At 68.8% G+C, this 56,398-nt stretch carries 54 protein-coding genes and 1 pseudogene (1 of these 55 cut by a window edge); 33 read left to right on the top strand and 22 right to left on the bottom strand.

The window, feature by feature from the left end; translation table 11 throughout:
• The 3 genes from BS329_RS00270 to BS329_RS00260 form a co-directional block, all read right to left on the bottom strand.
• Positions 1–57: the beginning of a hypothetical protein gene (locus BS329_RS00270; RefSeq protein ID WP_076154619.1), read on the bottom strand. Its footprint begins 210 nt before the window's first position; only the first 57 of its 267 coding nucleotides appear in the window; the start codon lies at positions 55–57; its stop codon lies off the left edge, out of view.
• The gene (locus BS329_RS00265) at positions 54–407 is read right to left on the bottom strand and encodes a hypothetical protein (RefSeq protein ID WP_076154617.1); all 354 of its coding nucleotides are present in this window, start codon (positions 405–407) and stop codon (positions 54–56) included. The genes BS329_RS00270 and BS329_RS00265 overlap by 4 nt, the downstream gene beginning before the upstream one ends.
• 127 nt (positions 408–534) lie before the next feature.
• Positions 535–1,149, bottom strand: a complete 615-nt coding sequence (locus tag BS329_RS00260; RefSeq protein ID WP_076154615.1) for a TetR/AcrR family transcriptional regulator — start codon at positions 1,147–1,149, stop codon at positions 535–537.
• 100 nt (positions 1,150–1,249) lie between these two features.
• Here BS329_RS00260 and BS329_RS00255 point away from each other — a divergent pair, with 100 nt between their 5' ends.
• The gene (locus BS329_RS00255; RefSeq protein ID WP_076154613.1) at positions 1,250–2,401 is read left to right on the top strand and encodes an acyl-CoA dehydrogenase family protein; all 1,152 of its coding nucleotides are present in this window, start codon (positions 1,250–1,252) and stop codon (positions 2,399–2,401) included.
• Positions 2,402–2,433: 32 nt separating this feature from the next.
• On the top strand, positions 2,434–3,576 hold the full coding sequence (locus BS329_RS00250) for a CaiB/BaiF CoA transferase family protein (protein WP_076154611.1): 1,143 nt from the start codon (positions 2,434–2,436) through the stop codon (positions 3,574–3,576).
• Here BS329_RS00250 and BS329_RS00245 read toward each other — a convergent pair.
• On the bottom strand, positions 3,573–4,109 hold the full coding sequence (locus tag BS329_RS00245) for a GNAT family N-acetyltransferase (RefSeq protein WP_076154609.1): 537 nt from the start codon (positions 4,107–4,109) through the stop codon (positions 3,573–3,575). The genes BS329_RS00250 and BS329_RS00245 overlap by 4 nt on opposite strands.
• Positions 4,110–4,412: 303 nt before the next feature.
• Positions 4,413–4,883, bottom strand: a pseudogene (locus BS329_RS00240) (crotonase/enoyl-CoA hydratase family protein); the annotation flags it as partial.
• Positions 4,884–5,025: 142 nt separating this feature from the next.
• On the opposite strand from BS329_RS00240, the gene BS329_RS43740 reads away from it, so the two are divergent.
• The 5 genes from BS329_RS43740 (at position 5,026) to BS329_RS00220 (ending at position 7,878) form a co-directional block, all read left to right on the top strand.
• Entirely contained in the window at positions 5,026–5,181 is a 156-nt protein-coding gene (locus BS329_RS43740; protein ID WP_162182762.1) for a hypothetical protein, read from the top strand.
• Between the two features lie 351 nt (positions 5,182–5,532).
• Entirely contained in the window at positions 5,533–6,015 is a 483-nt protein-coding gene (locus tag BS329_RS00235; RefSeq protein WP_076154607.1) for a transcriptional regulator, read from the top strand.
• 131 nt (positions 6,016–6,146) lie between these two features.
• Positions 6,147–7,031: a lytic transglycosylase domain-containing protein gene (locus tag BS329_RS00230; RefSeq protein ID WP_076154605.1), complete on the top strand. Its 885-nt coding sequence runs from the start codon at positions 6,147–6,149 to the stop codon at positions 7,029–7,031.
• A gap of 92 nt (positions 7,032–7,123) precedes the next feature.
• Positions 7,124–7,501, top strand: coding sequence for a hypothetical protein (locus BS329_RS00225; RefSeq protein WP_076154603.1), 378 nt, complete (start codon positions 7,124–7,126; stop codon positions 7,499–7,501).
• 23 nt (positions 7,502–7,524) lie between these two features.
• Positions 7,525–7,878, top strand: a complete 354-nt coding sequence (locus BS329_RS00220; RefSeq protein ID WP_076154601.1) for a DUF3817 domain-containing protein — start codon at positions 7,525–7,527, stop codon at positions 7,876–7,878.
• Here the strand turns inward: BS329_RS00220 and BS329_RS00215 are convergent.
• Positions 7,875–9,296 carry an MFS transporter gene (locus BS329_RS00215; RefSeq protein ID WP_076154599.1) on the bottom strand — a complete coding sequence of 474 codons (1,422 nt, stop codon included), beginning with the start codon at positions 9,294–9,296 and terminating at the stop codon, positions 7,875–7,877. The genes BS329_RS00220 and BS329_RS00215 overlap by 4 nt on opposite strands.
• Positions 9,297–9,433: 137 nt before the next feature.
• Between BS329_RS00215 and BS329_RS00210 the strand changes: the two genes are divergently transcribed.
• Positions 9,434–10,003 (top strand): TetR/AcrR family transcriptional regulator, encoded by a 570-nt coding sequence (locus BS329_RS00210; RefSeq protein ID WP_076154597.1) that lies wholly within the window; start codon positions 9,434–9,436, stop codon positions 10,001–10,003.
• 150 nt (positions 10,004–10,153) lie between these two features.
• Here BS329_RS00210 and BS329_RS00205 read toward each other — a convergent pair whose 3' ends face one another.
• On the bottom strand, positions 10,154–11,728 hold the full coding sequence (locus tag BS329_RS00205; RefSeq protein WP_076154595.1) for a solute symporter family protein: 1,575 nt from the start codon (positions 11,726–11,728) through the stop codon (positions 10,154–10,156).
• Complete coding sequence (locus tag BS329_RS00200; protein WP_076154593.1) at positions 11,725–12,147, bottom strand: DUF485 domain-containing protein; 423 nt, start codon at positions 12,145–12,147, stop codon at positions 11,725–11,727. Before BS329_RS00200 ends, BS329_RS00205 begins: the two co-directional genes overlap by 4 nt.
• Positions 12,148–13,119: 972 nt before the next feature.
• Here BS329_RS00200 and BS329_RS00195 point away from each other — a divergent pair.
• The 4 genes from BS329_RS00195 to BS329_RS00180 are packed head-to-tail and all read left to right on the top strand — an operon-like array spanning position 13,120 to position 18,322.
• Positions 13,120–16,518, top strand: coding sequence for a nitrate- and nitrite sensing domain-containing protein (locus BS329_RS00195; RefSeq protein WP_076154591.1), 3,399 nt, complete (start codon positions 13,120–13,122; stop codon positions 16,516–16,518).
• Positions 16,515–16,967: a roadblock/LC7 domain-containing protein gene (locus tag BS329_RS00190; protein WP_005166055.1), complete on the top strand. Its 453-nt coding sequence runs from the start codon at positions 16,515–16,517 to the stop codon at positions 16,965–16,967. The genes BS329_RS00195 and BS329_RS00190 overlap by 4 nt, the downstream gene beginning before the upstream one ends.
• A gap of 7 nt (positions 16,968–16,974) precedes the next feature.
• Positions 16,975–17,730, top strand: coding sequence for a DUF742 domain-containing protein (locus BS329_RS44065; protein ID WP_208619116.1), 756 nt, complete (start codon positions 16,975–16,977; stop codon positions 17,728–17,730).
• 28 nt (positions 17,731–17,758) lie between these two features.
• Positions 17,759–18,322 carry a GTP-binding protein gene (locus BS329_RS00180; protein WP_020637517.1) on the top strand — a complete coding sequence of 188 codons (564 nt, stop codon included), beginning with the start codon at positions 17,759–17,761 and terminating at the stop codon, positions 18,320–18,322.
• A gap of 37 nt (positions 18,323–18,359) precedes the next feature.
• Here BS329_RS00180 and BS329_RS00175 read toward each other — a convergent pair whose 3' ends face one another.
• From BS329_RS00175 to BS329_RS00165, 3 genes are all read right to left on the bottom strand, one after another.
• Complete coding sequence (locus BS329_RS00175) at positions 18,360–18,917, bottom strand: dihydrofolate reductase family protein (RefSeq protein WP_076154589.1); 558 nt, start codon at positions 18,915–18,917, stop codon at positions 18,360–18,362.
• Between the two features lie 310 nt (positions 18,918–19,227).
• Positions 19,228–19,884 (bottom strand): DUF899 domain-containing protein, encoded by a 657-nt coding sequence (locus tag BS329_RS00170; protein WP_084749278.1) that lies wholly within the window; start codon positions 19,882–19,884, stop codon positions 19,228–19,230.
• Complete coding sequence (locus BS329_RS00165) at positions 19,877–20,215, bottom strand: ArsR/SmtB family transcription factor (RefSeq protein ID WP_076154587.1); 339 nt, start codon at positions 20,213–20,215, stop codon at positions 19,877–19,879. The genes BS329_RS00170 and BS329_RS00165 overlap by 8 nt, the downstream gene beginning before the upstream one ends.
• A 135-nt stretch (positions 20,216–20,350) precedes the next feature.
• Between BS329_RS00165 and icmF the strand changes: the two genes are divergently transcribed.
• The 3 genes from icmF to BS329_RS00150 are packed head-to-tail and all read left to right on the top strand — an operon-like array spanning position 20,351 to position 25,462.
• Complete coding sequence (gene icmF / locus BS329_RS00160) at positions 20,351–23,587, top strand: fused isobutyryl-CoA mutase/GTPase IcmF (protein WP_076154585.1); 3,237 nt, start codon at positions 20,351–20,353, stop codon at positions 23,585–23,587.
• A gap of 43 nt (positions 23,588–23,630) precedes the next feature.
• A complete protein-coding gene (locus tag BS329_RS00155; protein ID WP_076154583.1) occupies positions 23,631–24,476 on the top strand; it encodes an LLM class F420-dependent oxidoreductase in 846 nt (281 codons plus the stop codon).
• Positions 24,473–25,462, top strand: coding sequence for a TIGR03557 family F420-dependent LLM class oxidoreductase (locus tag BS329_RS00150; protein WP_076154581.1), 990 nt, complete (start codon positions 24,473–24,475; stop codon positions 25,460–25,462). The genes BS329_RS00155 and BS329_RS00150 overlap by 4 nt, the downstream gene beginning before the upstream one ends.
• A gap of 70 nt (positions 25,463–25,532) precedes the next feature.
• Here the strand turns inward: BS329_RS00150 and kstR are convergent, their stop codons facing one another.
• Positions 25,533–26,180, bottom strand: coding sequence for a cholesterol catabolism transcriptional regulator KstR (gene kstR, locus BS329_RS00145; protein ID WP_076155070.1), 648 nt, complete (start codon positions 26,178–26,180; stop codon positions 25,533–25,535).
• A 157-nt stretch (positions 26,181–26,337) separates the two neighbouring features.
• Here kstR and BS329_RS00140 point away from each other — a divergent pair, with 157 nt between their 5' ends.
• From BS329_RS00140 to BS329_RS00130, 3 genes are all read left to right on the top strand, one after another.
• Entirely contained in the window at positions 26,338–28,413 is a 2,076-nt protein-coding gene (locus tag BS329_RS00140) for an acyl-CoA dehydrogenase family protein (protein ID WP_076154579.1), read from the top strand.
• Positions 28,414–28,529: 116 nt separating this feature from the next.
• The gene (locus BS329_RS00135) at positions 28,530–31,295 is read left to right on the top strand and encodes a DEAD/DEAH box helicase (RefSeq protein ID WP_076154577.1); all 2,766 of its coding nucleotides are present in this window, start codon (positions 28,530–28,532) and stop codon (positions 31,293–31,295) included.
• A complete protein-coding gene (locus BS329_RS00130) occupies positions 31,295–32,479 on the top strand; it encodes an SWIM zinc finger family protein (RefSeq protein WP_076154575.1) in 1,185 nt (394 codons plus the stop codon). The genes BS329_RS00135 and BS329_RS00130 overlap by 1 nt, the downstream gene beginning before the upstream one ends.
• Positions 32,480–32,655: 176 nt before the next feature.
• Here BS329_RS00130 and BS329_RS00125 read toward each other — a convergent pair whose 3' ends face one another.
• A complete protein-coding gene (locus tag BS329_RS00125) occupies positions 32,656–33,888 on the bottom strand; it encodes an alpha/beta hydrolase (RefSeq protein WP_076154573.1) in 1,233 nt (410 codons plus the stop codon).
• Between the two features lie 66 nt (positions 33,889–33,954).
• Here BS329_RS00125 and BS329_RS00120 point away from each other — a divergent pair, with 66 nt between their 5' ends.
• From BS329_RS00120 to BS329_RS00090, 7 genes are all read left to right on the top strand, one after another.
• A complete protein-coding gene (locus BS329_RS00120) occupies positions 33,955–35,355 on the top strand; it encodes a WS/DGAT/MGAT family O-acyltransferase (RefSeq protein WP_076154571.1) in 1,401 nt (466 codons plus the stop codon).
• Positions 35,356–35,632: 277 nt separating this feature from the next.
• On the top strand, positions 35,633–36,697 hold the full coding sequence (locus tag BS329_RS00115; protein WP_076154570.1) for an acyl-CoA dehydrogenase family protein: 1,065 nt from the start codon (positions 35,633–35,635) through the stop codon (positions 36,695–36,697).
• A 4-nt stretch (positions 36,698–36,701) separates the two neighbouring features.
• Positions 36,702–37,874, top strand: coding sequence for an acyl-CoA dehydrogenase family protein (locus BS329_RS00110; protein ID WP_076154568.1), 1,173 nt, complete (start codon positions 36,702–36,704; stop codon positions 37,872–37,874).
• Positions 37,871–38,785: a bifunctional MaoC family dehydratase N-terminal/OB-fold nucleic acid binding domain-containing protein gene (locus tag BS329_RS00105; protein ID WP_076154566.1), complete on the top strand. Its 915-nt coding sequence runs from the start codon at positions 37,871–37,873 to the stop codon at positions 38,783–38,785. Before BS329_RS00110 ends, BS329_RS00105 begins: the two co-directional genes overlap by 4 nt.
• Positions 38,782–39,177, top strand: a complete 396-nt coding sequence (locus tag BS329_RS00100; RefSeq protein ID WP_076154564.1) for a MaoC family dehydratase — start codon at positions 38,782–38,784, stop codon at positions 39,175–39,177. Before BS329_RS00105 ends, BS329_RS00100 begins: the two co-directional genes overlap by 4 nt.
• The gene (locus BS329_RS00095; RefSeq protein ID WP_076154562.1) at positions 39,177–40,346 is read left to right on the top strand and encodes a lipid-transfer protein; all 1,170 of its coding nucleotides are present in this window, start codon (positions 39,177–39,179) and stop codon (positions 40,344–40,346) included. Before BS329_RS00100 ends, BS329_RS00095 begins: the two co-directional genes overlap by 1 nt.
• A gap of 72 nt (positions 40,347–40,418) precedes the next feature.
• On the top strand, positions 40,419–40,988 hold the full coding sequence (locus tag BS329_RS00090) for a DUF5134 domain-containing protein (protein ID WP_076154560.1): 570 nt from the start codon (positions 40,419–40,421) through the stop codon (positions 40,986–40,988).
• Between the two features lie 271 nt (positions 40,989–41,259).
• Here the strand turns inward: BS329_RS00090 and BS329_RS00085 are convergent, their stop codons facing one another.
• The 7 genes from BS329_RS00085 to kstD form a co-directional block, all read right to left on the bottom strand.
• Positions 41,260–41,721, bottom strand: a complete 462-nt coding sequence (locus BS329_RS00085) for a riboflavin kinase (protein ID WP_076154558.1) — start codon at positions 41,719–41,721, stop codon at positions 41,260–41,262.
• A 100-nt stretch (positions 41,722–41,821) separates the two neighbouring features.
• Positions 41,822–42,571, bottom strand: coding sequence for a class I SAM-dependent methyltransferase (locus tag BS329_RS00080; RefSeq protein ID WP_076154556.1), 750 nt, complete (start codon positions 42,569–42,571; stop codon positions 41,822–41,824).
• 52 nt (positions 42,572–42,623) lie between these two features.
• A complete protein-coding gene (locus tag BS329_RS00075; protein ID WP_076154554.1) occupies positions 42,624–43,487 on the bottom strand; it encodes a MaoC/PaaZ C-terminal domain-containing protein in 864 nt (287 codons plus the stop codon).
• Between the two features lie 11 nt (positions 43,488–43,498).
• On the bottom strand, positions 43,499–44,524 hold the full coding sequence (locus BS329_RS00070) for a ferredoxin--NADP reductase (RefSeq protein ID WP_076154552.1): 1,026 nt from the start codon (positions 44,522–44,524) through the stop codon (positions 43,499–43,501).
• Positions 44,521–44,781 carry a hypothetical protein gene (locus BS329_RS00065; protein WP_076154550.1) on the bottom strand — a complete coding sequence of 87 codons (261 nt, stop codon included), beginning with the start codon at positions 44,779–44,781 and terminating at the stop codon, positions 44,521–44,523. Before BS329_RS00065 ends, BS329_RS00070 begins: the two co-directional genes overlap by 4 nt.
• Entirely contained in the window at positions 44,778–45,917 is a 1,140-nt protein-coding gene (locus BS329_RS00060) for a 3-ketosteroid-9-alpha-monooxygenase, oxygenase component (RefSeq protein WP_076154548.1), read from the bottom strand. Before BS329_RS00060 ends, BS329_RS00065 begins: the two co-directional genes overlap by 4 nt.
• The gene (gene kstD, locus BS329_RS00055; RefSeq protein WP_076154546.1) at positions 45,914–47,584 is read right to left on the bottom strand and encodes a 3-oxosteroid 1-dehydrogenase; all 1,671 of its coding nucleotides are present in this window, start codon (positions 47,582–47,584) and stop codon (positions 45,914–45,916) included. The genes BS329_RS00060 and kstD overlap by 4 nt, the downstream gene beginning before the upstream one ends.
• Before the next feature lie 100 nt (positions 47,585–47,684).
• On the opposite strand from kstD, the gene BS329_RS00050 reads away from it, so the two are divergent.
• From BS329_RS00050 to BS329_RS00025, 6 genes are all read left to right on the top strand, one after another.
• Positions 47,685–49,283 carry an FAD-binding protein gene (locus BS329_RS00050; RefSeq protein ID WP_076154544.1) on the top strand — a complete coding sequence of 533 codons (1,599 nt, stop codon included), beginning with the start codon at positions 47,685–47,687 and terminating at the stop codon, positions 49,281–49,283.
• Between the two features lie 43 nt (positions 49,284–49,326).
• Entirely contained in the window at positions 49,327–50,502 is a 1,176-nt protein-coding gene (hsaA, locus tag BS329_RS00045; protein WP_076154542.1) for a 3-hydroxy-9,10-secoandrosta-1,3,5(10)-triene-9,17-dione monooxygenase oxygenase subunit, read from the top strand.
• Positions 50,502–51,350: a 4,5:9,10-diseco-3-hydroxy-5,9,17-trioxoandrosta-1(10),2-diene-4-oate hydrolase gene (hsaD, locus tag BS329_RS00040; RefSeq protein WP_076154540.1), complete on the top strand. Its 849-nt coding sequence runs from the start codon at positions 50,502–50,504 to the stop codon at positions 51,348–51,350. Before hsaA ends, hsaD begins: the two co-directional genes overlap by 1 nt.
• Positions 51,350–52,264 (top strand): iron-dependent extradiol dioxygenase HsaC, encoded by a 915-nt coding sequence (gene hsaC, locus BS329_RS00035; RefSeq protein ID WP_076154538.1) that lies wholly within the window; start codon positions 51,350–51,352, stop codon positions 52,262–52,264. The genes hsaD and hsaC overlap by 1 nt, the downstream gene beginning before the upstream one ends.
• Positions 52,261–52,815 carry a 3-hydroxy-9,10-secoandrosta-1,3,5(10)-triene-9,17-dione monooxygenase reductase subunit gene (gene hsaB / locus BS329_RS00030; protein ID WP_076154536.1) on the top strand — a complete coding sequence of 185 codons (555 nt, stop codon included), beginning with the start codon at positions 52,261–52,263 and terminating at the stop codon, positions 52,813–52,815. The genes hsaC and hsaB overlap by 4 nt, the downstream gene beginning before the upstream one ends.
• Positions 52,816–52,955: 140 nt before the next feature.
• Positions 52,956–54,089, top strand: coding sequence for a S8 family peptidase (locus BS329_RS00025; RefSeq protein WP_076155069.1), 1,134 nt, complete (start codon positions 52,956–52,958; stop codon positions 54,087–54,089).
• On the opposite strand, the gene BS329_RS00020 is transcribed toward BS329_RS00025, so the two are convergent.
• Positions 54,077–54,427: a transcriptional regulator gene (locus BS329_RS00020; protein ID WP_076154534.1), complete on the bottom strand. Its 351-nt coding sequence runs from the start codon at positions 54,425–54,427 to the stop codon at positions 54,077–54,079. The two genes, BS329_RS00025 and BS329_RS00020, sit on opposite strands and share 13 nt — an antisense overlap.
• Positions 54,428–54,458: 31 nt before the next feature.
• Positions 54,459–55,505 carry a fatty acid desaturase family protein gene (locus BS329_RS00015; RefSeq protein WP_076154532.1) on the bottom strand — a complete coding sequence of 349 codons (1,047 nt, stop codon included), beginning with the start codon at positions 55,503–55,505 and terminating at the stop codon, positions 54,459–54,461.
• 115 nt (positions 55,506–55,620) lie between these two features.
• Here BS329_RS00015 and BS329_RS00010 point away from each other — a divergent pair, with 115 nt between their 5' ends.
• Both BS329_RS00010 and BS329_RS41700 read left to right on the top strand, forming a co-directional pair.
• Positions 55,621–55,878: a DUF6881 domain-containing protein gene (locus BS329_RS00010; RefSeq protein ID WP_076154530.1), complete on the top strand. Its 258-nt coding sequence runs from the start codon at positions 55,621–55,623 to the stop codon at positions 55,876–55,878.
• Complete coding sequence (locus BS329_RS41700) at positions 55,763–56,170, top strand: IS30 family transposase (protein WP_244196985.1); 408 nt, start codon at positions 55,763–55,765, stop codon at positions 56,168–56,170. Before BS329_RS00010 ends, BS329_RS41700 begins: the two co-directional genes overlap by 116 nt.
• Positions 56,171–56,398 lie beyond the last annotated feature (228 nt).

The following is a 56,398-nucleotide window of genomic DNA, read 5'->3' as shown; positions in this document are numbered from 1 at the left end:
CTCGACCTTGGCGTCTATTTCTTTCGCGAGGTGATAAAGATCGTCTTCGTGATTCATCGGAGACCGCCGTCCAGGAAGTCGATTTCCTCGATACTCACCTCGTCGGGCTCCGGCGATCTTCGGTGCCGGTGATCCGTTTCGCCGAACATCGCCCGCATTTTGACCAGGCTCACTTCCGCCGCCGCTTTCCTGGCCGCGTGCACGGCCTCCACGACGGCGGGCCCGGCCAGTTGCGGATGCGGGATGCCGGTCGCGTGATCCGCGAGCAACAGGCCGATCAGCCTGCCCTGACCGGTGACGACGGCGAAGGCCAGCCCGTCGTGCGATCGGCCCGGGTACCTGTTCCGCCCGAGTTCCGCGTCGAGTTCCTCGGCACGGAGTCTGAGCTCGTCCGCCTTCCAGGACACGTCGGTGTCGCCTCCCCTGCGTAACCACCCGAATATCCAGCGTAGTAAACGCGGGTAGGGCTTGTCTTCTTTCTCACGCTTTCGTAAGCGTGGCCCCCAGGCTTTTGGGAATTCGCAATTCTGGTGGCTACGGAGTGGTGTCCTCGTACAACATCACCGCGACGCGCTTCCATTCGTCGAGCAACTGCCGCCGCCGCTTCGGATCGCCGCCGAGTTCGGCGTCCAGTGCCAGGCCCCGGGTGAGGTTCACGGTCAGCCAGAAGAGGATTTCCGCGCGTTCCTTCGGCAGGTCCCCGGCGATCGCGGTGATGTGCTCCAGCGTCGAGCGGCCCAGTGCCCGGTCGACCGGGCGGATCGCCTCGCGGAGTTCGGGATCGGTCCGCGCCGCCACCCACAGTTCGGTGGCGGCCGTGGACAGCGTGCCCGAGTAGCCCTCCCACAGCAGGTCGATCGCCGCCGCGACGCCCGAGGCGCCACCGGGCAGCGTGGAGATCGACGCGGCGAGCTGTCCGCGCTGCCGCTCCGTCAGATGCTCGACGGCGGCCGCCATGAGCTCGGCCTTCGCGGAGAAGTGGTGCTGCACGGCGCCCTTCGAGACCCCGGCGCGAGCGCAGATCTCCTGGACCGAGGTGCGCGCGTATCCGAGGTCGACCAGGCACTCGATGGTCGCGTCGAGCAGGGCGGTGCGGGTTTGCTCGCGCCGTTCGGCCTGCGTCCGGTGGGTCCTGCCCAGTGCGGTCACCGAACCCCCTTTACGTGCAGCTCGGTACGGATGTACATTCCGGTTGGAACTTACATCCTAAGCGTCATGTTTTCCAGGTCCTGATCAGGAGGCGTTGGCCGTGCCCTTGCAGATCCAGAAGAGTTCGTGGAGCACGACGGAGCTCGAAGACCTCCGGGACCTCGCCCGGACGTTCTGCCAGAAGGAACTCGCGCCGAACCAGGAGCGCTGGGCGGCCGACAAGAAGGTCGACCGCGAGCTGTGGACGAAGGCGGGCGAGGTCGGCCTGCTGGCGTTGTCCATCCCGGAGGAGTACGGCGGTGGCGGCGGCACTTTCGCCCACGAGGCCGTGCTCTACGAAGAGCAGGCCCGGTCCGGTGACAGTGCGTGGGGCGTCACCGTCCACAATGGAATTGTGGCGCACTATCTGCTGGAGTACGCCACCGAGGAGAAGAAGCGGGAGTGGCTGCCGAAATTCGCCTCCGGTGAAATGGTCGGCGCGGTCGCGATGACCGAGCCCGGCACGGGTTCGGACCTGCAGAGCATCAAGACCCGCGCGGTCCGCGACGGCGACCACTACGTCATCAACGGCGCGAAGACGTTCATCACCAACGGTTTCCACGCCGACCTCGTCGTCGTCGCGGTGAAGACCGACCCGGACGCGGGCGCGCAGGGCGTCTCCCTGATCGCCGTCGAGACCGACACCCCGGGCTTCAGCCGCGGCCGCGTCCTCGACAAGATCGGCCTCAAGGGCCAGGACACCGCCGAGCTGAACTTCGACGACGTCCGCGTGCCCGCCGCGAACCTCCTCGGTGACCAAGAGGGCCTCGGCTTCATCCAGCTCATGCAGCAGCTGCCGCAGGAACGGCTGATCATCGCCGTCACCGCGGTCGCCGGGATGGAGGCCGCGATCGACCAGACCATCGCCTACACCAAGGACCGCCAGGCGTTCGGCCGTCCGATCTACAACTTCCAGAACACGAAGTTCAAACTCGCCGAGGCCGCGACCGAGGCCGCGGTGTCGCGCGCGTATCTCGACCAGTGCATCGAGCGGCACCTGCGCAAGGAACTCGACGTGCAGGGCGCGGCGATGGCGAAGCTGTGGACCACCGAACGGGTCAACAAGGTCGTCGACGACTGCCTGCAACTGTTCGGCGGCTACGGCTACATGACCGAGTACCCGATCGCGCGCGCGTGGGCCGACATCCGGATTTCCCGTATCTTCGGCGGCACCAGCGAGATCATGAAGGAAATCATCTCCCGCACGCTCTGAAAACCGTTGCCGTACATGGAAAGGACGTGGCGATGAAGGCTGGGCCACTGAGCGGCCTCAAGGTCGTCGAACTGGCCGGGCTCGCCCCGGCGCCGTTCGCCTGCACGATCCTCGCCGATCTCGGCGCGGAGGTCGTCCGGATCGACCGGGCGACACCGGGCGACGACGTCATCGCGTTCCCGAACGACCCGCTCGCCCGCGGCAGGCGATCGATCGGGATCAACACCAAGACCCCCGAAGGGGTCGAGCTGGTGCTGAAACTCGCCGACGACGCCGACGTGCTCATCGAGGGTTTCCGGCCAGGGGTGGCCGAGCGGATGGGCATCGGGCCGGAGCAGGTCCACGCCCGCAATCCGCGGCTGGTCTACGGGCGGATGACCGGCTGGGGCCAGGACGGCCCGCTGGCCACCGTCGCCGGGCACGACATCAACTACATCGGCATCGCCGGCGCGCTCGAACCCATCGGGCACGCGGGTCAGCGGCCGGTGGTGCCGCTCAACCTCATCGGTGACTTCGGCGGCGGTGGCCTCCTGCTCGCGATGGGCGTGCTGGCGGCGTTGTTCGAACGCCAGTCGTCCGGCAAGGGCCAGGTGGTCGACGCGTCCATGGTGGACGGTGCGGCGCTGCTGACCACCAGCCTGCACGGCCTGCTGAACACCGGGCTGTGGCCGGGCGGGCGCGGCGAGAACATGCTCGACGGCGGCGCGCCGTTCTACGACACCTACGAGACCGCCGACGGCAAGTACGTCGCCATCGGCGCGATCGAGATGCGGTTCTGGGGCGACCTGGTGAAGGTGCTCGGCCTCGATCCCCAGGAGACCCCGGTCCACGTCGACAAGAACGAATGGCCGAAGCTGCGCAAGATCGTCGCCGAGGCCGTCGCGAAGCACACCCGCGACGAACTCGTCGCGAAAGCCGAAGGCACCGACGCGTGCCTGACGCCCGTGCTCGCGCCGGGGGAAGCACCGTCGCATCCGCACAACGTCGCTCGCGGGACGTTCGTCGACATCGGTGGCGTGGTGCAGCCCGCGCCCGCGCCGAGGTTCGACCGCACCCCGGCGGAGACGCCGGAACCGCCGCGACCCAAGGGCGGTGACACCGCCGACGTCCTCGCCGAACTCGGGGTGGACGCCGCCGGGATCGAGCGGCTCAAGGCCGCGGGCACCATCGTTTAAGGACTTTCCGGGCCGGGGTCCAGATCGGACCGCAGCATCGAATAGAGGATGTGGTCGCGCCAGGCCCCGTCCCGGAATCCGTAGCCGCGCAGCACGCCCTCCCTGGTGAAGCCCGCCTTCGTCAGGGAGCGCTGCTCCGCGACGTTGCCCGCCTCCGTCGACGCCTCGACGCGGTTCATCTGCGTGTGCGCGAAGAGATAACGGACCAGCTGCCGCTGCGCCTCGGTCCCGTGGCCGTGGCCGCGTGCCTCGGGGATCAGCACGAGGCCGGCGTTCCAGCAGTACGACGTCGACCCGGACCTGGTCTTGTGCCAGGACACGAAGCCGAGCCGCCGCCCGTCTAGCATGATCATCAGTATCCCGTTGTCCGCCGCGAGCATGCCGGTCTCGGCCCAGCGGCGGCGCAGGAAGTGCGGGTCGTGCCAGCCGTGCCATTCGAACGTGCCCGCCGCCTGTGGGTCGTTCGTCAGCGCTTCGAGCATCGGCAGGTCGTTTTCGTACACCGGTCTGAGCGAGACTCCGGTTTCGTCCATCCGCTGAGGCTAGGACCGAGGGCCGCCGAACCATCGTGACGCCCCGGGTACGTCTTGCGCCTGGTGTCCCGCGCCGGAGGTTTGTGCGTCCAGCAGGAGCCCGGTTCAAACCCCGCACTCGCGTGATCAGAGCCGTATCTCGCGTGTTTGGAGACCGCACACGCGAGTTACGTTTCCAAGCACGCGAGTGACGTGTCCAAGCACGTGAGTTCGGCGAACGGGGAGGCCCGCCACTCACGACAGTGCACCGGCCGCTCAGGGCCGGTTGTTCCCGAAACTGCCGTGCCGCCCCGCGCCGCCACTGAGGTCCATCGCCCTGGAGTGCCCGATCAGCCGGGGGAGGCGCACCGTGCCGCCGTCGATCAGCGGCACGCCCCAGCGACGGCAGAACACCCCGAACACGGCTGTGCTGTCGGCGACCCGCAGATCGCACCACAGGGCCAGCTCCAGGCCGCCCGCGACGGCGTGCCCGCGAACCGCGGCGATCACCGGCTTCGACAACACCATCCGCGTGGGTCCCATCGGCCCGTCGCCCGCCGGCCCGAGCGAGTTGCCGCGGTCGGTGCCGACGGCCTTCAGATCGGCTCCTGCGCAGAAGGCGTCACCCGAACCGGTGAGGACGGCGACCGCGGTCTCCTCGTCGCTGTCGAAGGCGCGGAACGCGTCCGCCAGCGCGGCCGCGGTCGGGCCGTCCACCGCGTTCCGGGCTTCGGGCCGGTTCAGCGTGATCGTCGTCACCGGTCCGTCCCGGTGGACGAGAACGTTTTCGCTCATCGATCGCTCCCTGAGACGAATCCGGGTGGGCAGAGTGGGCAGCGGGGCCCGGATCTCCTTAAAGTGGTGACAAAGTCCGCAGTGCGCGCGGAGTCATCGTCTGGACACTACGGTGTGATGGGATGGAGCCATGTCGCCCGGCTTGAAGAAATTCGTTGTGATCGCCGTCGTCGCGCTCGTGCTCTTCTTTTTGATCAGCAGGCCGACCCAATCCGCCGACGCCGTCCACACCGCGCTCGGCTGGCTCCGGTCCGGTGCCGAAGCCATCGTGACGTTCGTCCGGAGCCTCTTCTCCTGACCGGTCGTGCCCTTTCCCGGTGTCCTCGGTGACGCCGGTGATCACCGTGCGCATCCACCAGCGGTTATCACTCAGAGTCACCCGTCTCAGATTTCGGTCGGGTGACTCGACCATCCGGGTGGATTGCCCCCGGAAACCCGCTGGTCGACGAATTCGTGCCCGGGAAGCTCTGGCGGAAGAGACCTCCGCGCCCCTACGGTGCTCACATTGCGTGATCGGTTGGCCCTCCAGGCGCCGGAGCCGGCCTCCTGGGCGAGGAGTTTCCGCAGGTGCGAGCCCCAGAGCAGCGGGAACTTCCAGCCGGGCAAGTAAGTCAGGACTTGTCAGTCGGGGAATCATGAGGAGGCAGGGATGACCGGAGATCCCGGAGTCGATGCGTTGATCCGGCAGTGGGCCGCCGAGCGCGAGCAAACCCCCGAGGAGCAGGAGGCCGACCGGATCGCGTCGGCGTGGCTGGCCGACGTGCCCCGCCAAGCTCCCGGTATCCCCGGCCAGCGGCAGCAGTCCGGCCAGGCGCGGTGGGCGCCGGTCGAGGCCACCGACCCCGGCTACCTCGACGCGATGCGCAGCCGTCTTCCCGGCGTGCCGCAGGACCTGCTCGTCGCCGCCGCTGGCTGGTGGCAGATGGTCGGCGGCGTCACCGAGGCCGAAGCCTGGTGGGACGCCGGCATCAGCCCGCTCGACCAGCGCGCCCTCGACTACCGCGCGGCCGGGCTCGCCCCGTCCGACCTGAGCCGCCGTCTCGGCCCCATGACCGTTTTGCAGCACCTTCGCCGCGGCAGCGCTCCGGCCTGGTGCGTGGCGCGACTGGCGAGGCAGCAGAAGTCCGCCTGACGAGAACTTCTCGCACGCCCGGGTGAACCGGCGTGGCAGGGGCGATCTCGGCAACCGCGTAACGCTAACCTGCGCGGGCTCGTTGTTGGAGCATCGGTCGTGATCGCCGCCCACGCTGGAGGACTCGCTTCGTGCGCACCACCCCGGAAAACGACGAGTTCGTCGCCGACCAGGCCACGCCCGCGCCGCCACGCCGCGGGGTGGGCGCCGCCGTCCTCGGCAGGCTGGTGATCGTGCTGGCCGTGCTCGGCCTCGCCGGGGGAGGGATCTGGCTGGTGACCAAGGCGTCCGCCCCGGTCGCGAGCCCGACGACGATGGAGATCCCCGCTTTGCAGGTCAAGGCGGCGGACGTCAAACCGGGGACGGTCGTCCCGGTCAACGCCACCCCCGCCGGCGGCGCGGCCCAGCAGACCCTCCCGCAGCAGGCGCAGCCGAAACCGGGCAAGGACCCGCTGGCCGCCTGGACCGACCGGGCGGCGCGGGCCACCGGCATCCCGGCCAGGGCGCTGCTCGCCTACGGCAACGCCGAGCTGGCGATGCGCCAGCTGCAGCCGAACTGCAAGATCTCGTGGGCCACCCTGGCGGGCATCGGCCGGATCGAGTCGAATCATGGCCAGTACGGCGGTGCCGTCCTCGGCCAGGACGGACGGCCCTCGAAGCCGATCATCGGCGTCCCGCTCGACGGGTCGCCCGGCGTCAAGGCGATCGGCGACACCGACGGCGGCCAGTTCGACGGCGACGCGGCCGTCGACCGCGCTGTCGGCCCGATGCAGTTCATCCCCAGCACCTGGCGCCGGTACGCCGCCGACGGCAACCGCGACGGCGCCGGCGACCCGCAGCAGATCGACGACGCGACCCTGGCGGCGGCGCGCTACCTGTGCGTGAACAACCGGGACATGTCGGCGGCCTCGGGCTGGTGGGCCGGGATCCTGTCGTACAACAACTCGACGGAGTACGCGCGGAAGGTCTTCGGGCTGGCGGACGATTACGCGAAGGCCGTTCAGACCGCGAAGTGACCGCTCATGACATCTCCGGAGCGGCCGGGACCAAGGTCCCGAGCGGCCCGGTCGCCGAACTTTCGCCGCGCGGCCAGTGCTAGCGTCGACGCGTGCCCGCATCGCCTGTCACCCTGCGCCGCCTCGGCATCGCCGGCGTCTGCCTGGTGAGCCTGGCGCTGTGCTGCGGGCTCGCCTGGTGGCAGTGGGAGCGCTTCTCCTCGGCGAGCGGGACCTTCCAGAACCTCGGTTACGTCCTCCAGTGGCCACTGTTCGGGCTGTTCCCCGCGTTCATGTTCTGGCGGATCCGCAAGCTCCGCCGTCAGGCCGCGGAAGCCGACACCCCGGAGCGGACGGCCGGGACCGTCGTCCCCGAAGTGCCCGCGCCCCGGCGGAGGCGTGTTCCGGAGCCCGCGCCGTCCGCTCCCGAAGACGACGAGCTCGCCGCGTACAACAAGTACCTGCGCGAACTCAACGCCCGCGACAAGTAGTCCCCAGAGAGGTTCGAGACCCTATGACCACCCGAACTGACGACGCCGCCCCGGCCCGCCCGGTCTCGCTGGGCGGGCCGCTGATCCGCTTCCGCGTCGCGGCGTACGCCACCGGTGTCGCCCTGCTCGGGCTGGTCGTCGAGATGCTGCTGCAGTACGTCTTCCGCGTGGAACTTCCCCAGTTCGTGAAGATGATCCCCATGGTCCACGGCGGGCTCTACCTGATCTACCTGCTGCTTTCGGTCGACCTCGCGATCAAGGCCCGCTGGTCGATGAAGGGCACCCTCCTCGTGCTGATCGCCGGCTGCGTCCCGTTCTTCTCCTTCGTGATGGAGCGCAAGGTCACGCACAAGGTCCAGGCGGGCGTCAAGCTCTAAGCCCGGCGCCGGAAGGTCAGCGCCACCAGGAAGGACAACGCCGTCACCGCGGCGGCGGTGGCGAAGGCCGAGGTCATCCCGTCGACGGTGGTCTGCGCCGGGTCCCCGGACGGGGTCCGCGTCACCGCGCCGAACACCGTGATCAGGATCGCGAGCCCCAGCGTCGCGCCTGTCTGCTGCAAAGTCTGCAAGACCCCGCCTGCCGCGCCCGCGTCTTCGGCGGGCACCGTCGCCATGATGATCACGCTCAGCGGGGAGAACGCCAGCCCCGCGCCGACACCCATCAGCACCATCGGCCCGAGCAGGTGCGAGAAGTACTCGCTTTCGGTGGTGAGCGTGGTCAGCCAGGCGACCCCGCCGGTCATCAACGCCGTGCCGGTCAGCGCGAGCGGCTTCGGGCCGAACCGGGGAAGCAGCCGCGGGATCAGCCTGCTGAGCCCGAACATGCACAGGGCCATCGGCAGGAACGCGAAGCCGGTCTCCAGCGCGGCGAACCCCGCGATGTCCTGCAAGAACTGGGTCAGGAAGAAGAACATCGACATCATGGCCATCGGCCCGAGGAAGAAGTTGACGTAGGCCGCGGCGCGGTTGCGTTCGGCGAACAGCCGCAAGGGGATCAGCGGCCGGCTCACCCGCGTCTCGATCGTGAGGAACGCGGCCAGCAGGGCCAGCCCGGCCGCGAGGCTGCCAAGGGTGACGGTGTCGCCCCAGCCGTCCGACGCGGCGTGGGTGAACGCGAACACGAGCGAGCCGACGCCGAAGGTGCCGGTGAACGCGCCGGGGAGGTCCAGCCGTGCGCGCTGTCGAGGGGGATCGGCTACGTATCGCGAGGTCAGCAGGACGATCGCGAGCCCGAACGGGACGTTGATGTACAGCGCCGCCCGCCACGAGATCCATTCGGTCAGCAGCCCGCCGAGCAGCAGGCCGATCGCGAAACCGCCGCTGGACATCGCCGAGAACAGCGCCAGCGCGCGCACCCTGGCCTTGGCCTCGGTGAACGTGCTGGTGATCAGCGCCAAGGTGCTCGGCCCGGCCATCGCGGCGCCGACACCTTGGGCGATCCGGGCCGCGATCAGCATCTCCGCCGAACCGGCGAGGCCGCCGAGCAGGGACGCGGCGGTGAACACGGCGGTGCCCACGACGAACATCCGGCGGCGGCCGAACAGGTCGCCCGCCCGTCCGCCGAGCAGCAGCAAACCGCCGAAGACGAGGCTGTAGGCGGTCATCACCCAGGACAGCCCGGTGTCGGTGAAGCCCAGTTCGGACTGGATGCGGGGGAGCGCGACGTTCATCACCGTCGCGTCGAGGATGAGCATGAGCTGGCAGGTCAGCACGATCGGCAGGACCAGCCGGTGTGGGGATGGTGGGGCCTGGGCCGTCTCCGGCCTAGGCTCGGCACGCAGGGTTCGCTCTGTCAAGGAATACTCCGAAGACGTAACGAGATGAAGCGGAGAGACTCTCCACTTGAGGTCGTGAGCGATGATATGGAGAGTGTCTCCGCTTACGCAAGTGGATTCGGAGAACCTCTCCGTTTTCGTCGCCCGAGGAGGTGCAGATGGTCACGGCCGATCCGGCCCGCCCCATGCGCGCGGACGCCCGGCGCAACTACGAGCGCATCGTGGCCGTGGCGAAGGTGGCGTTCACCGCCGACGGCGTGGACGTGCCCGCCGACGACATCGCCAAACGCGCGGGCGTCGGCGCCGGCACGCTGTACCGGCACTTCCCGACGCGCGACAAGCTCATCGAGGCGGTCTACCGCGACGAGATCGACGGGCTGGCGCAGCGGGCCTTCGACCTGCTCGAAAAACTACCGCCGGGAAAGGCGCTCGAGACGTGGCTGGCGACGCACGTCATCTACGTGGTCGAGAAACACGGGCTGGCGATGACGCTGAAGGCGTCGGTCGACGCCGGATCCGAGGTCTTCGGCTGGTGCCAGGCGCGGCTGCGGACCGCTGCCGACGCGATCGTGAAGGCGGCTCAGGAGGAGGGTGTGATCCGGACCGACGTCACCGGGGTCGACATCCTGCGGCTGGGCCACGGGGTGGGGTCGGCCGCGAGCAAGGCGTCGCCCGAGGACACCGAGCGGCTGCTCGCGATCGTGCTGGACGGTCTCCGGGTGCGATGACCTTCGGCTTCACGCGGCATCGTTGTGACTGGTGAGGCTGCTGAGACTCAAGGTGGCGATCACGGCCTGCGGTTCGATCGCACGTTCTGACGAAGGCCGGTCGGCGTGCTGGACGGCCTCCGAGTGTCTCCATGGCATGGGTGGCGGGGGTCAGGAGCCGATCCCGGTGAGGGACCGCACCTCCATCTCGGCGTGTTTGACCGGGTCCGCCTTCGAGCGGCCGACGAAGGTGCCGACGATGCCGCACAGGAACGAGAACGGGATCGACACCAGCCCCGGGTTCTTCAGCGGGAACCAGTGGAAGTCGACGCTCTTGATGATCGAGTCCGCGGCCCCGGACATCACCGGCGAGAAGAACACGAGCACCAGGCTCGCGATCAGTCCGCCGTAGATGCCCCACAGCGTGCCGGTGGTGTTGAACCGCTTCCAGAACAGCGAGTACAGCAGCGTCGAAAGGTTCGCCGACGCCGCGACCGCGAACGCCAGTGCCACCAGGAACGCGATGTTCTGCCCGTTCGCCAGGATGCCGCCGACGATCGCGAACGCCCCGACGGCGACCGCGGTCAACCGGGCGACCCGGACCTCGGCGGCCGGTTCCGCCTTGCCGCGTTGAAAGATGTTGGCGTAGACGTCGTGGGCGAAGGAGGCCGAAGCGGTGATCGTCAGCCCGGCGACGACGGCGAGAATGGTCGCGAAGGCCACCGCCGAGACGATGCCGAGCAGGACGGTGCCGCCGATGTTCAGCGCGAGCAGCGGCGCGGCGGAATTCTCCCCGCCCGGCGCGTTCTTGATCGCCTCCGGACCGACGAGAGCGGCCGCGCCGAAGCCGATGACCAGGGTGCAGAGATAGAAGACGGTCATGCACGCGGTCGCCCACACCACCGAGCGCCGCGCCTCGCGCGAGTTCGGCACCGTGTAGAAGCGCATCAGCACGTGCGGGAGCGCGGCGGCGCCGAGGACCAGCGCCAGCGCCAGCGAGACGAAGTCGAGTTTCGTGATCTCGCTCTTGCCGTACGAGCCGCCCGGCTGGAGCAGCTCGTCGCCGAGCGGGCTCTTGTCAGCGGCGGCGGCCAGCAGGTTCGAGAAGCTGAAGCCGAACTTGCCGAACAGGAACACCGTGATCAGCGCCCCGGTCAGCAGCAGGATGGTCGCCTTGATGATCTGCACCCACGTGGTGCCCTTCATCCCGCCGACCAGCACGTACAGCACCATGACGATGCCGACGACGCCGATCACCAGTGCCTGGCCGATGCCGCCGTGGATGTCCAGCAGCAGCGCCACCAGGCCGCCGGCGCCCGCCATCTGCGCGAGCATGTAGAAGAAGGAGATCACCAGGGTCGACGTCGCGGCCGCGGCGCGGACCGGCCGCTGCTTCATCCGGAAGCTCAGCACGTCGCCCATGGTGAAGCGGCCGGTGTTGCGCAGCAATTCCGCGATCAGCAGCAGGTCGACCAACCAGGCGACGAGGAAGCCGATGGAGTACAGGAAGCCGTCGTAGCCGTGGATCGCGATCGCACCGGCGATGCCGAGGAACGACGCCGCCGAGAGGAAGTCACCCGAAAGTGCGATGCCGTTCTGCCGCCCGGTGAAGGCGCTGCCCGCCGCGTAGTAGTCCGAAGTGGAGGAATTCCGCGTACTGGCGCGGTACACCACGTACAGGGTGATCGCGACGAACAGCGCGAACACCGCGATGTTCAGGACCGGGTCGTTGTCGGGGATGCTCATCGCTCACCCGCCCCGACCGAGGCCCGCAACCGCTCGACCTTGGGGTCGAGCCGCTTGTTGGCGAAGCGCAGGTAGGCGATCGTGATCAGGACCGTGCTGGCGAACTGGCCGAGGCCGAGCAGGATGCCGACGTTGACCTCGCCGATCACCTTCCGGCTCATGAAGTCGTGGGCGTAGGCCGCCAGCAGCACGAACGTCATGTACCAGGTGAAGAACAGCAGGCTCATCGGGAACACGAACCGCCGGAACGTCCTGCGCAGCGCGACGAACTCCTTGCCGTGCTGGATCCGGTCGAAGTCCGGGCCGGTACCGCGCGGCGGCGGGGCAGCGGTCGGGCGCTCGCGGACGAACAACACGGGCATCTGCCCGGTGTCCTCGAGGGCGTTGCTCGCCGCGTAGGGGCGCGCGACGTCGGGCATGGGGTTCCTCCGGGGGCTTGCTGGCATCCGGGCGCGGTGCGGAGCGCACATACTAACTGCGGCTTCGGGCGCTCTGAATAGGCGACCCCGTATCCACGAACGCACGGCCCGGTATTCGCATTCCCATCGGAATAGTGCGCCGGGAATTCGTTTCGGTCGAAATGATCCGACTTTCTCACTCGTAATAGTGAGGCGGATTGTCACCGGCGGTCGTCGCCCGAACGGCCCACTGCGGCAAACGGTGGGGAGTGACCACGCTGTGTCCCTCGTTTTGGTGACAGATCGTAGTTCCGCTTCCGGGCCGCGACAAGCTTCGATACTGTGCCCGCCATCGCGGACCGGGGAAGATCCCCTGGTTCGTTGGTCATCTCGAAAGAAATCACCACGTCGAGCGACAAAGAGCCGACCAGCGTGGCAAGGCCACAACATCGGGCACACATTTGGGCTTGACCCACCCGTTGGGGGCACGGAAAGTAGTTCGACCGGGCGGCGCGGCTACCCTGCGTAGGCTGATTGGGTGACACAGGCATCCTGTGCATCGGCGCAACTTGTAACCGGAATTACCCCGTTTGTGACGCGGAGACGGTTTTCGGGCCTCGTACCTCGTTCGGATACACACTTTTCCCAGGTCAGCACCCGTGTGCTGAACGGAATTGACGGCATCCGGATTGGTGTACGATTCTTTGGCCCGGCTGACCCGCAGTGATCGATTGGCAAAGAAAAGTTGATCTCGACGACCATGCACTTCGCAGGTTGCGACCTGCACGTGCAGGTGCAAGACCTCCCGAAGCGGACCGGTGTTCCTGGGGACACCCGGATCGCCGGACGGGGTCCCTCGTGTCGCGATCGATCACGTGGTCAGGCCGGGGCCGAGTTCCCCGCAGGTGAGCACCTCGCGGGAACGGACGCCTCAGACCGTGCCAGGACGCCGGACAGGGAGTCACCTACGTGACCGTTGCAGGAGAAGGCCAAGTGCCTGTCGGGGAGCTGCTGGGACGCACTCCCCGGCCATCGCGGTGGGCCACCGGCTGGCGCACGCTGGTGCGCTGGCGGGACTGGAGCCTGCCGGTGAAGCTGTCGGCCGTGACACTGGTGCCGATCCTCATCGCGCTCGCACTGGGTATCGCCACCATCGCGGGCCAGGTCGGCCGGTCCGACGGTTACCAGCGACTGGACCGTCTCGTCGCGCTGAGCGGGCAGATCCGCACGCTCGCCGACGGGCTCGGACGGGAACGCACCCAGTCCGCCGCCGGGCTGACCGCCGGCACCGTCGGCGGCACCCTCGAACTCGGCTCCGCCCGCTCCGACGTCGACACCGCCATCCCTCTTTATGTGGCCGCCGCTTCCCGGGCCGTCGAGAACGAGCCGTCGCTTCGCCAGGCGCGTGACGCCGCCGCCGTCCAGCTGGACAGGCTGGCCGACATCCGGCAGCGGGCCTCCGCCGGACAGCTCGACCCCGTCCAGGCGATCGGCGAGTACACCGACGTCACCACCGCGCTGCTCGCCGTCGACACCGCGTTGTCCGCGGGCGCCAGCCAAGACGTCCTCGGCGGCACGCCCGCGGCGTTGCACGACCTCGTCGTGATGAAGGAACAGCTCTCGCTGAGCCAGGCGCTGGTCTCCTTCGGCATCGCCCGCTCGAGCCTCGCGCCGAGCGAACTCGACCAGTTGCGCACCGCCGAACTCCGGCTGTCCGACCGCTTCACCGACTTCCGTGCCGCCGCTTCGGAACAGCAGCGCCAGGAGTACGCCGCCGCCGTCACCGACGACGCGGTGGAGACGCGCGACAGACTCGCGAAGACCGCCCTCGGCGAGCAGGGCACCCCGTCCGCACAGGCGTTCCGCACGTTGTCCGCGCAGGGCTGGAACGACGCGTCGAACGCGGTGCTGACCAAGACGGGCGAGGTCGCCACCAAGTTCGGCGCGCAGGCGAGTTCGGTGTCGGCCGAACTGGTCGACGACGCCAGCAGCGGCGCGGGCCTGCTCGCGGTCCTGCTGTTCGGCGCGATGGTGCTCACCGTCGCGGTCGTCTTCCTCATCACCCGCCAGCTACTGCGTTCACTGAAGGTGCTGCGCGCCAGCGCCCTCGACGTCGCCGAGACGCAACTGCCCGACGCGGTCCGCAACATCCAGGAGGGCCGCTCGCAGGGCACCGACGTGCGGCCGGTGCCGGTCGGCGGCGACGACGAGATCGGCGAGGTCGCCAGGGCCTTCGACAAGGTGCACCACCAGGCGCTGCGCCTGGCCACCGAGCAGGCCTCGATGCGGACCGGCTACAGCAACGTGTTCGTCAACCTCTCCCGCCGCAGCCAGAGTCTCGTGCAGCGGCAGTTGCAGCTGATCGAGCGGCTGGAGCGCGACGAGGAGGACGCCGACCAGCTCGCCACCCTGTTCCAGCTGGACCACCTCGCCACCCGCATGCGCCGCAACAACGAGAACCTGATGGTCCTCTCCGGCGCCGAGCCGGGCAGGCGGTCCGGCCAGCCGGTCTCCGCCACCGACGTGGTGCGCGCGGCGGTGTCCGAGATCGAGCAGTACCAGCGGGTCACCGTGCAGAACCCGCCACCGGTCCGGCTGGTCGGGTACGCGGCCAACGACCTGATGCGCCTGATCGCCGAGCTGCTGGACAACGCCACCGCGTTCTCCGCGCCGGAGACCCAGGTGACCGTCGCGACCAGGCTCGTCGAAGACGGCTCGTTCGGCATCGACATCCTCGACAAGGGCATCGGGATGAACGAGGCCGAGGTCGCCGAGGCCAACGCCCGGCTCACCGAGGCCCCCAACGTCGACCTCACCACCTCACGCCGGATGGGCCTGTTCGTGGTCGGACGGCTGGCCAGCAGGCACCGCATCGGTGTCTCACTGCACGGCGGCAAGGACATCGTCGGCGTGCGGGCCACCGTCTCGGTCCCGGCCGACCTCGTGATGGCCCCGCCGGGAGGAGACCCCGGCCCCGCCACGGGCCCGATCACGCAGCGCCTCGCGCCGCTGCCGCCGCAGCAGCCGGGTGGCCTGCCCCGCCGCCGGCGTCCCGTGAACGGGTCGCGGCCGAGCGTGCCCTCACAGGGCGGTGAACGGTGGCCGTCGGCGACCGATCTGGCGGGCCACACCGAACCCGGGCTGAACGGGCACACCCACACCCAGGACCCGCGGCCGCCGTCGGATCTGGAGATCTCGGGAACGGCGCTGTTCAGCCCGATCCCCGAGGACCGGGCGACACCCCCGCCCGCCCAGCCGGCCCAGCCGCCGTCGACTCCGCAGCCCCGCTCGCCGGAGCCCGGCGCCGAACCCGAGCCGGTCGCCAAGGAGGCGCCGAAGCTCGCCGAATCCACGTCGTCTTCGGTGGAAGGCGAGCTGCCCAGTGGCAAGGAACTGTTCGAAGCCAAGAACAGCACCACACTGAGCGAGTGGTGGAACCAGGCGACCACGCCACCCCCGGTGCCGACGCCGCCCACCGCGTCGGAGACGACACCGATCTTCGACGAGATGCTCTCGGCGTGGTTCCGTTCGCCCGCCCCCGCTCCCGAAAAGCCCGCGGTCGAGAAGCCGGGGAAGAAGGCGCCCGAAGAGAAGAAGGCCGCCGAACCCGAGTCCCCCGCGGAGGCCGGGGTCACCGCCGAGCAGGAGGCCCGCAACTGGGACTTCGCCAGTGACAAGGCCTTCCGCACGGTCCAGGAGGTTTCCCAGACCGCCCCGTCGACGTTCACCCAGGCCGGGTTGCCGCGCCGCCGCAAGGGCGAGCAGCTCCTGCCGGGCAGCGCGGCGTCGTCGGTTCCGGTCGCCCAGCCCGCCGCCAAATCGGATCTGCCGGTCCGCGATCCGGCGAACGTGCGCGGCAGGCTGAGCAGCTTCCAGCAGGGTGTCAAACGAGGCCGCAAGGAGATGGCGGACAAGGCGGCGCCGGCCGCTCCCGCCACCCAGCCGCAAGCGACCCCCGAGCCTCCGAAGGCACCGGAGCCCCCGGAAGCACCGGAGACGGCCGCGCGTCCGATGGCGCCGCCCGCCGCGCTGCCGAGCCGGAAGCCCGAGAAGAAACCGCAGGCAGCGCGACCGGAATCGGAACCGGTCTCGGCCGTCGAGGAGACCGACGCGTGGAACTTCGGCTCCGACGAAGGCTGGAAGGCCGCCCAAGCGGTGTCCCAGTCCACGCCCCCGAAGATGACTTCGGCAGGATTACCCCGGCGCCGTCGCGGGGAGCAACTGCTCCCGGGCAGCGCGGGACCGCCCACCGCGGCGGTCACCCCCCGACCACAGCGGGACGCGCATGACGTGCGCGGCCGCCTGAGCAGTTTCCAGCAGGGCATCCAGCGCGGACGGCACCACACAGCCCAGGCGACCGAAGCCAACCACGAAACCCTGGAGGGTGAATGACCTCGCCGAACCCGGCCCAGCCCCAGCAGAACCAGTTCGGGTGGCTGGTGAATGACTTCGCCGAGCGAGTGCCCGGAGTGGCGCACGCCGTGGTCGTGTCGGCGGACGGCCTCCTGCTCACCGCCTCCAGCAGGCTCCCGCTGGACCGGGCCGACCAGCTGGCCGCCGTCGCGTCCGGTCTGGTGAGCCTGACCCAGGGGGCCGCGCGGTGCTTCGAAGCGGGCGCGGTCAACGAGACCGTCGTCGAAATGGAACTCGGCATCATGGTGCTGATGTCCATCAGCGACGGCTCCTGCCTGGCCATCCTCGCCGCCCCGAACTGCGACATCGGGCAGGTCGCCTACGAGATGACGATGCTCGTCGACCGCGTCGGCCAGATCCTCACGCCGGAACTCCGCGCACAATTGCAGGGCGCCGGTGGGTCGCTGATCGGCGAACCGGTGGGATGATGTCTCGATGAGCACCGGGTCCGGATCCTTCGGCGAACCGCCGGGAACGGGTGAACACCAGCCCTCGCGCGCGCGGGCTGCCGATACTGCCGGTTCACGGGACGACGGCACCTTCGCCGACGTCCTGAACGGCTTCACCCTGGATTCGGGCCGTGGTCGTCGGAAGCGCAAGAAGAGCAAGCAGTCCGAAGATGCCCCTGTTCCCCAGGCGGGCGGTGCACACGCCGCCGGGGAAACGGCAGTCCCGCAGCCGACCGATCAAGGAGACCGCGTGACCTCACTTGCTTCTCCACCCGACAGCGGCGCAGGTGCCGTCGGGCCGAGACCAGGTGGTCTTTTCGACCCGGGCCCGCCCAGCGGCGAGTTCATCATGCCCGCCGTCTTCGAGCAGGCGCCGTCGCCGCTCGAAGAGACGGCGATCGTCCGTCCCTATGCCCTCACCGGTGGCCGGACCAAGGCGAACTACGCTCTTGAGCTGGAGACGCTCATCTCCACCAAGGACCATGTCGCCGCGGGTAGCCTCCCCGCGGTGGCCGCGGAGCAGATCGAGTGTATTTCGATCATCGAGGAGTGCCGGACCCCGCGTTCGGTCGCCGAGATCGCGGCGACCCTGCGTGTACCGCTGGGTGTGGCACGCGTGCTGATCAGCGACGCGGCGGACGCGGGACTGGTCAGCGTGCACAAGACGATTTCGGGCAATGACGGCGCCGAGGCACATCTGGTGTTGATGGAAAGGGTTTTGAGTGGACTCCGTCGGCTTTAAGGCACCGCGGGACACCGCGCCCCCGACCATGACATCCGCGAAGATCGTCGTGGCGGGCGGCTTCGGTGCGGGCAAGACGACCTTCGTCGGTTCGGTGTCGGAGATCGTCCCGCTCACCACCGAGGCGATGATGACGGACGCCAGTCGGGGGATCGACAACCTCGACCAGACGCCCAACAAATCGACCACCACGGTCGCGATGGACTTCGGCCGGGTCTCCCTCGACGCGGACCTGATCCTCTACCTGTTCGGCACGCCGGGGCAGCAGCGGTTCTGGTTCATGTGGGACGACCTCGTCCGCGGCGCGATCGGCGCCGTGGTGCTGGCCGACACACGACGGCTGGCCGATTCGTTCGCGCCGATCGACTTCTTCGAGGACCGGGGCCTGCCCTACATCGTCGGGGTCAACACCTTCGACGGCATCCTCGAGCACGACATCAACGACGTGCGTGAAGCGCTGTCGATCGACCCCAACATCCCGATCGTCCGCTGTGACGCCCGGGAACGGGAGTCGACGAAGCAGACGCTGATCACGCTGGTCGAATACGCGATGCGGCAGTGGATCGCGTTGCGCGCGAGCAACTCCAGGTGAACCTGGCGGCGGCAGCGTAGGGGCTGCCGCCCCGGTTTCACCTCGCTTCGTAGGTCAGCAGTACCGCGCGCCCGTCCATCGTCCGGGTGCCGGTGAGCCGCAGGTTCGTGCGCACTCCGCCCGCGAACACCTGCTTTCCGCCGCCGAGCACCACCGGGTGCACGACGAGATGGACCTCGTCGATCAGGCCGCGGTCCGACATCGCGGTGGCCAGTTCGGCCCCTCCCATGAGCAGCAGGTCCTTGCCGGGCCTGCTTTTGAGTTCGGCGACCCGCTCGGTGAGGTCGCCGCCGACCACTTCGGTGTTCCAGTCGGCCTTTTCCAGTGTCCGGGAGAAGACGATCTTCGGCGTCTCGCGCCAGATCGGGGCGTACTTGACGTCGTGCGGGTGGTCCGAGATCTCTTCGGCCCGCGGCCAGAACGACGACATCATGTCCCACACCCGCCGCCCGTAGACGAGGGTGTCGGCGCGGTCGGTCAGTTCCTGGGAGTGGGCGGACAGTTCCGGGCCCATCGTGGCCCAGTCGAACTCGCCCTTCGGGCCTTCGACGCGGCCGTCGAGTGAGGTGTGGACGGCGTAGACGAGCTTGCGCATGGCTGGATCCCTCCGGTGTGGCGCCCGCCTTCCGGGCGCCGGTCACCTGGGAGTCGGAGCGGTCGCGGGGTTCTCGACATGCCCCGACCGCGACTGGATGAGTGATTCCGTGAAGTGGGTGTGACCGGTGAGGTATCGGGTGGTGGTCGGGGCTCAGGTTGGTCGAGACAGACACGCTGCGGACTGAGGCCGCTGCGGTAGCGGGCAGTCCGGTTAGTGAAGGACTTCGCGAGCGAACGATCAAGCCTCGCTACCTCACGTGATCTTCACGGAATCACGCAACTAGAGGACTAATCGCGATCAGCCTGGCTCAGTACTCGTCGTGCCGTTTCCACCAGTGGCCCGGTCCGTCCGTTCCCCGGCCGGACTCCTCCCACGCCTCTTGCCGCCCGAGCGGCGTCAGGTCCAAGTAACGCAGCGTTCCCACCAGCTGATCGCCGCCGCGACCGGTGGTGAAGTACGTCCGGAACACCTCGTCGCCCTTGCGCAGGAAGACGCTGATGCCGAATCCGCCGTCGATGCCGCAGTCCGCGGTGAAATCGCTGTCCGCTGCCGAGACCCACGGGACGGTCCAGCCCATTCGTTCCTTGTACCGCTCGATCTCGGGCAGTGTCGCCGGCGCGACCACGTACAGCGTGGTGTCGCGGGCGTGCAGATGGGCGAGGTGGCCGATGTTGTCCACGATCATCGAGCAGCCAGGGCAACCCGCCTTCTGGCCGGGGTCGAGCATGAAGTGATAGACGATCAGCTGCCGCCGTCCCTCGAACAGGTCCAGCAGGGTCACCCGGCCCTGGGGTCCGTCGAATTCGTACTTGCCGTCGTAGCGGACCATCGGCAGCCGCCTGCGTTCGGCGGCGACCGCGTCCGCGGCGCGGGTGAGGTCCTTTTCCTTGGCCAGCAACGCGTCCCGCGCGACCTGCCACTTGTCCTGCGAGACGATTTCCGGCAATGCCATGGTCTCACTCATCTTGATCACCTTTCTGAAGCTCGGCCAGGTGGGCCTCCAGCCGGTCGAAGCTGCCTTCCCAGAAACGCCGGTAGCGCTCGACCCAGTCGGCGACCTCGCCGAGCGGGGCGGCCTCCAGCCGGCAGGGCCGCCATTGCGCCGTCCGGCTCCGGCTGATCAACCCCGCGCGCTCGAGGACCTTCAGATGCTTGGAAACGGCCTGAAGACTGACTGGAAAGGGCTCGGCCAGTTCGTTGACGCTGGCCTCGCCGGTGGAGAGCCGGGCGAGGATCGCCCGCCGGGTGGGGTCCGCCAAAGCGGCGAACGTGGCGCTGAGCTGATCAGTGGTCATTGCTGCTCAATCGATCGGTTGTTTAACCTTTAGGTTGAATATACTGGTGTGCGTCGCTCTGTCAAGGGCGAGTGAGAGCGCCGTCACGCGAGTGGACGGGTGTAAAACAGTAGGAAGTCCTAGTATTTTGGAGAGATGACCAGCGACCTGCACCGGCCCGTGAACCCTGTTCGCTTCGTGACGGCGTCGAGCCTCTTCGACGGGCATGACGCGTCCATCAACATCATGCGGCGCATCCTGCAGTCGCAGGGCGCGGAGGTCGTGCACCTCGGGCACAACCGGTCGGTCGACGAGGTCGCCACCGCGGCCATCGCCGAGGACGTCCAGGGGGTGGCCATCAGTGCCTACCAGGGCGGGCACGTCGAGTACTTCAGTTATCTGGTCGAGCTGCTGAACGAGCGCGGCGCGGGGCATATCAAGGTGTTCGGCGGCGGAGGCGGGGTCATCGTCCGCGAGGAGATCGACCTGCTGCACTCGCGGGGCGTCGCGCGCATCTTCTCGCCGGAGGACGGCTACGAGTTGGGCCTGCCAGGCATGATCAACCTGATGATCAAGGCCTGCGACACGGATCTGTCCGCGCAGTCGCCAGGGTCGCTGGACAAACTGCTTTCGGGTGACATCCCCGCGCTGTCGCGGGTCATCACCCAGCTCCAGCGCGAATCGCTGTCGCAGGAGTGGCTCGACAGGATCGCCGAAGCCGCCAAGGCGCGGACGACGCCGGTCCTCGGCATCACCGGAACGGGTGGTTCCGGCAAGTCGTCGCTCACCGACGAGCTGATCCGCCGGTTCCGGCTCGACCAGGAGGACAAGCTCCGCATCGCCGTGCTGGCCGTTGACCCGTCGCGCCGCAAGGGCGGCGGTGCGCTGCTCGGCGACCGGATCCGGATGAACTGTCTCGACGGCAGCCCCGTCTACTTCCGTTCGCTGGCCACGCGGACCACCAGCGGTGAGATCCCCACCGGGCTTTCGGAGTCCATCCTCGCCTGCAAGGCCGCCGGGTTCGACCTGGTGATCGTCGAGACGCCGGGTATCGGCCAGGGCGACGCCGGCATCGTCGACTACGTGGACCAGTCGCTGTACGTCATGACGCCGGAGTTCGGCGCGGCGTCGCAGCTGGAGAAGATCGACATGCTCGACTTCGCCGACGCGGTGGCGATCAACAAGTTCGAGCGCCGCGGCGCCGAGGACGCCCGCCGTGACGTCGCGCGCCAGCTCGTCCGCAACCGTGAGGCGTTCAGTTCCTCGCCCGACGACATGCCGGTCTACGGCACCAGCGCCGCGAAGTTCAACGACGACGGCGTCACCGCGCTGTACCAGCACCTGCGCGACACTCTCGCCGAACGCGGCCTGACCGTCTCGCCCGGCGTGCTCCCGAAGGTCGCGGGCAAGGTGTCCACCGACGCCAGCACGATCATCCCGGCCAACCGGACGCGCTATCTCGCGGAGATCTCCGACACCGTCCGCGGCTATCACACCAAGACCGAGCAGCAGGTCGCCGCGCTGCGCAAGCGCGAACACCTCGCCGTCGCCAAGGAAGCGCTGGCCGCCGTCGACGCGAACACCGACGCGCTCGACGGGCTGCTCGCCGCTGCCGAGTCCGATGTGGACGGTGAGTCGACCGATCTGCTGGCACGTTTCCAAGAACTCGCCGAGTCCTACCGTGCGGACGAGCTGGTCGTGAAGATCCGTGACAAGGAACTGCACACCCAGCTCTGGCGCGAGACGTTGTCCGGCAACCGGATCCCGCGGGTGGCGCTGCCGCGCTACACCGAGTCCGGCGAACTGCTGTCGTTCCTGCGCCGCGAGCACCTGCCCGGATACTTCCCTTACACCGCGGGCGTTTTCCCGTTCAAGCGCGAGGGGGAGGACCCGGCGCGGATGTTCGCCGGTGAGGGCGACCCGTTCCGCACCAACAAGCGGTTCAAGCTGCTCTCAGCCGACTCCGACGCGAAGCGCCTTTCGACTGCCTTCGACTCCGTGACGCTCTACGGGCACGACCCGCACACCCGCCCCGACATCTACGGCAAGGTCGGCACGTCCGGCGTATCCATCGCGACGCTCGAAGACATGGAGGTGCTCTACGACGGCTTCGACCTGACGTCGCCGAGCACGTCGGTGTCGATGACGATCAACGGGCCGGCGCCGACGATCCTCGCGTTCTTCCTCAACACCGCGATCGACCAGCGCGTGGCGGCGTTCAAGGCCGAGCACGACCGCGAGCCGTCCGAAGCCGAGGCCGCCGAACTGCGCGAATGGGCGCTGCGCAACGTCCGCGGCACCGTGCAGGCGGACATCCTCAAGGAGGACCAGGGGCAGAACACCTGCATCTTCTCCACCGAGTTCAGCCTGCGGATGATGGCCGACATCCAGGAATGGTTCATCGAGCACGGCGTCCGGAACTTCTACTCGGTGTCGATCTCCGGCTATCACATCGCCGAGGCCGGGGCGAACCCGATCTCGCAACTGGCGTTCACCCTGTCGAACGGGTTCACCTACGTCGAGAGCTATCTCGCGCGCGGGATGAGCATCGACGACTTCGCGCCGAACCTTTCGTTCTTCTTCTCCAACGGCATGGACGCCGAGTACTCGGTGCTGGGCCGGGTCGCGCGCCGGATCTGGGCGGTCGCGATGCGGGAGCGCTACGGCGCCAACGAGCGCTCGCAGAAACTCAAGTACCACGTGCAGACCTCCGGGCGTTCGCTGCACGCGCAGGAGATGAGCTTCAACGACATCCGCACCACCCTGCAGGCGCTGTGCGCGCTGTACGACAACGCGAACTCCTTGCACACCAATGCTTTCGACGAGGCGATCACCACGCCGTCGGAGAGTTCGGTGCGGCGCGCGATGGCCATCCAGATGATCATCAACAAGGAATGGGGCCTGTCGAAGAACGAGAACCCGTTGCAGGGCTCGTTCATCATCGACGAGCTGACCGACCTGGTCGAAGAGGCCGTCCTGCTGGAGTTCGACCGGATCTCCGAACGCGGCGGCGTGCTCGGTGCGATGGAGACCGGCTACCAGCGCGGCAAGATCCAGGACGAGTCGATCCTCTACGAGCGCCAGAAGCACGACGGCACGCTGCCGATCATCGGCGTCAACACCTTCCGCAACCCGAACGCCGGCGAGGACGACGTCGAGGTCGAACTCGCGCGGGCGACCGAGGACGAGAAGGTCTCGCAGTTGCACCGGCTGGAGGACTTCCAGCATCGGCACCACGCCGAGGCGCAGGTCGCGCTCAAGACGCTTCGTGAGGCGGCGACCCGCGGCGGCAACCTGTTCGGCGTGCTGATGGACGCGGCGCGGGTGTGCTCGCTCGGCCAGATCACCGAGGCGTTCTTCGAGGTGGGCGGACAGTACCGGCGCAACGTCTAGCGCCGCGGGAATATCGCGGGGCGTGTTCGGGTAGTTGCAGAACATGGAGATCGGAATCGCCACCTTCATCACCGATGAAGGCATCAGGCCGGACGTCCTCGCCGCCGCCGTCGAAGAGCGCGGGTTCAGCTCGCTCCACATCACGGAGCATTCGCACATCCCGGTCAGCCGGGAGACGCCGTACCCGGGCGGTGGCGACCTGCCGCGCGTGTACTACCGGACTTTGGACCCGTTCGTCGCGCTGACGGCGGCGGCCGGGGCCACCTCAAAGGTGAAACTGGGCACGGGTGTCACGTTGGTGCAGCAGCGCGACGTCATCCACACGGCGAAAGAGGTCGCTTCGCTGGACCTGGTTTCGCGAGGCCGGTTCCTCTTCGGCGTCGGCGTCGGGTGGAACCGGGAGGAAATGCGCAATCACGGCACGGATCCGCGGACGCGGGGCGCGCTCGTGGACGAGCAACTCGCCGCGCTGAAGGAGATCTGGACCAAGGACGAGGCCGAGTTCCACGGCGAGTACGTCGATTTCGACCCCATCTTCGCGTGGCCGAAGCCGGTGCAGAAGCCGCATCCGCCGATCTACATCGGCGGGGCGGGGGAGAAGGCGATGGAGCGGATCGCCAAGTACGGCGACGGCTGGCTGCCACACGCCCACACACCGCCGGAGGAGCTTCGCCGGGTGCGTCAGTGGCTGGCCGACCAGGGCCGGAGCGACATCAAGTTCTCCGCGTTCGGTGCCACCCCGGAGGAGGACGCGCTGAGCAAGCTGGTCGAAGGCGGCGTCGACGAGGCCACGCTCTTCCTGCCGACCGAGCCCGAAGCGGCGACACTGGAGCTACTCGACCAGTACGCGAAGGTCGCCGAGAGCTTTCGGAAGGGGCAACAGGCGTGACTGAGGTTCAAATCGGCTTGGCCGCGGCACTCGAGCAGTTCTCGCCGCGCGAGTCGATCCGGCTGGCGGCGCTGGCCGAACAGCATGGATTCTCCGGCCAGATGGCCGCCGACCACTTCCAGCCGTGGGTCCCTCAACAGGGTGAAGCGTCCTTCGTGTGGAGCGTGCTCGCCTCGTTGGCGGAGAACACCACCGGCGACCTCGGACCAGGCGTGACCTGCCCGTCGTTCCGGCTGCACCCGTCGATGGTCGCGCAGGCCGCGGCGACGCTGGAGGCGACCTACCCCGGCCGGACCTGGCTCGGCATCGGCTCCGGCGAGGCGCTCAACGAGCACATCATCGGCGGCTACTGGCCCGAAGCGCCCGAGCGGGTACGGCGGATGTTCGAGGCGCTCGAGGTCATCCGGAAGCTGTTCACCGGCAAGGACGTCAAGCACAGCGGCGAGTTCTTCAAACTGCACACCACCCGGCTGTGGACGCTGCCGGACGAGCCGCCGCCGATCTACATCGCGTCGGCGGGCCCGTACACCTCGCGCAAGACCGGTGAACTCGCCGACGGGCTGATCACGCCGGGCGCGTCGATCGAGAAGCTGGCGGGGATCCTCGACAACTTCGGCACCGGCGCGCGCAAGGCGGGCAAAGACCCGGACACGATGCCGAAGCTGCTGCAGGTGCACCTGTCGTGGGCCGAGGACGACGAGACGGCGTGGGCCAACGCGATGGACCAGTGGCCCAACGGTGGCATGAAGTTCCCGAAGGCCGACATCCGCTCGCCGTTCGACTTCGCGCAGATGGCGAAACTGGTGCGGCGTGAGGACTTCGAGGGCCGCATGGTCGTCTCGTCCGATCCGGACGTGCACCGCGCGGCGCTGCAGAAGTACGTCGACGCCGGCTTCAACCGGATCTACGTCCACAACGTGGGGCGGAACCAAGACGAGTTCATCGAGACCTTCGGGCGGGACGTGCTTCCGAAGCTGACCGCCTAAATCTCGCTACTGCTATGAACGGCCCGTTACTTGCAAATTTTGCAAGTAACGGGCCGTTCATAGCACGGGGTCAGGCGTTCTTGTCCAGCAGCAGGCGCACCGACAGCTCCAGCCGGTTCGCGACGTCGGCCGCGGAAGCGCGCCGGGTCACCCAGGCGACCAGGTTCGCCATCCAGACGTCGGCGATGACGTGGAAGATGTCGCGATCGACCTCGGTCGGGTCCTCGATACCCATCGCCTTGGCGAACATGTTCTCCATCAGCCGCCCGACCTGCTCGACCTCGGCGGCCGCGGTGGTGTCGGCGAACATGAACGCGCGGACCATGGCCTCGGTGAGGTGCGGATCGCGCTGCATCAGCCGGGTGTTGCGGCCAAGGACGAACATCAGCCGCTCGCTCGCGGTGTCGCCGGGGATGGCGGAGCGTTCGAGTTTCTCTTGCGCGCGCTCGAATTCCCTGGCAAGCCCGGAGACGAGCAGGTGGATCTTCGAGGGGAAATAGCGGTACAGCGTGCCGAGCGCGACGTCCGCCTTTTCGGCGACCGCGCGCATCTGGACCGCGTCGTACCCGCCCTTCGCGGCGAGACTGAGGGTCGCGTCGATGATGCGGCGCCGCCGGTCGCGTTGTGCGGCGGAGCCCAGTTCGTCGCCGCCCAGCGCGGAGAGACCGTTGCCGCTACGCGCCTTCGCGCTCGTGGGTGCCTTGGCCTTCCCTGGCATCGCCACGTCCCCCTTCATCGAACCGATCTTCGGAACTTGTTCCACTTTCCCCGCGTAGCGTACCTAAGCGGACGAACTGTTCAAGACGTGACCCACTGGGCAAGAAACTGTAACACGTTCTACACTCGCTAGTAGGTCTGGCGAGGAGGTCCCACCCGTGTCGATCGCGCTCACCGAGGAACAGGCGGCGCTGGCCGCGTCGATCCGGGCCTGGGCGGCGTCCGCCCGGCCCGTCGACGCCGTCCGAAGTGGCCGGATCACCGAGCCGCCGCCAGGACTGGCGGAACTCGGCTTGTTCGGCGTCGCGATTCCCGAAGACGTCGGCGGCGCGGGCGGCACGCTCGCCGATCTGGCCGCCGGGCTCGCCGAAGCCGCCGAAGCACTCGTACCCGGTCCTGTCCTCGGGACTGCGTTGGGCGGCGCGCTGCTCGCGACGGTTCCGCAGGCCGCCAAAGAGATCCTGCCCGGCCTCGCGGACGGGACCGAACGGCTGGCGGTGGTGCTCGGCCCCGGATTCGCCGTCTCGGGTTCGGTCGTCGACGGCGAGTCGGGGCCGGCACTCGACGTGCATCCGTCGGCGTGGTTGCTGGTCTCCACCGGTGACGTCTCCGCCCTCATCCCACCAGGGACGTCCGGAGTGGACATCGAGCAGTGTGACCCGTTCGACGTCTCTCGCCTGGTCGGCCGCGTCCGATGCGCCGGTGTGACACCCGAAGCGGTTTTCGCGTCGCTGCCCGTGGACGACTACGCCGCCACGCTGGGTGCCGCCGAAGCCGCCGGTATCGCACGATGGTGTCTCCGGACCGCCGTCGAGTACGCGAAAGTGCGAGAGCAGTTCGGCCGTCCCATCGGGTCTTTCCAGGCGGTCAAGCATCTTTGCGCGGAAATGCTCTGCCGGGCCGAAGCCACCGACGCCCTGGCGTGGGACGCGGCGAGGGCGGCAGACGACCCCGCGCAGCGCACTTTGGCGGCCGCGACGGCGGCGGCCTACGCCCTCGACGCGGCCGTGGCCAACGCGAAGGACTGCATTCAGGTCCTCGGCGGCATCGGCTTCACCTGGGAGCATGACGCGCACTTCTATCTGCGTCGCGCCGTCGCCCTGCGTCAGTGGCTCGGCGGTTCCGCCCGCTGGCGCCGTCGTGCCGCCGAACTCGCGCTCCGCGGTGACCGGCGGACGTTGAGTGTCGAGGTCGGCGAAGACGCCGAACTCCGTGACCTGGTAGGAGAAATCGCCACCCTGCCCGAGCAGGGACGACGTGTCGCACTGGCCGATTCGGGTCTGCTGGCACCGCATTGGCCCGCGCCGTACGGCCGGGGCGCCACCGCCGCCGAACAGTTGCGGATCGACGCCGCCCTCGCCGATGCCGGTGTCCGCCGTCCCGACATGGTGATCGGTTCCTGGGCGATCCCGACACTGCTCGAACACGGTTCGCAGGAGCAGCGGGACCGCTTCGCCGCGCCCACCTTGCGCGGCGAGATCACTTGGTGCCAGCTGTTCAGCGAACCCGAAGCCGGCTCCGACCTCGCGTCGCTCCGCACGACGGCCCGCCGAGTCGACGGCGGCTGGCTGCTGAACGGCCAGAAGGTGTGGACGTCGCTCGCGCGTGAAGCCGATTGGGCGATCTGCCTGGCGCGCACCGACCAGGACGCGCCGAAACACAAGGGCATCACGTACTTCCTCGTCGACATGACCACCGGCGGGATCAGCACCCGCCCGCTGCGCGAGATCACCGGCGACGCCGTCTTCAACGAAGTCTTCCTCGATGACGTCTTCGTGCCGGACGACAGGGTGGTCGGCGAGGTGAACGGCGGCTGGCGGCTCGCGCGGACGACGCTGGCCAACGAACGCGTCGCGCTCGGCAGCGGATCCGCGGTGGGGGAGGGCGTCGAGCACCTGCTCGCCACTCTCGACGGTGACGCCGACTCGGAGAAGCTGGGCGCGCTGATCGCCGACGGCAGCGCGTGTTCGGTCCTGGACCTGCGGGCGACGCTGCGGCGGCTCGACGGCCAGGACCCGGGCGCCGAATCGAGCGTGCGCAAACTGCTGGGCGTCCGGCATCGGCAGGCGGTGGCGGAGTTCGCGCTGGAGGCGCTCGGTGGGAACGCCCTCGTCGCCGGTGACCCCGCGCAGCACGAGTTCCTGCTGACCCGCTGCCTCAGCATCGCGGGCGGCACGACACAGGTGCTGCTGTCGCTGACGGCCGAGCGGCTGCTGGGGCTGCCGCGGTCCTGAAAGTCCCTGTCACGGCTCTCTCGCGTGTTATGAAAGGTCCGTTCATAACAAGATCTGTTATGAACGGACCTTTCATAACACCCACCGCCCGCCGCCTGTCGGTCCCGTGCTCTAACGTGCCGGTCGTGGAGTTCGGCACAGAAACCCAAGCCACCTTCGTCCCCTCGGATCCCCCGCGGGACGGCGTACTGGCGCTCTGGGGAGACGGCATAGCGGGTGACACCCCGATCGAACTCGTGCTGCCGGTGGGAAAGGTCTTCCGGCGCACGAAGGTCGACGCGGCGCTCGTTCCCTTGTCACGCGCGATTCCGCGGCTGCTGACCGCCGAGGGCGACCTGAGCCCGGCCATCGCCGCGTGGTCGGCCGTCGCCGAGGCCGGGGTGAACCTCATCGCCCGCGGCAGGCTGCTGCCCGCGGCCTCACCCGGCGGGGTGGATTCGTGGCGGATCGGCCCGCTCGACGTCGCCGACGAGGAGCTGCTGCGCGGGCTCGCGGCCGCGCTGCCGCCCGAGGCGCACGCGCTGCCGTTGTCCGGGCTGAAACGGATTCGGTTGCATTCGCCGGAGTCGTTGATCCGCGCGCTCTGGGACGCGACGGCGGACGTGCTGGTCCGCACGCCCGCCGCGAGTGTCACGGCGGGCGGTCCGGCGTTCGCGGCGGCCGAGTCGACGCTGGTCGGGCCGGACGGCGCCGCGTGGCTCGCGGAGCTGAGCGCGCGGCAGGCGCAGGACGCGCATCTCGTCCTGCGCATGGAGGTGTCCGAACCCGAAGGTCCCGAAGAAGAGGCCACGTTCGCCGCGGTCCTCGCCGTGCGGAGCGCCGCCGACCCGAGCCTGATCGTCGAAGCGGCGACGTTGTGGGAAGCGCCCGAAGCGGTACTGGAGCGGATGGGCGAGCAGGTCGAGACGCAGTTGCTGCTCGGGCTGCGGCGAGGGGCCAGGGCGTGGTCGCCGCTCGGCCGCATGCTGCGGTCGGCCGCGCCGACCGAACTGGCGCTGGAGTACGACGAGGTCGTCGACCTGCTGAGCCACGGGGACGCGGCGCTGGGTGGCGCCGGTATCGAGGTGCAGTGGCCGAAGGACCTGTTTGCGAGCGAACTCAAGGCGAAGGCGAGCGCGACGCAGGCCCCCGGCAGTGTCACCGGGCCCGAGTTCACGCTCAAGAGCCTGTTGCAGTTCCGCTGGCGGCTGAGCGTCGGCGACGAGGAACTCACCGACGCCGAGGTCACCGCGCTCGCCGAGGCGAAACGGCCGCTGGTGCGGCTGCGGGGCAAGTGGGTCAAGGTCGACGCGCGCCTGATCGCGAAGGTGCGCGCTCACCGCGCGAAGAAACTGTCCGGGGCCGAAGCGCTGGCCGCGGCTCTCACCGGCGAACTGGAGCTGGACGGCGAGAAGGTCGAGTTCACCGCGCCGTCGGCGTTGACGGGGCTGCTCCAGCGGATCCGTGACAGCGCCGCGGAACCGATCGAGCAGCCCGCGGAACTGCGGGCCACTCTGCGGCCGTACCAGAAGGCGGGCCTGGCGTGGCTGGCGACGATGACCGGGCTAGGCCTCGGCGCCTGCCTGGCCGACGACATGGGACTCGGCAAGACGATCCAGCTCATCTCCCTGCACCTGCACCGCCGCCCGCTCGAGGAAGGTCCCACGCTCGTCCTGTGCCCGACGTCGTTGCTGGGCAACTGGGAACGCGAGTTCGCCCGGTTCGCGCCGGGCATCCCGGTGCGCCGGTTCCACGGCGGCGGGCGGCATCTCGACGAGGTCGCGCCGGACGAGGTCGTGCTCGCCACGTACGGCGTCCTCCGCCGGGATCGAGAGACCTTGTCCGAAGTGGACTGGGGGATGATCGCCGCCGACGAGGCGCAGCACGTCAAGAACCCGCTTTCGGTCACCGCCAAGGAACTGCGGAAGATCCCGGCGGCGGCGAAGGTCGCGCTGACCGGGACGCCGATGGAGAACCGGCTCACCGAGCTGTGGTCCATTGTGGACTGGACGACCCCAGGGCTGCTCGGCTCGCTCGACGGGTTCCGCCGCAAGGTCGCCCGCCCGATCGAACGGAACCGGGACACCGCCGCCACCGAACGGCTCGCCGCGACCGTGCGGCCGTTCTTGTTGCGCCGCAAGAAGACCGACCCGGACATCGCCCCCGAACTCCCGCGCAAGACCGAGACCGACCGGTTCGTCCCGCTCACCGCCGAGCAGACGACGCTGTACGAGGCCGTCGTCCGGGAGAACCTCGCGATGATCCGCGAACTCGACGGGATGGCGAGGGCCGGGCAGGTGCTCAAACTGCTCACCGAACTCAAACAGATCTGCAACCATCCGGCGCAGTACCTCAAGGAACCCGGCGTGCTGCACGGCCGGTCCGGCAAGCTCGCCGCCTTCGAGGAACTGCTCGACGTGGTCCTCGACGAGGGCGACAGCGTGCTCGTGTTCAGCCAGTACGTCCAGCTGTGCCGCCTGCTGGAGAAACGCCTTGCCGAACGCGGACTGCCGACGATGCTGCTGTCCGGGTCGAGCACGCCCAAAGCCCGCGAGGAGATGGTCGCCCGGTTCCAGGCGGGTGAGGTGCCGGTGTTCCTGCTGTCGCTCAAGGCGGGCGGTGTCGGGCTCAACCTGACCAAGGCCACCCACGTGATCCACTACGACCGCTGGTGGAACCCGGCGGTCGAGGACCAGGCCACCGACCGCGCGTACCGGATCGGGCAGGACAGGCCGGTCCAGGTGCACCGGCTGATCGCCGAAGGCACCCTGGAAGAGCGCATCGCCACGGTCCTGGAGACCAAACGCGGCCTTGCCGACGCGGTCATCGGCGCGGGCGAGAACTGGATCACCGAACTGTCCGACGACGAACTCGCCGACCTCGTCCGGCTCGGCGACACCTGATGCCCAGCGTGACCGGGCGGAAACGGCGCACCTTCGGCAACACGTGGTGGGGCGAGGCGTGGGTCGAGGCACTGGAAAAGCGCGCCAAGCTCGACCCGAACCGGCTGCCGCGCGGGCGGACGTACGCGCGCAAGGGCGTGGTCGGCGAGCTGGCGGTCGGCACGGGCGAGGTGACGGCCCGGGTGCAGGGCAGCCGTGCCGTGCCGTATCGGGTGACCATCCACATGCGGGCGTTCACCGAGGAGCAGTGGGAGAGCCTGCTCGGCATGGTCGGTTCACGGCTCGGGCACGTCGCCGCCCTCCTCGACGGCGAGCTGCCCGGCGAGCTGGCCGAGGACGCGCGGGCCGCCGGCGCGGACCTGCTCCCCGGCCCAGGCGATCTGCGCCCGAAGTGCTCCTGTCCCGACAGCGCGAACCCGTGCAAACACGTCGCCGCGGTGTACTACCTGGTCGCGGACGAGGTCGACGCCGATCCGTTCGTGCTGTTCCTGTTGCGCGGCAGGCCGAGGGAGGCCGTCCTCGCGGAACTACGGTCTCGCCGGGCGCCCGCGAGCGAGTCCGGCAAGCGGATGCGTGCCCCCGCCGCGCCCGGCGTCGACCCGAAACGCGCCTACACCCGGCGGATCGCGGCGCTGCCGCCGCGACTGGCGGTCCCGGGCACGGTCGGGCCACCCGCGGTCCTCGACCTCGATCCACCGCACCGCACGGGCTGGAGCAGTGACACGTTCGCCGAACTCGCCGCCGACGCCGCCGCGCGGGCCTGGGAACTGCTGGTCATGGGGCCCGGCCGCGAACCGGGGCTGTCGTTCGAGGAAGACCTCGCCCGCCGGGCGGCGATGGGCGATCCGGACCTGGTCACCGAACTCGCCGAGGCCGCTGGGGTGCCGGTGCGGGACCTCGCCGTCTGGGCCCAGGCCTGGGGTGAGGCGGGCCGGGGCGGGATGGCGGTGGTTCGGGAGGTGTGGCGGCCGGGGCAGGCGCCGCTCGCGCGGGCCAGGACGGACTTGGCCGAATCAGGGCTGCCGGGAGCGCCGAAGACCTGGCGTAACCGGATCACGCAGGGTGGCCTGCAACTGCGCTACGGCCGTGACGAACGCTGGTACCGCTTCGTGCGCGACGGCGAGGGCTGGCGGGTCGACGGCCCGCCGTCCACGCGGCCGACGGACGTGATCTACCCACCCTGACGTTGAGCAGCTGGACCGAGCCGGCGGTTTCGCGTGTCTGAACGGACGGCACGTGTGATCAGACGGACGACACACGTGATGGGAGGGCCGCAGCGTGTCGTCCATCTGATCACACGTGCCGTCCATCTGATCACGCGCAACCGCCGGACAGTAGGTGACTTTGAGGCAGGGGCACCTCACGAGGAGCCGGTGCGGTAACTCCATTCCAGGAACCGTTCCACCCCGCGGACCACGTGCGCGCTGCGGATCGACGGGAAGACGTCGAAGGCGTGCTGCGCGCCGGAGATCTCCGCGTAGGCGACCGCACGCTGGGATTTCTCCCGCAGGCGCCGCACGAATTCGCGGGCCTCGCCCACCGGCACCAGCGAGTCGTGGACGCCGTGGATGACGAAGAACGGCGGCGCGTCCTCGGTGATGCGGTCCAGTGGTGACGCCGCGATGTAGTCGTCGAGGAAGTTCACCGGGTCCTTGTCCGCCTCGAAGACGTGCCGGGCGATCAGCGTCTTCAGCCGGGTTTGGCTGGAGCGCCGTCCGCTGGTCGCGGCGAAGTCGTACACGCCGTAGTGCGGTGCGCACGCCTGGATGCTGGTGTCGGCCTCGGTGAACCCGGGCTGCAACGCCGGGTCGTTCGCGGTCAGCGCCAGCAGCGCCGCCAGATGCCCGCCCGCGGAACCCCCGGTCACCGCGACGAACGACGGGTCGCCGCCGTAGGACTCGGCGTGGTCCCGGATCCAGGCCAGCGCGCGTTTCGCCGCGATGATGTGCGCGGGCCACCGGGCGGCGGGGGAGAGCGGGTAGTTGATCGCGAAGCAGATCCAGCCGCGTTTGGCCATGTGCAGCACCAGCGGAAGGCCCTGCTGGTCCTTGTTGCCGATCACCCACGCGCCACCGTGCACCTGCACCAGGATCGGCGCGCCGGTGACCTTCTCGCGCGGCGCGTAGACGTCGAGCAGGAACCGCTTCCCGCCGGGGGCGTAGGCGATGTCGCGCGTCCGCCGGACCTCCGGGTCGCGCATGCGGAACGGCATGGCCAGCTGACCCCACGGGGTCGCGAGGTCGGTCGGGCTCGGCGGGTGCTCGAGTTCGTCGGCGTAGGCGTTGCCGATGCCTTCGGTGAGCGCGGTCTCGATCTCGTCACGCGCTCGCTGGGACTGGGCGATCAGCGTGCCGAGCCCGGCCGCCGACGCGGCCGCGAGGGCCAGACCGGTCTTGCTCGATCCGCCCCGGTGCCGGGCGACGTGCGCCGCCGCGTCGGCCGCGGTGAGGGCGAGCAGATGCGGGGCGAGTTCCCCGGTGAGCCAGCCCGCGAAGAACGCCGGAACCGCTGTCCGGGCGCCTCTCGGCGGCTTCAACGCGTTCGCGGTGAGCGCGAGCTGGAGTGCCTGGCGGAGGACGAAACTCGGCTGCATGGGCACCGATCCTACCGCCGGGTGACAGCCTAGAACCGGTTGCAGAGTTCGCCTAGGGTGACTCTTATGCAGAGATTGAGTGGTCTGGACGCGAGTTTCCTCTACTTGGAGACACCGACCCAGGTCCTGCACGTGTGCGGGCTGCTCACCCTCGACGGTTCGACCATGCCCGGCGGCTACGATTTCGAGCGCTTCAAAGAGAAACTGGCCGAGCGGGTGGCGCTGATCCCGGCATTCCGGCGCAAGCTGCACAATCCACTCTGGAATCCGACCCACCCCGTCTGGGTCGAGGACGAGGATTTCGACCTCGAAGCGCACGTTCACCGGATCGGCGTACCCGCGCCGGGGGACCGGCGGGAACTGGCCGAACTCTGTGCCCACCTCGCGGGACAACGGCTGGATCGCGCGCAGCCGTTGTGGCAGTTGCACGTCATCGAAGGCCTGGCGGACGGCGAGACCGCCGTCCTGCTCAAGATGCACCACGCCAGTGTGGACGGTGTGAGCGGCGCCAGCCTGATCACCTATCTCGCCGGCCTGGAACCGGACGCCCCGCCGCCGGAGATCGCGCGGGACGAACGCCGCAACGCGGGCGTACCGGGCAGGCGGGCGTTGCTCGGCGCCGGGCTGACGTCGTTCGTGAAAGGCCCGGTCGCGCTGGTGAAGCTGCTGCCGGACCTGCTCGAACTCGTCCCGAAATGGCTCGGGAAAGCCCTACAGGGCAAGGGGATGCCGGTTCCGTTCACCGCGCCGCGCACCTCGTTCAACGGGACGATCACCGCGCACCGCAGCGTCGCCTATGCCTCCCTCGGCCTCGACGAGGTCAAACAGGTGAAGAACACCTTCGGAGTGACCGTGAACGACGTCATCCTCGCCGTCGTTTCCGGGGCTCTGCGGCAGTTCCTGCGGGACCGGGGCGAGCTGCCGGACGATCCGCTGGTCGCGACCGTGCCGGTGTCGGTACACGAGCGGACCGAACGCGACCGAGGCAGCAACAAGGTCTCGGCGTTCTTCACGTCACTGCCCACCCATCTGGAGGATCCCGCCGCGCGCGTGTTCATGCTGGCGGAGTCGAACCGGCTGTCCAAGGACCACCACCACGACATCGACGCCGACATGCTCGGAGACTGGGCCCAGTTCTCGGCGGCGACCATGTTCGGCCTCGCGGTGCGCGCGTATTCGGCGCTGCGCCTTGCCGAACGGCATCCGGTGGTGCACAACCTGGTGGTGTCCACTGTGCCCGGTCCGCCGATGCCACTGTACCTGCTGGGCTGCGAGATCACCGGGCTCTACCCGCTCGGTCCGGTCTTCCACGGCGCCGGGCTCAACGTGACCGTGCTGTCCAACGCGGGCCGGGTCGACGTCGGCCTGCTCGGCGCCCGTGAACTCACCGGTGACCTGTGGCCGCTCGCCGACCACTTCCCGGACGCGCTCGCGGAACTGCTCGAAGCCGCGCGTGCACAGAGGTGACGCCGGCCGGCGGCGCGGGAACGAACCGGCTCGCCCGCAGGACACAGGCGGCGTGCCCGGCCGGGATCTCGTAGGACGCCGCCCCGGGGATCCGCGCGGCCAATGACCGCCGGTGCGCCGGGGCGGTGAACCGGTCCTTCACGGTCACCACGCCGCTCAGCGGGGTCCTGGTCAGGTGGCGCCGCCGTTTCTCGAGGGGGTTGCCGTCCGGCCGCCTTCCGGATAAGACTAGAACAGGTTTCAGTATTGTGCCCGTCCGGCCCGGTGAGGAGCCAGAGTGGACTTCCAGTTCGACGAGACGCAGACCGAGGTCACCGCGCTGACCGCGCGCGTGCTCGGCAAGGAGCGTGACCCCGCCGAAACGTGGCGCGCGCTCGCCGATTCCGGTCTGCTCGCGCTGGCGCTGCCCGCCGAACTCGGCGGTGACGGCCTCGGCGTGGCCGAAGTCGCGTTGGTCCTGACCGAACTCGGCCGCGTCGCCTCCCCGGTGCCCGCGCTGGCGTCGCTGGCCTTCGGCGTCCTGCCGGTGGGGGCGCTGGGCGCGCCGGATCAGCTGGCCGCGCTGCTGCCGCCGGTCGCCACGGGCGAATCGGTGCTCACGGCCGCGCTGCACGAACCTTCCGCACCGTTCACCACCCGGCCCGCGACCGTGGCCGAGTCGGCGGGGGACTGGCGGCTGAGCGGGGTCAAGGTCGGCGTGCCGTTCGCGGCGGAGGCGGCCCGGATCCTGACGCCCACCTCGCTGCCCGGCGGCACCGGCGTCTTCCTGGTCGACCCGCGGGCGGACGGCGTGACACTGACGCCGACGAGAACCTCTTCCGGCACCCCGGACTATACGATGACGCTGGACTCCGTGACCGTCACCGACGCCGATCTCCTCAATGGCCACGGTCCCGGCGCATCGATCGCCACCCTGCACCGGTTCGCGCTCGCGGGCACGGTGGCGTTCGGCGACGGGCTGCTCGCCGGCGCGCTGGCGCTGACCACCAAGCACGTCGGCGAACGCGAGCAGTTCGGGCGCCCGCTGGCGGCGTTCCAGGCGGTGGCACAGCAGATCGCGGACGTCTACGTGGCTTCGAGAACCGTCCAGCTGGCCGCGCGGTCGGCGGTCTGGCGGCTCGCGGCGGGGCTCGACGCCGAAGCGGAACTCGACATCGCGGCGTACTGGCTGGCGGAGGAGGCGCCCGAGGCGCTGGCCGTCTGCCATCACCTGCATGGCGGGGTCGGCGTGGACGAAACGTATCCACTGCACCGATTCTCGTCGGCGGTCAAGGATCTCGGACGGACGCTCGGCGGCGCCTCGCATCGGCTGGCCGGACTGGGCGAACTGGCGGTGGGGTGAACCGATGCTGATCGAACTGACCGCGGCGCAACGGCAACTGCGCTCGGAACTGCGAAAGTACTTCGCCGGACTGGTGAGTGCCGAGGAGCGGCGCGCGATGCTGCGCGAGCGGCACGGGCCGGTGTACCGCGAGATCGTGCGGCGGATGGGCCGCGACGGCTGGCTCGGCGTCGGCTGGCCGGAACAGTACGGCGGCCGGGGTTTCGGCGAGATCGAGCAGCACCTCTTCGTCGACGAGGCCGCCCGCGCCGACGTCCAGCTACCGTCGGTGACGTTGCAGACCGTCGGGCCGACCTTGCAGGCTTTCGGCACCGAGGCGCAGAAAGCCTTGTTCCTGCCCAAAATCCTCGCGGGCGAGGTGCATTTCGCCATCGGGTACACCGAGCCGGACGCGGGCACCGACCTCGCGTCGCTGCGGACGACGGCCGTGCGTGAGGGCGACGAATACGTCGTCAACGGCCAGAAGACCTTCACCACCGGCGGGCACGACGCCGACTACCTCTGGCTCGCCGTGCGGACCGCGCCGGACGCACGGAAACACAGCGGGATCTCGATCCTCATCATGGACACCCGCGATCCGGGCTATTCGTGGACGCCGATCATCACCTGCGACGGCGCGCACCACGTGAACGCCACCTACTACTCGGACGTCCGGGTTCCGGCGGACATGCTGGTGGGCAAGGAGAACGAGGGCTGGCGGCTGATCACCACCCAGCTCAACCACGAACGCGTCATGCTCGGCCCGGCCGGGCGCATCGGCGGGCTTCACGACCGCGTCCGCGACTGGGCGGCCTCCAGGAAGACCCCCGACGGAACCCCCTTGCTCCACCTGCCCGACGTGCGCGACGTGCTCGCCGAAGCGCTCGCGACCGCCCGGGTCAACGAACTGCTGAACTGGCAGGTCGCGGCGTCGTCGGCGACCGGGCCGGTGGCGGTGGCCGACGCCTCCGCCACCAAGGTCTTCGGTTCCGAACGCATCCAGCGGCTGGCCAGGAGACTGGAGGAACTCGTGGCACGACACGGCGATCAGGCCGACACCGAAACCGCGGAACTGGCCCGGTGGCTGGACGTGGTGGCCAAACGCAACCTGGTGCTGACCTTCGGCGGTGGTGTCAACGAGATCCAGCGTGAACTGATCGCCACCGCGGGTCTCGGCTTGCCGAGGGTGCCGCGATGAGTATCCAGGAAGCGGCCGCCCACATCGCCGCACAAGGGGAATCCGCGCCGAGGGCCGCCCGTGACGCGGTCAACCAGGCGATGGTGAACAACTGGGTCGAGGCCATCGGGGACCGCAATCCCGCCTACGTCGACGAAGAGTTCGCCACGAGAAGTGTCCACAAGGGACTGGTCGCGCCGCCCGCGATGGCGCAGGTGTGGATGATGGGCGGGCCGCACTGGACTCGCGCGTCGGACGATCCGCTCGGCGCGATGATGGAGGTGCTCGACGAGGCCGGGTTCACCTCGGTCGTCGCCACCAACTCCGAGCAGAATTACCATCGCTACCTGCGGCACGGCGAACACCTCTCGGCGACCGCGAAACTCGAGAGCGTCGTCGGGCCGAAACGCACCGCGCTCGGCGAAGGCTGGTTCGTGACGACGAAGACCACTTGGTACGTCGGCGACGAGGCCGTCGCGGACATGGTGTTCCGGGTGCTGAAGTTCCGCCCGCCGGGCGCCGGACCGGCCAAGGCGGCCGCTCCGGTGCTGCGGCCGGTGATCAGCAAGGACACCGAGTTCTTCTGGGCTGGCCTGCGCGAAGGGGAACTGCGGATCCAGCGGTGGGGTGAGACGCTGCGGCATCCACCCGGCCCGATGCCGCCGGACGGCGACCTCGACGCGAAGCCGGACTACGTCGTCGCGTCCGGGCGCGGCACGGTCTACAGCTACGTGGTGCACCACCATCCGAAGGTTCCGGGCAAGGACCTGCCGTTCGTGGTGGCACTCGTCGAACTGGCGGAAGGTGTCCGGGTGATGGGCGAACTGCTCGACGCCGACCCCGGAGCAGTCCACATCGGACTTTCGGTGGAGGCCGCGTTCGTGAAGGTCGACGAGGAACTGACGTTGCCCGCTTGGCGGGTCGCGCGATGAAGGACTTTTCGGTCGGCACCGAGCTGCCGCCGCTGGCCATCGAGGTCACCCCGACGTTCGTGGTGAGCACGGCCGTGGCGACCCGGGATTTCCAGGATGTCCACCACGACCGGGACGCCGCCGTTCGGCGCGGGTCGAAGGACATCTTCCTCAACATCCTCACCGACACCGGCCTGGTGCAGCGGTTCGTGACCGAGTGGGCGGGGCCGGAGGCGCTCGTGCGGTCGATCAAGATCCGGCTCGGCGTGCCCTGTTACGCCTACGACACCCTGACCTTCACCGGCCGGGTCACGGAACGGGACGGTGACGACGTGGTGATCGCGGTGTCCGGTGTGGACAGTCTCGGCGAACACGTCACCGGGACCGTGGAACTCACGCTGGGAGGTGAGTGATGACCCTGTCCGGGCGGGCCGCGATCGCCGGTATCGGCGCGACGGAGTTCTCCAAGGATTCCGGGCGCAGCGAGCTGCGGTTGGCGGCCGAAGCGGTTTCGGCGGCTTTGGCCGACGCGGGGCTCAAGCCGTCCGATGTGGATGGTCTGGTCTCGTTCACCATGGACGGCAACAGCGAGATCGCTGTCGCGCGGGAACTCGGCATCCCCGAACTCAAGTTCTTCAGCCGGATCCACTACGGCGGCGGGGCGGCGGCCGCGACCGTGCAGCAGGCCGCGATGGCCGTCGCGACCGGAGTCGCGGACGTCGTCGTCGCGTACCGGGCCTTCAACGAACGGTCGGGGACGCGGTTCGGCCAGGTCTCGCCTGCCGCGGCGGGGCAGGTGAACTCGTCCGGTGTCGACAACGCGTTCCACTACCCGATGGGGATCGCGACGCCCGCCGCGACCGTCGCCATGCTCGCCCGGCGCTACATGCACGAGTACGGCGCGACCAGTGAGGACTTCGGCAGGATCGCCGTCATCGACCGCGCTCGCGCGGCGACGAATCCGAAGGCCTGGTTCCACGGCAAGCCGATCACACTCGAAGACCACCAGGCGTCCCGCTGGGTCGCCGAACCGCTGCACCTGCTCGACTGCTGTCAAGAGAGTGACGGCGGGGTGGCGCTCGTGGTCACCGGCATCGAGCGGGCGCGCGACCTGCCGCGCCGGCCCGCCGTGATCGCGGCGGCCGCGCAGGGCAGTGGTCCGGACCAGTACGTGATGACCAGCTACTACCGCGACGACCTCCCGGCGTTGCCCGAGATGGGTGTCGTCGGACGGCAGCTGTGGGAGCAGTCCGGTCTCAGGCCTGGCGATATGGATCTCGCCGTGCTGTACGACCACTTCACCCCTTATGTCCTGATGCAGCTGGAAGAACTCGGCTTCTGCGGCAAGGGGGAGGCCAAGGACTTCATCGGCGGCGGGACCCTGGAACTCGACGGGAAGCTGCCGCTCAACCCGCACGGCGGACAGCTGGGGGAGGCCTACCTCCACGGGATGAACGGGATCGCCGAAGGGGTCCGGCAGGTGCGGGGCGACGCCGTCAACCAGGTCGACGGGGCCACACGCGTGCTCGTGACCGCCGGTACGGGCGTACCTACGAGCGGGCTGGTCCTGACCGCGGGCTGACATCACCTCATTGCCCGATGGTGTACTAGAGCGGCACCTGCGACGGTGGGAGGAATACCGGCTGGAGGTGCCATGTCTGGACCAATCGTCGTCGCGTGGACCCTGACCGCGGCGTTCGCCGCGCTGGTCCTGCCCTGCGTGCGGAGACTCGTCCGGTTGGACTACGGGCGGCTGGGCGCGGCGGCCCGCAACGGTGATCTGGCCGAACTGCTGCTCGTCGTCGCCATGGTCGCGATGCTGTCCCCGGTGGGCGGCCCGATCCCCGCGGCGGGCTGGCAGGCGGTGCTGGCGCTGACCGCGGGCTGGTTCGCGGTCTCGTGGTGGAAGGAACGGCGGACCGGGCACGCCGCGTGCGGGCACCACGCCGTCTCCGCCGCGGCGATGCTGTTCATGGTGACGTTCATGCCGCACAGCGACGTCACCCACGGGCCGTGGCTGGTGATGTCCGGCCACGATGCCGCCTCGACGCTGTGGTTGTCGCTGGTTTTCGGTGTGGTGGCGGCGTATTTCGCGGTGGACGCGGTGCGCGCCGGGATACTGGCGGCGCGCGGCACCGGCGATTCCGGTCAGGTGTCGCGGTGGGTGTGCCGGGTGCTCATGGGACTGGGGATGGGCTACATGCTGCTGGGCGCGGCCCTCTGAGAACTCGCGACCGAACGCGGTGCATGGCTCGGAACACTCCTCGGTAGCCCCGCCTGTCCCACCAGCCGCAAGGGAGGGTGTGTGAAGGCCGTTTTCCTTGTGCTAGGCGCAAGGAAGGGGGCCTTCCTGTACTTCAAGCGACCAGGACGCCGATCCCGGGTTACGCGGGCTGGCGACGAGGTGAGTCAGGCCGAGGAGGCGTGTCGCGAAAGCCACTTTCGGGACAGCAGACGTCGCGAAAGTGGCTTTCGCGACACGAGACCCCAGCCGCTCAGGAGAGCTGGGAGACCCGCCGGACCACACCGTCTCCGGCGTCGCCCGCGTCCGGCAGATCCTCGGCGGGGTGGTCCACGGCCCATTTGGCGGCGTTCGCGATGTCCTTGTTCAGCGCGGCGATCAGCGCTTCCGACGACGGGTACGCCTCCTGCTCGCGCAGGTGGTGGCCCAGCCACACGGTCAGCACCTCGCCGTAGAGGTCACCGGCGAAATCGAGCAGATGTGCCTCGACGAGCCGGTAGCCGTCCGCGCCGTAGTACGTCGGCCGCCTGCCGACCGAGACCGCCGCCGCGATCCGCGTGCCGTCGGCGCGTTCGGCCCAGCCCGCCCACACTCCGTCGCCGACCTGGCCGTCTTGGTCGCGCAGCGCGATGTTGGCGGTCGGGAACCCCAGTTCCCGCCCCCGCTGATCGCCCTTCTCCACCTGGCCACGGACCACGAAGAACTCCGCCGTCATGCCGCCCCCGTCCCTGCTGTCACGAAAGCCATGAATACCACGACCCTGGCCCGGGGTCGACCGCCGTCCACGCCGCGAGAGCCGTCCACTGTGTACTGAATCACGTCGTGACGAGCCGGTACCCCAGGTCGAGTTCGGTCCGGCCGAGCAGGCCGACATGACGCCGGTGCCAGTGCCCGTCGGCGAGGTCGGCGCGCAGCCGCCCGACCGCCGCCGCGACGACGTTCTGGTCCAGCAACGCGACACCGGACATCCCCGCGCGCACGCGCTCGGACAGGTAGGCCTCCGGCCTGCGCCAATACGCGCCGAGGAATCCGTCGACGCAGTTCGAGGGCACCGGCAGCGGAGTCACCGACGGTGTCTCGCCTGCCGCGCTGAGCTCCTCGACGACCCGGTCGAGGCAGGCCAGCCTGCTCTCGTGTTCGGCGATCTCCGGCAGGTAGTCCCGCACCAGCCAGAACCGTGCGAACACCTCCTGATCCCAGGTCACGATCACCTGGCGACGGGACACCCGCCGCAATTCGGCCAGCCCGGCGGTCACGTCCGTCCAGTGGTGCACGGTGAGCACCGCCAGGCCGACGTCGAAGGCTCTGTCGGGGAAGGGCAGCCCTTCCGCGCACGCCTGGACGGCGGGGGCGGCGGCGGCCGGGCGCTGCCCGATCATCCGCCGCGAGGGTTCGACCGCGACCACACTGCGATCTTCCGGCTCGTAGGAACCGGCTCCGGCGCCGACGTTGACCACCGAGCGGGCGTCGCCGAGAGCGGCGGTCACGGTGGCCGCGATCCGGGGATCCGGACGTCTCGATCGCGCGTAGTCCCGGCCGAGTTCGGCATACGGGTCGCTGATCAAGGGTCGCACCTCGCCGAGTCTAACCAGAGCACTTACCAGCGGGTATGGGGATTCAGTCTGTCGTGGTCAAGAAAGTGTCGGAAAGCACCGGGGCCTCGGCCCGATCCGGTGCCGTGGTCGTGATCAGCAGCCCGGCGGGCTCGCGCCAGACGCGGGTCCGCAGTGGTTCGCCGGGAAAGACGACGCCGGCGAACTTCGCCGAGAACGACGCGACGCGGGCCGTGTCCCCTTCGAGCAGTTCGTCCGTGACGGCCTTCGCGATGACGCCGTAAGTGCACAGGCCGTGCAGGATCGGCTTGTCGAATCCGGCCGCCGCGGCGAACGCGGGATCGGCGTGCAGGGGGTTGCGGTCGCCGCAGAGCCGGTAGAGCAGGGCCTGTTGCGGCAACGTCGGGGTGTCGATGATCACGTCCGGCTCCCGCGGCGGGAGTTCGACGCGATCGGATGGTCCGCGCTCGCCGCCGAAACCCCCTTCACCACGGGCGAAGATGCTCGACCGCAATGTCCACAAGGGAGTCCCGTCGGAATCGGTGGCGACCGTCTCGTTCACGATCACCGCCGCCTTGCCCTTGTCGAAGACGTCGACGATCCGTGTCCTGGCCACCGCCTTGCCCGACGCCGGGATCGGCCGGTGCGCGATCACCTCCTGCTTGCCGTGCAGCACCTTCCCGAGGTCGACCTCGACGCCGGGGAACGAGACCGCGGGCGGCTCGAACACCCGCAGGTTCGCCGCCACGGTGGCGAACGTCGGCAGCACCTGGAGGCCGTCCTCGTAGGTGTAGCGCAGTTCCCGCGGGCTCGTCGGATCCGCGCCCGCGCCCAGCGCCAGGTGGTAGAGCTGCACGTCCGACGCGGTCCAGGCGAAACTCACCTCGCCGAGGTCGGCGCCGATCGCGACCGAAGGATCGATGGGCACTGGGGCATCTCCTACTCGTAGGTGACGGTGACCTCGTCGGTCAGCGGCAGGGACTGGCATGCCAGCACGATGCCTTCGGCGATGTCGTCGCCGTCGAGGACCTCGTTGTTCAGCATCTTCACCTCACCGGAAATGATCCGGCAAGCGCACGCGCTGCACTGGCCCTCGCGGCAGGAATACGGCGCGTCGAAACCCTCTTCCAGCAACAGGTCCAGCAGTTTCGTCCGGCGCGGCCAGTCGAGCTTCTTCGTCTCTCCGTCGAGGGTGACTTCGACTCCCGCAGGGGTCTCGGCCTCTTCGACGACGACGGGTTCCGCCACCTCGAACGGATTTCCACCGAGGGACAGGAACCGTTCCAGGTGGATCCGCTTGCGGGGCAGGCCGAGATCCTTGAGCACCGTACGCGCCGCGTCCATGAACGGGCCGGGGCCGCAGATGAACGCCTCGTGCGCGGTGTACGGTGCCACCAGGGCACGCAGGTGCGCCTGCGTCGGCCGTCCTTGCAGGATTTCCAGCCAGTGCACGACGACCAGCCGGTCCTGGTATCGGGCGGCGAGGTCCGCCAGCTCCCGCGCGAAGATCACCGATCGCTCGTCACGGTTCGCGTAGAGCAGCACGACCTTGCCGGTGCCGTGTTCCAGCGCGGACTTCAGGATCGACATCACCGGCGTGATCCCGCTGCCGCCCGCGAGCAGCAGGAAGTCCTCGTCGAGCGACGCGGGGCTGAACACCCCGGCGGGCGGCAGGACCTGGACCTCCTGGCCTGCCTGGAGGTTGTCGCAGAGCCAGTTGGACCCGTAGCCGTCCGCGGTGCGTTTGACGGTGACCTGGACCCGGTTCTCGTGCGGCGCGCTGGAGAGCGAGTAGCAGCGGGCCACCGACCCGGTGCGCTCGCTCGGGACCCGCACGGTGAGGAATTGCCCTGGCGTGTAAGCGAAAACGGAGACATGCTCGGCCGGGATCTCGAACACGATCGACGACGCGTCGGCCGTCTCGGTGATCACCTCGGCCACGGTCACGGTGACGGGAGTACTCATTCGGGCACCTCCAGCAGGCCGTCCTTCAGAGCGGCGTCGATGCTGTCGCTGAGATCGCCGCAGGTGTCGAGCAACGCCGTCTGCGCGCCGGACGCCTTCCGCGCCGCGAACACCGGGCAGCTCCGGGACGCGTCGGTCGTCCACTGGATGCTGGTGTGCTGCACGCTGTTCTTCTTGACCAGCACACAGGTCCCGCACGAACGGCAGCTCAGCGGCTGGAGCCCGGCGGTGAGGAATTCGACGGTCTCGGGCTTCACACCCCGGCCTCTTCCGACTGCCGCCGAGCCAGGTTCTCGGCCACCTCCGCCGCCCAGACCTCGTTGGCGCGGCTGGTGTCCACTTCGAACTCGAAGCGCTGCGTCATGTCCTCGGTGACGTCGGCGGCGTCCACATAGAACTGGTCGTACCAGCGGCGCAGCTGGTAGACCGGCCCGTCCTCCTCGCACAGCAACGGGTTGTCGATCCGTGTCTTGTTGCGCCAGATCTCCACGTCTTGCAGGAAGCCGACGCCGATGCCCTTGGCGAACTTGCCGGCGATCTTGTCCGCGTGCTCGTCCGAGACACCCTCGAACTTCTTCACGCTCACGCCCCATTGCAGCACGAACGAGTTCTCGGTGACCGGGTAGTGGCAGTTGATCAGCACGTTCTCGATCTCGAAACCCTGGTACGTGTTGAGCAGCTTGTTGATCATGTAGGACGGCCCGAAGTACGACGCCTCCGACCGCAGCAGGTTCTCTTCGCCGCCGTAGTTCGACGCCATTCCCTTGTCCGGGCGGCCTTTCGTGTTCAGGTACTGGGTGGCGACATGCCCCTCGAACACGTTCTTGAAGTAGGTCGGGAAGGCGTAGTGGATGTAGAAGAAGTGCGCCATGTCGACCATGTTGTCGATGATCTCGCGGCAGTTGGAGCCCTCGATCAGCACCGAGTCCCAGGTCCAGTTGCTCCACTCGCCGTCGAACACGCCCTCGATCCGCGGGATGACGACGTCCCCGGGCGGCGGATTGCCCTCCGGGTCGTGCCAGACGAACAGTTGCTTGTTCTCCTCCAGCACCTGCCACGTCTTCGTCCGCGCCCGTAACGGAACCCTTTTGGCGTAAGGGATCGAGACGCATTTGCCGTTCCCGTTCCAGCGCCAGTCGTGGAACGGGCAGGCGATCTCGTCGCCCTTGACCTCGCCCTGGGTGAGGTCGCCGCCCATGTGGCGGCAGTACCCGTCGAGCACGTTCAGCTTGCCGGACGAATCGGCGAAGACCACCAGTTTCGTCCCGAACGCCGTGATGGCGTGCGGCTTCCCGTCCCGGAACGGCTCGGCCAGGCCGAGACAGTGCCAGCCGCGTGCGAACCGCGAAGGGGGCGCGCCCGCGTCGATCTGCCGTACGGATTCCGTCGTCATCGGCTGCCTCCCGCTTTGCTGTGATCTTGCTGCGCGAGGTGCTCGGCCGCAAGATAGCCGAACACCATCGCCGGGCCGATCGTCGCGCCGGGGCCGGCGTAGGTGCGGCCCATCACCGCCGCGCTCGTGTTGCCCGCCGCGTAAAGCCCGTCGATCACCGATCCGTCCTCGCGCAGGACGCGCGCGTGCGTGTCGATCCTCAAACCACCCTTGGTGCCCAGGTCGCCGGGCACGATCTTCACCGCGTAGTACGGTGCGACGTCCAGTGGGCCCAGGCTCGGATTGGGTTTGTTCCGCGGGTCGCCGTAGTAGTGGTCGTACGCGCTGCGCCCGCGGTGGAAGTCCTCGTCCACGCCGCTTTTGGCGAACCCGTTGAACCGCCGGACAGTGGCCTCCAGCGCGTCGGCCGGGACCTCGATCCGCTCGGCGAGTTTCGCGATCGTGCTCGCTTTGACCGCGATGCCCGCTTTGAACCAGCGGCCGGGCAGCGGCTGGCGCGGGCCGAGGCCGGTGAACATGTACCGGTCGCGGTTGCGCTGGTCGAACACCAGCCAGGTCGGGATGTTCTCGCCAGGTCCGTCGCCTTCGCCGTACATCGCGTGCGCGGCCTCGACGTAGGGCGCCGATTCGTTGACGAAGCGTTCACCCCGCGCGTTCACCATCACGCAGCCCGGCCGCGACCGTTCGGCGAGTGCGAACCACGGGCCGCCGGTCAGCGGGATGGACGGGCCCCACCAGGCGTCGTCCATCAGGTCGGTGGCCGCGCCGAGTTTGAGCCCGGCGTCGATCGCGTCGCCGGTGTTGGCTTCGGCGCCGACGGTCCAGCCGGTGCCGATGGGCGCCCGCTGGTACTTGATCCGCATCTCCTCGTTGCGTTCGAACCCGCCCGCGCCGAGGACGACGCCGAGCCGCGCGCGGATCAGCTTCTCCTCACCCTCATGACGGACGACGACGCCGGTCACGCGACCGCCTTCGACCTGGAGATCCATGAGCGGCGTGTTCAGCCAGACGGGGACATTCGCCCTTCGCAGGCCCTCACGCAGACCGGCCGCAAGCGCTTGCCCCATGGAAAGAAGCCGCTGACGGCGGACCCTCCCGATCAGCCAGCGGCCGCCGAGACCGAGGACGCGGAGGATCCCGCGGGGATGCCGGGCGAGCAGGCTCAGCCACCGGTAGTCCGCCTGGGTGATCGGGACGCCCAGCGGGGGAGCGCTGTAGGGCGGCTCCAGATTCGCCAGCTCCGGTCCGAGGAGGTTGCCGTCGAGGGCGGCCGGTTCGACCGACCGTCCGCCGGGGCGCCCGCCGGGGGCCTCCGGGTGGTAGTCCGAGTAGCCCCGGACCCAGCGGAAGCGCAGCGGTGTCTTGTCGCAGACGAACGAGAGGACTTCCGGGCCGCGGTCGAGGAAGGCCGACCGGAGTTCGGCCGGGACGACGTCCCCGACGATCGACTCTAGGTACTCGTGCGCCCGCTCCGGGGGTTCTTCGATCCCGGCCGCGCGCAGGGCGTGATTGCCGGGGATCCAGACACCGCCGCCGGAGCGCGCGGTGGAGCCGCCGAAGTGGGCGGCCTTCTCCACGACCAGGACCTCGAGTCCCCGGTGGGCTGCGGACAGTGCGGCGGTCATCCCGGCGGCCCCGCTGCCCGCCACGATCACGTCGTACTCCATACGCCCCTCACCTGAAACACGTTGTAGGAAGCATGTAGCAGCATCCGCGCTGCTTCAGTCACCATAGACGAGAACGTGTTCTAGTTCTAGGGTGGGTGTCATGGACTCCCTCATCGCGGATGTGGTGATCGTGGGCTTCGGGGCGGCGGGCGCCTGTGCGGCGATCGAAGCCGCCGACGCGGGCGCTCGCGTGCTGATCCTGGACCGGTTTTCCGGCGGTGGCGCGAGCGCTGTCAGCGGTGGTGTCGTCTACGCCGGTGGCGGGACGGCTCAGCAGCGGGACGCGGGTGTCGACGACAGCGTCGACGCGATGTACGACTACCTGCGGCTGGAGGTCGGTGACGTCGTCTCCGAGGAGACCCTGCGGCGGTTCTGCGCGGGCAGTACGGAAATGGTGACCTGGCTGGAGGGCAACGGAGTCCCGTTCGAGGGGAGCCTGTGCCCGTACAAGACGTCCTATCCGAGCGACAAGCACTATCTGTACTACTCGGGCAGCGAGGCGGCGGGCGGCTTTCGCGACGCGGCCAAGCCGGCGCCGCGCGGTCACCGGGTCAAAGGCCCGGGGACCTCGGGGAAACTGCTGATGAAACGCCTGGCCGAGGCCGTCCGGAGCCGCGGTGTCCAGATACTGCCGCAAACCGCCGCCCGGACTCTGATCGTGGACGCCGACGGGACCGTGACCGGCGTCGTCGTGTCCACCCTGCGGGACGCTCCCGCCCGGGTGCGGGCCACGCACCGAAAGCTGGCCGCGTACGCCGCCAAGCCGGGGATCTACGTGCCTTCGCTGCGGAAGTCGCTGCATCGGCGGGTGGAGCGGATCGAACGCCGATACGGGCGTGAGCTGAAAGTTTCAGCCACGCGCGGCGTCGTCCTCGCCGCGGGCGGGTTCATCGCGAACCGTGCGATGGTGCGCGAACACGCGCCCGCGTATCGCGGCGGCCTGGCGCTCGGGACCTCGGCCGACGACGGGTCCGGGATCCGGATGGGGGTCGAGGCGGGCGGGGCCACCGCGGAACTGGGGCGGATCTCCGCCTGGCGTTTCATCACCCCGCCGCCGGCGTTTCTGGGCGGGCTGCTCGTCGGCAAGGCGGGTGGGCGGATCATCGATGAGTCCCGGTACGGCGCGGCCGTCGGCGAACGCATGATCACCGAGCAGGAAGGGCGTGGCTGGCTGCTGGTCGACGACGCCATCGTGCGGGACGTGCGGCGTGACGCTCGGAAGCAAAGCCAATGGTTCCAAGCGCTTCAAGTGCGGTACCTGCTGCGGCAACGGGTCGTCGCCGGGTCGCTCGAAGACGTCGCGCGCAAGGCCGGGGTGGACCCCGCCGGGCTCGTCGCCAGTGTCGAGGCTTCGCGCTCGGGTACCGATCCGACGGGTAAACCCGCGGAGTTCGCGCGTCCGCTGGATCAGGCGCCGTATTCGCTGATCGACGTCTCGATCCGGCCCAACCTCGGCTATCCGTGCCCGATGCTGACGCTGGGTGGCCTGGTCGTGGACGAAGAGAGCGGGGCGGTTCGGTCCGCCGCCGGTGTTCCGATTCGCGGGCTGTACGCGGCCGGGCGGACCGCGGTGGGAATCTGTTCTAGGTCCTATGTGAGTGGCCTGTCGCTGGCCGACTGCGTGTTTTCCGGGCGGCGTGCCGGACTGCACAGTGCGCTCGACCGGGGATCGGTCGACAAAAACGAGAACGTGTTCTAGTCTTGGATCCGGTTCACGGAGTACGGCGAGAGAGGGAACGCATATGAGCGAGCACGCCGCGCAGGACGTGATCGCGGGGGTCCGGGAGCTGCTGCCGGTCCTGCGGGAACGGGCGCAGGAGGCGGAGGACGCCCGGCGCGTTCCCGAGGGGTCCGTCAAGTCCTTGCAGGAGACCGGGTTCTTCAAGCTGTTGCAGCCGAAGACGTTCGGTGGCCTCGAAGCCGACCCGGTGAGCTTCTACACCGCGGTCAAACTCGTCGCGAGCGCGTGCGGGTCCACGGGCTGGGTCGCCTCCATCCTCGGCGTCCACCCGTGGCACCTCGGCCTGTTCGAGGCGCAGGCGCAGCAGGACGTCTGGGGTGACGACGCCGACGTCCGGATCTCCTCGTCATACGCGCCGATGGGCAAGGCGGACGTCGTCGACGGCGGATACCGGCTCAGCGGGCGCTGGAGTTTCTCCTCCGGCTGCGACCACGCGACCTGGGTGCTGCTGGGCGGTCCGGTGTTCTCCGGCGGCAAACCCGTCGACTTCTGTACCTATCTGGTGCCGATCGCCGACTACACGATCGAAGACGTCTGGGACACCGTGGGCCTGCGTGGCACCGGCTCCAACGACATCATCGTGGACGACGTCTTCGTGCCGAAGCACCGCGCGCTCAGCTTCATCGCGACGTCGAAGTGCAAGACGCCGGGACAGGAGATCAACCCTGGCCCGCTGTACAAACTCCCGTACGGTTCGGTGCATCCGAGCACGATCACCGCGCCGATCATCGGGATGGCGCAAGGTGCCTACGACGCACACGTCGAGTACCAGGGCAAGCGGGTCCGCGCGGCGTACGCGGGCGAGCAGTCCAAAGAGGACCCGTTCGCCAAGGTGCGCATCGCCGAGGCGGCCAGCGAGATCGACGCGGCGTGGTTGCAGCTGACGCACAACATCGACGAGCTGTACCAGTTGGCTTGCAAGGGGGAGAAGCTCCCGTTCCCCACTCGGCTGCGGGTCCGGCGTGACCAGGTCCGTGGCACGGAACGCGCGATCTTCGCGATCGACCGGCTTTTCGAGAACTCCGGCGGCCGCGCCTTGAAAACCGGCACCCCCATTCAACGGTTCTGGCGCGACGCCCACGCGGGCCGCGTGCACGCGGCGAACGACGCCGAGCGCGCCTACGTCATGTTCGGAACCGGCGCCTTCGGGTTGCCCGTCGAGAATGCGATGGTCTGATGGCCGAAGGCAAATACGTCACCGTCCAAGGTGGACTCAAGCTGCACTGTCACGAGGCGGGCGGCGAACATCCGGAGACGGTCATCCTGCTGCACGGCGGTGGCCCCGGCGCGTCGGCGTGGAGCAACTTCGGCCGCAATCTGCCGGTGTTCGGCAAGAACTACCGCACGCTGGCGATCGACCAGCCGGGGTTCGGCCGGTCGGGCAAACCGACCGAGCATCCGCAGTACTTCCGCCACAGCGCGGACGCCGTCATCGGGCTGATGGACGAACTCGGCATCGAACGTGCCCACTTCGTCGGGAACTCCCTCGGTGGCGGGACGTCCGTGCGGCTCGCGTTGAACCACCCGAAACGCGCGGGCCGTCTCGTCCTGATGGGACCGGGCGGGCTGAGCGTGAACCTGTTCGCGCCCGATCCCACCGAAGGCATCAAGAACCTGGGCCGGTTCAGTGCCCCGCCGGGGCCGAGCCGGGAAAAGCTCGAAGCCTTCCTGCGGATCATGGTGCACGACCAGTCCCTGATCACCGACGAACTGATCGATGAGCGGTTCGCCGCCGCGAGCGCGCCGGAGTCCCTCGCCGCGATGAAGGCGATGGGCAAGTCGTTCGCCCAGCCCGACTCCTATGAAGAGGGCATGCTCTGGCGCGAGGCGCATCGCTTGCGTCAGCGGGTGCTGCTCATTTGGGGCAGGGAAGACCGGGTCAACCCGCTCGACGGCGCCCTGCTCGCGCTCAAACTGATCCCGCGTGCCCAGCTGCACGTGTTCGGCGGTTGCGGACACTGGGCGCAACTGGAGAAGTTCGACGAATTCAACCGGCTGGCACTCGACTTCCTGGGAGCCTCCTGATGGGTATCCGCTCGCTCGCCTACCTCCGCATCGAAGCGACCGACATGGCCGCGTGGCGCGAATACGGGCTGAAGGTTCTCGGCATGGTGGAGGGCTCCGGCACCCATCCGGAGGCGCTCTACCTGCGGATGGACGACTTCCCGGCGCGGCTGGTGGTCTTCCCCGGGGAGCACGACAGGCTCGCGGTGGCGGGCTGGGAAGTCGCCAACGCCGGCGAACTCGACGAGATCCGGGCGTCGCTCGACGCGCATTCCGTGCCGTACAAGGAAGGAACGCCCGACCAGCTGGCCGATCGCCGGGTCGACGGCCTGGTGTCCTTTGCGGACCCTTCGGGCAACACGCTCGAAGTCTTCCACGGTGTCGCGTTGCAACACCGGCGCGTGGTGAGCCCGTACGGCCACAAGTTCGTGACCGGGGAGCAGGGGCTCGGGCACGTCGTCCTGTCCACTCACGACGATGAAGCCTCCTTGCGGTTCTATCGCGACGTCCTCGGCTTCCGGTTGCGGGACTCGATGAAACTGCCGCCGCAGATGGTCGGCAGGCCCGCTGACGGCGCTCCGGCGTGGCTGCGGTTCTTCGGCTGCAACCCGCGTCACCACAGTCTCGCGTTCCTCCCGATGCCGACCCCGAGTGGCATCGTGCACCTCATGGTCGAAGTGGAGAACACCGACGACGTCGGCCTCTGCCTCGATCGTGCCATCCGCCGGAAGGTGCCGATGTCGGCGACCCTCGGGCGGCACGTCAACGATCTGATGCTCTCGTTCTACATGAAGACCCCGGGCGGATTCGACGTCGAATACGGCTGCGAGGGAAGGCAAGTGGACGACGAGAGCTGGATCGCCCGAGAGAGTACGGCGGTTTCCTTGTGGGGACACGACTTTTCAGTCGGCGCCCGCCCGCCGGGTCAGTCGTGACCCGGGTGACGGAGATCGGGGCGGACATCGATCCGGCACGCTTCCGTACGGTGCTCGGGCACTTCTGCACCGGCGTCGCGGTGGTGACCGGTCACGACGGCCGGGCGCCGGTGGGGTTCGCGTGCCAGTCGTTCGCGGCGCTTTCCCTCGACCCGCCGCTGGTCTTGTTCTGTCCTGCCAAGACTTCCCGGACGTGGGCGGTGCTCGCCGAATCCGGTCGGTTCGCCGTCAACGTGCTCGCCGAAGACCAGCAGGAAGTCAGCGCGGTGTTCGGCGCGCGCGGCGCGGACAAGTTCGCTTCGCTCGACTGGACCCCCGCCCCGTCCGGATCCCCTTTGCTGGCAAGGGCTTTGACGTGGATCGACTGCGCGTTGGAAACCGTGCACGAGGCGGGCGACCACTACGTCGTCATCGGCAGGGTCACCGCGCTCGGGGAGCCGTCCGACGGCCGGCCCCTGCTGTTCCACCGCGGGCGGTACACGGTGACCGAACCGGTGACGGACGAACTCGCGGCGCTCATGCCGTGGCCGCGTCCGGACGATTGGCTTTGACCGGAGCCGTGAAATGAAAAACTGAAAAAATGTAAACCTGTTCTTTACCGGTGCTTCCGCTTAGCGTTTTCACCGGAAGCTCACCAAGGAATGGGGACAGCAACGTGAACGTGAATTCGCGCAGACTGGCCGGAATCGGGTTGGCCGCCGCCGTCGTCACGGTTCTGGCCGGGGTGACGCCGGCACAGGCCGCCGAGGGCTCGATCGTCGGCGCCGGTGCCGAAGGCGCCATCTCCGACAGCTACATCGTCGTGCTCAAGGACGGCTCCGCCGCCGACAAGCCTTCGCTGGCAGGCAAGTTCGGCGGGACCATCGGACGGCAGTACACGCAGGGCATCAGCGGTTTCTCGGTGGCCCTGGGCGAGCGGCAGGCCAAGCGCCTCGCGGCCGACCCGGCCGTCGCCTTCGTGGAGCAGGACAAGGTGCTGCGCGCCCAGGCGACGCAGACGAATCCGCCGTCGTGGGGGCTCGACCGCATCGACCAGCGCAATCTCCCGCTGAACAACGCCTACACTTACGCGACCACCGCGTCGAATGTGAACGTGTACGTTCTCGACACCGGAATCCGCGCCACGCACACCGATTTCGGCGGGCGGGTGAAACAGGGATACGATTTCATCGACAACGACACGAACGCGGACGACGGTTACGGTCACGGCACGCATGTCGCGGCCACGATCGCCGGCACGAAGTACGGGGTCGCCAAGGGTGCTTCGCTGTACCCGGTGCGAGTCCTCGGTTCCGACGGCAGCGGCACGACCGCCGGGGTGATCTCGGGCGTCAACTGGATCACCCAGAACGCCAAGAAGCCGGCCGTGGCCAACGCCAGCCTCGGTGGTGGCGCGTCGACCGCACTGGACACCGCGGTGCGGAACTCCATCAAGGCGGGCATCACCTGGACGGTCGCGGCGGGTAATTCGAACGTCAACGCCTCGAACTCCTCGCCCGCCCGGGTCACCGAGGCACTCACGGTCGCCGCGGCGGACCGCACCGACCGCCGGGCTTCCTTCTCCAACTACGGTTCCGTGATCGACCTGTTCGCGCCGGGCGTCTCGATCACCTCGGCCTGGAAGGACGACGACACCGCGACCTACACCGGCAACGGCACCTCGTTCGCCGCTCCGCACGTGGCCGGTGCCGCGGCGCTGTACCTGTCGTCGCACACGGGGGCCACCGCGGCTCAGGTGGCGCAGGCACTGATCAGCGCTTCGACACCGGGGCTGGTGACCAACCCCGGCAGCGGCAGCCCGAACCGCACGCTCTACGTCGGGTAGTTCTCCTCGGGGATGGCTCGGTCCCGGCGTTGTGCCGGGACCGAGCTTTTCCTCCCGCGTGGCCGAGGTGGGCCGAGCAGGGAACGCAAGGCCAACGGCGGCAACGACAACAGTTGTTCGAGTTCGGCGAGCGCCCGGAGGGATTCCGGGCGTTCCGGTCTGCGTCTGCCGGATTGCCAATGGCTCAGCGTCGGGACACTGATCGAGATCCCCCGGAGTTCGAGGCGGTGGCGGATCCGGTCCAGCGGGAGCCCGCTGGCCGTGATCGCCGCGCGCAGGGCTCGCGGGAACGGTTCCGGACGCAGGGTGGCGCCGGGGAAGATCTTCGGGGGCGACATACACCGAAAGTAAGAAGCCGTATCTGGAGTGTCAACGGCGTGCCGCGGGCGTCCCAGCCGGTGAACCCTCCGAAAGTCGGATCGGTTCACCGGCTTCGTGCAGACTGCGCAACGCGAGCGCGTACGACTCCATGAGCCCCGTCTCGTGGTACGGGACGCCGATTTCCGCGCAGTATCCTTGGACGATGGGCCGGGCGCGGCGAAGATGCGGCGACGGCATACTCGGGAACAGATGGTGCTCGATCTGGTAGTTGAGCCCGCCGAGCGCGACGTCGACGACCCTGTCGCCGCGGACGTTCCGTGACGTGAGCACCTGCTTGCGGAGGAAGTCGAGTTCGGTGTCCCCGGACAGGATCGGCATCCCCTTGTGGTTGGGCGCGAAGATCGATCCCATGTAGACACCCCACAGTGCTTTGTGGACGATGAAGAAGACGAGCGCCTTGCCGGGGGAGAGGACGACGAGCAACGCGCTGAAGTAGAGTGCGAAATGCGTCAGCAGCAAGGCCGCCTCGAGCCCGCGTCGCCGGATGCCCGGCTTCGAAACCGCGCGGATGCCGGAGAAGTGCAGGTTCAGGCCTTCGAGGGTGAGCAGCGGAAAGAACAGGAACGCCTGGTAGCGGCCGATGAACCGCGGAAGCCCCTTGCTGGCCCGCGCCTGGTCCTTCGACCACACCAGGATGTCCGGGTCGACGTCGGGATCGAGGTCCTCGTGATTCGGGTTCGCGTGGTGGCGGGTGTGCTTGTCCATCCACCAGCCGTAACTCATGCCGACGCCGAGATTCCCCGCGATCCGGCCGGCGATCTCGCTCGGACGGCGGGTCCGGAACACCTGGCGGTGCGCGAGATCGTGCGACAGCAAGGCGATCTGGCCGAACATCACCGCCTGGAAGACGGCTGTCCCCAGCTGCCACCAGGAATCCCCGATCGCGAAGAAGGCGATCCAGCCGGAGACGAAGAGCGTGGCGACCAGGCCGATGCGGAAAACGTAGTAGCCGGGACGGCGGTCGAGGAGGCCCGCTTCGCTGACGCGGCGGGACAGGCGGGCGAAATCGCTGCCTGTGCGGAGGTTTGCGGTCACCGTGGTGAGTCTGGTTCGCGGGCGCCGTGGGGTGAATGCGGTGGGCCGGTGGGTTGGTGCGGGGGCTGGCCCTACCCTCGGGGCAGAGGTCCGGTCATGGCGGGAGAGATGCGCGATGTGGTATCCGCGGGTCGCGTGGTCGCACGAGTTCGCCGAGGAACCCGTGGAGATTATCAGCGAGGTCGGCGCCGCTGGCCACGAGCGCCGGAAAGTGGAGCGCTTCCGGGACGGCCGCCTCGGATGGGCCGACGAGACGCGTGAGGTGGTCGGCACGGGCTGGGGCGAGGTTCCCGTCCCCTCCCTTGGCGAAATCAACGCACAGCACGAGTTCTCGGCCACATGGTCTGATCAGCGAACGGCCGGCCGAGGCTGAGGACCGCGCCGTACCGGGTTTCTGGGAAGGTGATCTGATCGTGGGCGCGAGCAATCAGTCACAGGTCGCGACCTTGGTCGAGCGGCGCACGCGATTTGTCATGCTGGCGCGTATTCCTCACGATCGCACGGCGGAGAACGTGGCCCCGCGACTGGCCGCCAAGATAACCACCTTGCCTGACGTTTTCGACAACAGTGTCACCTGGGACCAGGGTGGCGAGATGAGCCGCCACAAGCAGTTCGCCATGGCGACGGGCATGCCAGTGTATTTTTGCGATCCACACTCATTCTGAGAACACGAGTGGGTTGCCGCGCCGATACTTGCCAAGGGAACGACCTGTCCGGATATGCGCAGGACGAACTCGACGACAGGCCGCGGCAGACGCTGGGATGGCTTAAGCCGATCGAAGCGTTCAGCAAAGTGTTGCCAGGCTAGCGGTGGTGCACTCACCACTTGAAACCGCCCGACACAACCGTTTGCTGTCGAACGCGTGTTCGAGTATGATCATGGGCATGACCAC

Source organism: Amycolatopsis coloradensis, assembly GCF_001953865.1.
GTDB classification, from domain to species: domain Bacteria; phylum Actinomycetota; class Actinomycetes; order Mycobacteriales; family Pseudonocardiaceae; genus Amycolatopsis; species Amycolatopsis coloradensis.
Note: the sequence above shows the minus strand (reverse complement) of the source record. Positions and strands in the feature narration are given on the sequence as shown.

What these genes read in the sequence shown, in the direction of transcription:
- BS329_RS00250 (WP_076154611.1), top strand. Translation starts at nt 2,434, where the DNA reads ATGAAGGCTGGGCCACTGAGCGGCCTCAAGGTCGTCGAACTGGCCGGG.
- BS329_RS00245 (WP_076154609.1), bottom strand. Translation starts at nt 4,109, where the DNA reads ATGGACGAAACCGGAGTCTCGCTCAGACCGGTGTACGAAAACGACCTG.
- BS329_RS00235 (WP_076154607.1), top strand. Translation starts at nt 5,533, where the DNA reads ATGACCGGAGATCCCGGAGTCGATGCGTTGATCCGGCAGTGGGCCGCC.
- BS329_RS00220 (WP_076154601.1), top strand. Translation starts at nt 7,525, where the DNA reads ATGACCACCCGAACTGACGACGCCGCCCCGGCCCGCCCGGTCTCGCTG.
- BS329_RS00210 (WP_076154597.1), top strand. Translation starts at nt 9,434, where the DNA reads ATGGTCACGGCCGATCCGGCCCGCCCCATGCGCGCGGACGCCCGGCGC.
- BS329_RS00205 (WP_076154595.1), bottom strand. Translation starts at nt 11,728, where the DNA reads ATGAGCATCCCCGACAACGACCCGGTCCTGAACATCGCGGTGTTCGCG.
- BS329_RS00200 (WP_076154593.1), bottom strand. Translation starts at nt 12,147, where the DNA reads ATGCCCGACGTCGCGCGCCCCTACGCGGCGAGCAACGCCCTCGAGGAC.
- BS329_RS00190 (WP_005166055.1), top strand. Translation starts at nt 16,515, where the DNA reads ATGACCTCGCCGAACCCGGCCCAGCCCCAGCAGAACCAGTTCGGGTGG.
- BS329_RS44065 (WP_208619116.1), top strand. Translation starts at nt 16,975, where the DNA reads ATGAGCACCGGGTCCGGATCCTTCGGCGAACCGCCGGGAACGGGTGAA.
- BS329_RS00180 (WP_020637517.1), top strand. Translation starts at nt 17,759, where the DNA reads ATGACATCCGCGAAGATCGTCGTGGCGGGCGGCTTCGGTGCGGGCAAG.
- BS329_RS00175 (WP_076154589.1), bottom strand. Translation starts at nt 18,917, where the DNA reads ATGCGCAAGCTCGTCTACGCCGTCCACACCTCACTCGACGGCCGCGTC.
- BS329_RS00170 (WP_084749278.1), bottom strand. Translation starts at nt 19,884, where the DNA reads ATGAGTGAGACCATGGCATTGCCGGAAATCGTCTCGCAGGACAAGTGG.
- BS329_RS00165 (WP_076154587.1), bottom strand. Translation starts at nt 20,215, where the DNA reads ATGACCACTGATCAGCTCAGCGCCACGTTCGCCGCTTTGGCGGACCCC.
- icmF (WP_076154585.1), top strand. Translation starts at nt 20,351, where the DNA reads ATGACCAGCGACCTGCACCGGCCCGTGAACCCTGTTCGCTTCGTGACG.
- BS329_RS00155 (WP_076154583.1), top strand. Translation starts at nt 23,631, where the DNA reads ATGGAGATCGGAATCGCCACCTTCATCACCGATGAAGGCATCAGGCCG.
- kstR (WP_076155070.1), bottom strand. Translation starts at nt 26,180, where the DNA reads ATGCCAGGGAAGGCCAAGGCACCCACGAGCGCGAAGGCGCGTAGCGGC.
- BS329_RS00130 (WP_076154575.1), top strand. Translation starts at nt 31,295, where the DNA reads ATGCCCAGCGTGACCGGGCGGAAACGGCGCACCTTCGGCAACACGTGG.
- BS329_RS00125 (WP_076154573.1), bottom strand. Translation starts at nt 33,888, where the DNA reads ATGCAGCCGAGTTTCGTCCTCCGCCAGGCACTCCAGCTCGCGCTCACC.
- BS329_RS00120 (WP_076154571.1), top strand. Translation starts at nt 33,955, where the DNA reads ATGCAGAGATTGAGTGGTCTGGACGCGAGTTTCCTCTACTTGGAGACA.
- BS329_RS00110 (WP_076154568.1), top strand. Translation starts at nt 36,702, where the DNA reads ATGCTGATCGAACTGACCGCGGCGCAACGGCAACTGCGCTCGGAACTG.
- BS329_RS00105 (WP_076154566.1), top strand. Translation starts at nt 37,871, where the DNA reads ATGAGTATCCAGGAAGCGGCCGCCCACATCGCCGCACAAGGGGAATCC.
- BS329_RS00100 (WP_076154564.1), top strand. Translation starts at nt 38,782, where the DNA reads ATGAAGGACTTTTCGGTCGGCACCGAGCTGCCGCCGCTGGCCATCGAG.
- BS329_RS00095 (WP_076154562.1), top strand. Translation starts at nt 39,177, where the DNA reads ATGACCCTGTCCGGGCGGGCCGCGATCGCCGGTATCGGCGCGACGGAG.
- BS329_RS00090 (WP_076154560.1), top strand. Translation starts at nt 40,419, where the DNA reads ATGTCTGGACCAATCGTCGTCGCGTGGACCCTGACCGCGGCGTTCGCC.
- BS329_RS00085 (WP_076154558.1), bottom strand. Translation starts at nt 41,721, where the DNA reads ATGACGGCGGAGTTCTTCGTGGTCCGTGGCCAGGTGGAGAAGGGCGAT.
- BS329_RS00070 (WP_076154552.1), bottom strand. Translation starts at nt 44,524, where the DNA reads ATGAGTACTCCCGTCACCGTGACCGTGGCCGAGGTGATCACCGAGACG.
- BS329_RS00060 (WP_076154548.1), bottom strand. Translation starts at nt 45,917, where the DNA reads ATGACGACGGAATCCGTACGGCAGATCGACGCGGGCGCGCCCCCTTCG.
- kstD (WP_076154546.1), bottom strand. Translation starts at nt 47,584, where the DNA reads ATGGAGTACGACGTGATCGTGGCGGGCAGCGGGGCCGCCGGGATGACC.
- BS329_RS00050 (WP_076154544.1), top strand. Translation starts at nt 47,685, where the DNA reads ATGGACTCCCTCATCGCGGATGTGGTGATCGTGGGCTTCGGGGCGGCG.
- hsaA (WP_076154542.1), top strand. Translation starts at nt 49,327, where the DNA reads ATGAGCGAGCACGCCGCGCAGGACGTGATCGCGGGGGTCCGGGAGCTG.
- hsaD (WP_076154540.1), top strand. Translation starts at nt 50,502, where the DNA reads ATGGCCGAAGGCAAATACGTCACCGTCCAAGGTGGACTCAAGCTGCAC.
- hsaC (WP_076154538.1), top strand. Translation starts at nt 51,350, where the DNA reads ATGGGTATCCGCTCGCTCGCCTACCTCCGCATCGAAGCGACCGACATG.
- BS329_RS00020 (WP_076154534.1), bottom strand. Translation starts at nt 54,427, where the DNA reads ATGTCGCCCCCGAAGATCTTCCCCGGCGCCACCCTGCGTCCGGAACCG.
- BS329_RS00010 (WP_076154530.1), top strand. Translation starts at nt 55,621, where the DNA reads ATGTGGTATCCGCGGGTCGCGTGGTCGCACGAGTTCGCCGAGGAACCC.